The organism is Thiorhodospira sibirica ATCC 700588 (genome assembly GCF_000227725.2).
GTDB lineage: Bacteria > Pseudomonadota > Gammaproteobacteria > Ectothiorhodospirales > Ectothiorhodospiraceae > Thiorhodospira > Thiorhodospira sibirica.
Window position 1 is genome coordinate 1,762,005 of sequence record NZ_MU255056.1, and the last position, 44,448, is coordinate 1,806,452.

Below are 44,448 nucleotides of genomic sequence, written 5' to 3' on the forward strand. Positions count from 1 at the left end.
CCATAACCACGCATTCTACGGGGGACACTTCTGCTTTGCACAAAAGGGGACTTTTCTGAATTGGGTTGACAACCTCAACATAGAAAGGAGCGCGGGAGCGGGAGGCTTGCTTCGCAAGCCGCGCTATCCCTCCTTGGCCTTGCGGCCGGGGTTTCCCGCGCAAACTGATGACGGCCCTCCATGCCGCGCAGTGATACGGTCTTGCGCCCGCCAACCCCGCGTCCGATCATGGCCACACCCGGGGGTATCGCGCAAGCTATCCAGAACATTCTCAGCGCCTTGCGTATCCATCTGCTCACGCAAGATGACCGAGGCCGCCGCCGGTACCTCACGCACACTCTGGGCACGTTGTGTGGCGGTGACCACCACCTCATCCAGATAACTGTCTGGTGCCGCCAGGAGGGTATCAGGAACACACAGCGCGCAAACACCTAAAAGCGCGGGAAATGCCCGACGTAGCGGGTCAGGCCAGAGAAATGGCGAAATATCAGAGCAAAAAACAGTTCTTGATTTTTTCTTCATTCTTCATCAAAATTCCCTACTGTAGATAGGTTATCTACAAGCGCGAAGGTTTCGCGTTCCATGGTCGGGGTCGAAGTCGAATCGCAAAGTTGTTCTCTGTTCAGGATGAACGCCGAGGCCACTTTTATGGCGCAAGCTGGGTTTCGACGGCTGAAACCGCCCATGTTGCCGGTGTTGACCGGCCATTCGGTTGGGACTGCTCAACCAGGACTCCAGTTGCTCGCCCGCAAGGGTGTTATCAACGGAGAGCGAAGTGCCTAAAAATCGCATAAGCAACTTTGTTTAGGTTTTTAGGAGCAGGGGGAGTAGACGCGCAAAAACTCGCAGCTGAGCCGATGGCGGGTGCCATCGGCGTAGCAAAGTTCGAGCTGGCGCGAGCGCTGATGCAGGCGGATGTCCAGGGGGCGCACGGTGCTCATAGAATATAGCGGCTTAAGTCTTCGTTTTTGATCAGCGCGGCCAGGCGACCGTTGACATAATCGGCGTCAATGGTCACGGCCTGGGTATTATCCGGGGCCTCAAAGGACACCTGTTCCAGCAGGCGCTCTATCACCGTATGCAGACGCCGGGCGCCGATGTTTTCGGTGCTTTCGTTGACCTGAAAGGCAATCTCTGCGATGCGGCGCACCCCGCTGTCTACGAAATTCAGGGTGACGCCTTCGGTGGCGAGCAGGGCGCTGTATTGTTCGGTCAACGAGGCCTTGGGTTCAGTGAGAATACAGACGAAATCATCGGTGGTCAGGGCCTTGAGCTCCACCCGGATGGGCAGACGCCCCTGCAATTCGGGGATCAGGTCAGAGGGTTTGGCCAGATGAAAGGCTCCGGAGGCGATAAACAGGATATGATCCGTGCGCACGGTGCCAAATTTGGTGCTGACGGTGCAACCCTCTACCAGCGGCAATAGATCGCGCTGCACACCTTCGCGGGAGACATCGGCACCCGCATATTCGCCGCGCTTGGCGACTTTATCAATCTCGTCGATGAATACAATGCCGTTTTGCTCGACATTGCTCACCGCTTTGAGCTTAACCTCCTCCTCATTCACCAGGGCGGCGGCCTCTTCATCCGTGAGAATCTTGAAGGCCTCGCGCACGCTGAGACGGCGGGTGCGGGTGCGTCCGCCGCCCAGGTTCTGAAACAGGCCCTGGAGCTGGCTGGCCATGTCTTCCATGCCCGGTGGGGTCATGATCTCCACCCCGGTGGGGATGGTCTTGACCTCCACATCAATCTCGCGCTCATCGAGCTGGCCTTCGCGCAGGCGCTTGCGCAGCTTTTGGCGGGTTTCGGAATCCTCACGCGGCGGCGCTTCTGTCATGAAACTGTTATTAGTGCGCGGACGCGGGAGCAGGGCATCCAGAATGCGCTCCTCGGCGGCTTCTTGCGCCCGGTGGCGCACCTTGCCCATTTCCTGCTCGCGGGTCATTTTTACCGCTGCATCCACCAGATCGCGGATAATCGACTCTACATCGCGTCCTACATAGCCAACTTCGGTAAATTTGGTGGCCTCAACCTTGACAAAGGGGGCATTGGCCAAACGCGCCAGACGCCGGGCAATCTCGGTTTTGCCCACGCCGGTGGGGCCAATCATCAGGATATTTTTCGGTGTCACCTCATGGCGCAGGGTCTCAGGCAGTTGTTGGCGGCGCCAGCGATTGCGCAGGGCAATGGCAACGGCGCGCTTGGCCTCCTGTTGGCCGATAATGTGCCGATCCAGTTCTTGCACAATCTCGCGTGGGGTCATTTCAGACATAACAAAACAGGTATCCTAAAAGCTAAGGTGTGGCGTTTGATGAAAACAGGTCTGCTGCCTTGCCCGTCGCGCTGCCGCTCAAGGGATGCGGTGCGAGGCGTTGGCGACAAGATGGCCTATCTATAAGGTTTCGATACTCAGATGGTGATTGGTGTAGATACAGATATCTGCGGCGATATTCAGGGCCTTGGTGACAATTTCTTGCGCCTGTAGCTCGGTATTATCCAGCAAGGCCCGCGCCGCTGCCTGGGCAAAAGGGCCTCCAGAGCCAATCGCAATCAGGCTGTCTTCGGGTTCAATTACATCACCATTGCCCGAGATAATCAGCGAGCTTTCCTGGTCAGCCACGGCCAACAGGGCCTCTAAACGGCGTAGCATTCGATCCGTGCGCCAGTCTTTGGCGAGCTCTACCGCAGCGCGGGTGAGGTTGCCGCTGTATTTTTCCAGCTTGCCCTCAAAGCGCTCAAACAAGGTGAAGGCATCGGCGGTACCGCCCGCAAAACCGGCTAACACCTTGTCCTGATAGAGCCGTCTGACCTTGCGGGCATTCCCCTTCATGATGGTATTGCCCAAGCTCACTTGTCCGTCACCGCCCAAGGCGACACAGCCACCCCGGCGTACGGAGACAATGGTGGTACCTCTAAATTGTTCCAAAATCGCTCGTCTCTCTATGCAAATCGTCACAAAGCGCATGGCTGCGCCGCTTAATCCGGGCATTCTTGCATAATCACCCGCTTTTGCGAAGATACGCAGAGATACCCAAATTCCCTCAAGCAGCGACGCAGAGGCGATTGCGCCCGGTGCGTTTGGCCTCCAGCAGGGCGTTGTCGGCGGCTTGCAGTAAGGTCTCGCCGATTCCTGGCAGGGCCGCCGCGCTGGGGGGGCGAGTATTCAGGCAGGCCAGGCCCACCGAGAGGGTGATGTTCAGGTGTTCACCGGTGTCTAGCTCAATGGTCAGCGATTCAACCGCGCGGCGGATACGTTCGGCCACGGTGGTTGCCTCCTGCGCCCCCAGACCGGGCAATAACAGCACAAACTCCTCGCCCCCATAGCGGGCCACCAGATCAAAAACGCGCAGATGCTGGGTAATGCAGTGTGCCACCTGACGAATCGCCTCATCCCCTGCCGGATGCCCATAGGTGTCATTGACACGCTTGAAGTGATCAATATCCAGCATCAGGCAGCTCAGACAGCCACCATCGCGGTGGAGTTTGCCCAGCTCATCAAGATAGCGCTGCGCAAAATAGCGCCGGTTGCGTACCCCGGTTAAGGCATCGGTCACACCCAGCTCACGCAAACGTCGCACGTTCAGGGCATTTTCGATGCAGATGCAGGTAATACTGGCCAGATGATTGAGAAAATAGCGCTCAATGCCCCGCTGGTAGCGGGTAGGGTCATGGCTGCCCAAATGTAGCTGGCCGACCCGTTTACCAGTCCGCCACAGCGGCAAAATGGCGATACTGCCGAGATCAGCGCGCTGATTGAAACACAGCCCGTGGGCGGTGCGCTTGTAATCGCCGAGAAAAGCCACGCTACGCAGCATTTCGCGGGCCTGCAGATTGGATAGCAGCATCACCCGCTGATCATCTTGGGCATAGCCTACCTCGGCCAGAAACTGGGCGATTTCGCCATCCACATCCAGCAAGGCAACACTGATGTAATCCAGCGCCGGTTCGATCCGCAAGTCATTAAGCAGGATGGATAAAATAGTGGGCAAATCCAGCGCCGCCACCAGACGCAGCTCAAGATCCAGCAACCAATCCATCGTGCGCTGGTTTTCCTTGGCCTGCGAAATCAGGCGCTGCAAGGTCTCTTTGGAAGACGGGCTGGGGTGTTTAGGAGAATGTTTAGGCATGAGATAGCCGCTTATTTATGCGTGCGCAGTGTGGATGAATGCCTGAGAGGGCTCAAAACAGCGCCGTAATATCGCCGGGCGCGGGGTGGGGCGGCAGCTTATGTATCGGGTCATAGATCACCTGATTAAGATACAGTCCGTCGGGCGGTGCGGTCACGCCCCCCTGGGTGCGATCGCACAGCTGCAGGAGCTGCACTACCCAGTCAGGCGGCTGTTCATGGCGGCCAATGGCAAGCAGTACCCCGGTGATATTACGCACCATGTGATGTAAAAAGCCATCCGCCTCAATGTCGAGGAAAATATACTCGCCCTGGCGCTGGACGCTGACGGCATGGACCGTGCGCACCGGGCTTTTTGCCTGACAGGCCAGGGCACGAAAGCTGCTGAAATCATGCTGACCCAGCAACCCAAGGGCGGCCTGATGCATGAGCATGGCGTCAAGCGTGCCGTGATACCAGGTCACGCGCCCCTGCTGCAGGGCCGGGCGCACAAAGCGATTAAGAATGATATAGCGATAGCGCCGCCGCCGGGCTGAAAAACGGGCATGAAAATCCTCACCCACCGGCGTTGCCCAGCGCACGACCACCGCCGGCGACAGATGCGTATTGGTGCCCAGAATCCAGCTACGCATGGAACGCCGGGCCGGGGTGTCAAAATGCACCACCTGCCCGGTGGCATGAACCCCGGCATCGGTACGTCCGGCACACACCACACTCACCGGATGATTCGCCACGCGAGACAGCGCCTGTTCCACTTCGGCCTGTACGGTATGCACATGCTGCTGTGCCTGCCAGCCGTGGAAGGCTGAGCCATCATATTCAATGCCTAAGGCGATGCGCTGGGTTGACATGGCGGGCATTATAGCGTTTTTTTGCGCACCCGAGGCTGGCCTTTGGGCGTGCGTGGTGCGGGCGGTGTGGTATCACCGACAGGACTTTGTGGCGCTGCCTCCAGCACCTGCACCCGTAGCTCACCTTGCGCCAAACGGACCGATAAACACTGTCCCGGGTGTGTCTGCGCGGCCTGGGTGATGATGTGCCCCTCGGCGTCCTGTAACACTGCATAGCCCCGCGCCAGGGTGGCCAAGGGACTCACCGCCTGCAAGGCACGGGCGTTGCTGGCCAGCCGGTTTTGGGCATGTGTGAGGGTAAAACGCATGTGGGTGTGCAGGCGTTGCTCCAGCTCGTCTAAACGCTGCGCCCACAAAAACAGGCGCTGTCTGGGCTGTTGCTGCTTTAAGCGATGCTGCAAATGCTGCAGTTTTGCCTGCTGCTGGCGCAATTGCGCCGCGAGACTGCGCTGCAGACGCTGGCGATACATCTGCAGCTGCGCATAAACCGCGTGTTGCTCCGGACTCAGCAACTCTGCCGCCGCCGAGGGGGTTGGGGCGCGCGCATCTGCAACAAAATCGGCAATGGTAAAATCCACCTCATGACCCACCGCACTGACCACAGGAATGCGGCTGCAGCGAATGGCGCGGGCCAGGGCCTCATCATTAAACGCCTGCAAATCTTCCAGCGAACCGCCGCCACGGGCCAGAATCAAGGCATCACAGCAGGCATGAGCATTGGCCAAAGCCAGGGCCTGCATCAACTGCGCGGGGGCTTCGCTACCCTGTACCAGGCTGGGATAAACCCACACCGCAATAGCCGGAAAACGCCGCTGCAGGACGCTTAAAATATCGCGTAACGCCGCCCCATTGAGCGAGCTAATCACCCCAATCTGGCGCGCAAAGACAGGCAGTGGGCGCTGGTGGCGGGCATCAAACAAACCCTCTGCCTGCAGTTTGGCTTTAAGCTCGGCAAAGGCACGCTGCAAAGCCCCCTCGCCCGTGGCCTCCATCCGCTCCACCCGCAGCTGAAAACGTCCTTGCAGCGGATACAGCGTGACCTGTGCATACACTCGCACCCACTGCCCATCCGTGGGCTGAAAACGCAGCCGCAGCGCCCGCTGGCGAAACAAGGCACAGGCGATTTGTGCCTGCTCGTCTTTCAGGGAGAAATACAGATGCCCGGAACCCGGACGCGCCAGATTGGAGATCTCACCTTCCACCCACACATAGGCAAAGTGATTTTCCAGCAGGGATTGCGATTCCTGATTCAGGCGCGAAACTGAATAAACCGTTTGCTGTTGCGAATACATTGGCTTTACTCACTACCAAAGTTTTGGCTTGAAGTCTGGGGCATCTCGTCACAAGGGCGGGCTTATCCGCCGGTGAGGTTCATGTCGCGTTTAAGCATGTTGGGGGTGTTGACGGACAAGGGCGGTGGTATGGATTTGTGGGCAAGGGCGTGGGCGATGGCGGTTTCGATATGTGCATCGCTGTATCCGCCGCGTAGCAGCGGACCTAGGGCGACGGCTTTATCCTGCGCCAGGCAGGGAAACAGGCGGCCATCGGCGGTCAGGCGCAGGCGGTTGCAGGTGGCGCAGAAATGACGCGACAGGGGGGTGATGAAGCCCAGGTAGAAATCACTGCCTCGCTGGCGCAGATAGCGCGCCGGACCTCCGCCTTGCAGGCTCACGGGTTCAAGACCAAAGCGGTGTTGCAGCCGCTGTTCCAGGTCATGCAGGCTGAGATAATGCGCATGGGTTATATGCTGGCCTGCGGTACCGATGGGCATGGTTTCAATCAGCCGCAAGGTAAAACCTTGGGCTTGGCAAAAGGCCACCATCGCCTCGATTTCCTCGGCGTTGATGGCCTGCATCACAACCATATTGATCTTGATGGGGCTAAAGCCGACAGCCTTGGCGGCGTTCAAGCCGTCCAGCACGGCATCAAGCTTAAGCCCACTGACGCGGGTAAAGGTATCGGGTTGCAGGCTATCCAGGCTGATATTAAGCCGCCGTATGCCAGCGCAATAGAGTGCCTCGGCCTGTGGGGCCAATAAGGCCGCATTGGTGGATAAGGCAAGTTCTTCTATGCCCGGCAGGGCGTGGATGCGCGCAGCCAGCTCAGCCAGGCCTTTACGCAGCAAAGGCTCTCCCCCCGTCAGGCGCACCCGCCGAATGCCCCGCCGGGCGAAAAGACCCACGACGCGCTCCAGCGCATCAAAATCCAGCCAGTCGCGGCGTAAAAGCGGCTCATTCTGGCCTGAATGGCAATACAGACAGCGGCCATTGCAGCGGTCGATCACGGATAGGCGTAAATACTCAATAGGACGCCCAAAGGGGTCTTGCAGCTTTGTCATGCGATGATGCGCCTTAGCGAGGGTGGTTCGTCGTGAGACAGGAGGGCCGCATCTGTGGCCCCGCCAAGGGTGGCTTTATGGCTTTATCCGGTCTGTGTGGGTGACTGACGAAGGATCACACAGATTCATTGACCCGTGTGCTCAAATGTCTGGACGTCGATCCTGTTCGGGCAACAACCACCAAAACAGCAACTGACGCTGCATCGTCACGCTCAAACCTGGAAGCGTCCTACCCGCTCTTGCAGGTGTGCTGCCAGCCTGGCCAGCTCATCGCTGGCTAGGGCAATCTGATCGGAACTGGCCGAGGTCTGTTCCACAGCCTGGGCGATGTTGGTGATATTGCGGTTGATTTCCTCGGTCACCGCCGACTGCTCCTCGGCGGCACTGGCGATCTGGGCGGTTATATCACTGATGCTGTTGACGGCGCTGGTGATGGTCTTGAGAGAATCCCCCGCCTTAACAGCCTGAATCACACTCTGACCTGCCTGGCCTCGTCCCTGCTCCATTACTTTTACGGCACCGGCTGTGCCCGACTGCAGCCTTTCTATCATGGCTTGGATCTCTGTGGTAGAGGTCTGTGTGCGGCTTGCCAGGGTTCGCACCTCATCAGCCACGACCGCAAAGCCCTTCCCCTGTTCACCGGCCCGGGCGGCCTCGATGGCGGCGTTAAGGGCCAGCAGATTGGTCTGTTCGGCAATGCCACGGATCACCTCCAGCACCTTGCCGATATCGTCACTGTCTTCGGATAGTCGGGCAATCACTTGGGACGCATTCTCGACCTCCCCCGCCAGTGATTCGATGCCATGAATGGCTTCCTTAACGACCATTTCCCCTGTTGCAGCTTCCTGACGCGTGGCGGCAGCCGCATGTGCCGCCTCGGATGCATTGCGGGATACCTCGTGTACCGTGGCCGTCATTTGGTTCATGGCAGTGGCCACCTGATCGGTTTCAGAGTGCTGTCGCCGAAGCTGCTTACGGGTATCTTCCATGGTGTTGGATAATTCCTTGGCAGCTGCCGCAAGCTGAGTAGACGCCGCGCTTGCCTGCCGCACCAACTCACGGATTTTAGCGACGAATTCATTGAACGCTCTGGCCAGGCCGGACAACTCATCCCGCCCTTGGGCATCCAGCTGCCGGGTCAGATCACCCTCCCCGCGGGAAATGTCGTACAGGGCATCGGATAACCGGGCAATGGGTCTCACGATAACCCGAGCCAAAAAGACAGCGACGACCATTCCTATTACCACCAGCAACAAGATACCCAGCACCATATGCGCCACCATCTGATTCACCCCCTGATTGACGATGGCGTCGATCTGCTGCCGCGATATACCCAGAAACAGGATGCCGATGACCTGATTGGAGGCATCCTTGATGGGCTCATAGACCGTAAGGTGGGATACGCCCAGGATCTGCGCCTCACCGATGTAGCGCTGCCCTGCCGAGACAGGCGCGAAGGCCGAACTGGCCTGACCCAGTTGCGTACCCACGGCCCGACGCCCATCTGATAGACGAATACTGGTGGTCACTCGCGTGAAGTCCCGGCCATCCTGCGCAAACACCGTTGCGAGTACACCGAGCTCCTGGCCAAGCCTGTCTACCACCTCGAAACGATCATTGATCGGCTTGCCTTGAGCATCTATCAGCTTCCCGTCCACCAGACGCAACGAGCCCCACTCACGGAAGACATAATTTCCCGCCGACCAGATGTCTCCCTCGATCTTCATCCTTAGGGTATGGTCCACCAATACGTGCCCCATGCGTCCGGCTCCCTGGCCGGCAATGAGCAAGGCCGCCACACCGATCAGAATCATCAGGATCACCGTGACAGCGATCAAACGCGTGCGAATGGTCAGATTATTCCACATGAGATAGATCTTCCGCGCAAAGGTTTTAGATGCCGAGGTCTATCCATCCAGCCTAAAAACGCAAATAATGGATATAAATTATGGGATCAGCGAGGAATCAATGACATACCTAAGCCTGCTGACAAGGTTTATAATAAAATTATTATATGCAATTAACCCTAAAGCATATAATGCCAAAAACCGCCAGGCCTGAAAGCGAAAAATGCTTTTTTCTTGATCCAGATTCGGTTTGAACCGTCAACCCCATCAAAAAATCCCTTTGTGAGCTGATGTCCTTCATGCGTATATTCATGAAGCATAAATAAAAATCACACAATACCTGCATCATCGTCGCATCAAGCGGTATAAGCCATGCCAGGTGGGTAGCGTTCTTGGCGTTCCATCTGCCGACCATCCATGCCAGCCTTACCGTTGAAGCATATCTTGCCAAGTGAAGATGGGGCAGACTGCCGACACGAATATATCAATGGCTCGTTTTATGCCATAAGAAAACGCTGATTTATTCGCTTTCTGAAAATATAAAATAATTATGAATTAATTTCTTGTGGTTATAAAAAACCGAAAAACTCAAATAAATCAGCGTTTCCCAAAGGACGCTGCCCATGCAAGCAGATCATTTTAAACCCTCAACTGGAATACCCCGTCACACCACAAAACAGCTGTTGCTTGCCCTACCATCTGGAAAAACTGACCCAGCTGGAGACCTTTAACCTTGTGCCAAAAGGGGGCTCGGCGCTCTTGGGGCAGCATTGGCTGACGGCGCATACATGCAATTAGCAATCATTTTCATTATTGCTTTTGCCTGTTTTTTGCAATAGACTCAAAAGCAATGTTTTTTGGGATAGCGGCGTGCGCGTGGGAGGTGATGGGCTTTGGCGGGTTTGCCCGGCCTTCTTGCGGGTCTGCGTTAAGGACTCCATGCGTTCTGTTGATTGACTTAATATTTTGAATCAATGAGATAATCATTTATTCTTTCCTTGAATTGCCTGTTCGGCATCCTGTTATGGCGTGTGAATCCGTTAAATATACCTCTTCTGTGCCCGCTGTGAGGGCTAAACCCTGGATCTGGGGGGTAATCATCAGCGTGGCGCTGCATGCTTTTGCGGTGGGGGGGATGTTGTATCAAGGAGCGGTGCGGGTCAGTGAAGCGGAATATCTGGTTGAGGTTGTTTTGCTGGAGGCGGCTTTGATCAGTGCACCAGCAGGCTTTGGCGAGGCGCGTCCGGAGGAGGAGGTCGCCGTGACAGTGGCATCGGAGAATGTGATGGCCGAGGCGCCAAGTGCTGCACAGCCGATATTGCCAACACCGCCTGTCCCGAAACCTACGCCAGAGCCCAAGCCAGAGCCCAAGCCAGAGCCCAAGCCAGAGCCCAAGCCAGAGCCCAAGCCAGAGCCCAAGCCAGAGCCCAAGCCAGAGCCGAAACCTGTGGCACGTCACACATCGCCCGAGGTCGCGGCAGCGGATCAGCGCGCTACAGCGACTGCAGAAGGCCGTACCAGTGATCTGCCCACCTCGACCGCCGCTGCCCGCGCGAATGCCGGGAATGCGCATGGCGCTCAGAGCGGTGCTCAGCCATCATCTAATATGACCGCCCCCGTTTTCAGCGCGGCGTATCTGCATAATCCACCGCCGACCTATCCACGGGTATCGCGTCGTTTAGGTGAGCAGGGCGAGGTACAACTCCGCGTGAAGGTCAATCCTCAAGGGCGTGCCAGTCACGTCGAGATTGCCCGCTCCAGTGGGTTTGCACGGCTGGATCAGGCCGCAGCGGCGGCGGTGAGTCAGTGGCAGTTTAAACCCGCGCAACAAAACGGCCAGGCCATTGAGGCCTGGGTGATGATCCCCATTAGTTTCAACCTGGAATCCTGATTGAATTATTATGAATATTGCACTGGTTTTTGAGCATGGTGATTGGGTGCTGATTGGCGTGTTTTTGACATTATTTGCCATGTCTGTGATCACCTGGGCCTTGATCTTTAATAAATCGCTGCTCAGTTGGCGCCTGCGCCGGGGCAATGCGGCATTTGCGCAGGCCTTTTGGCAGTCGCATAGCGCATCACAGGCCTTGTGGCTGGCGCACGAGAGCAAGACCCCCTTGGCCGAGATTGCGCAGGCGGGGCTTTTGGGGCAACAACATTACCGTCGGCGCGATGGCTCGACCTTGCAAGCAGCCTGCTCGATGGATGAGTTTTTGGTGCGAGCCATTCGCAATGCGATGACCAAGGCACTCGCCCGCCAACAGTCCGGCCTGACCTTTCTCGCCTCGGTGGGCAGTACTGCGCCGTTTATCGGTTTATTTGGGACGGTCTGGGGGATTTACAATGCGCTGATGGATATTGCCGCAGCAGGCAGCGCCAGCATGGATGTGGTGGCCGGGCCTTTGGGGGAAGCCCTGGTTGCCACGGCAGCTGGCTTGGCGGCCGCGATTCCGGCAGTGCTAGCCTACAATGCCTTTAATCGCTTCAATCGCACCCTATCGCAGGAAATGGACGCCTTTGCCTATGATCTTCATGCCTATCTGACCACCGGCAGCGCAGTGAACATGGGCGCATCGGAAACATCTGCTCCCCCTGCCACGACTGCGATGGTGGAGGAGCGCTGATGGCCTTTGGCAGCTTCAATCAAGGCGATGATCATGATATGGCTGAAATCAACGTGATTCCCTTGGTGGACATCATGTTGGTTTTGCTGGTGATTTTTATTATTACCGCCCCGGTGATCACGCACGCGGTTAAAATCGATCTGCCCCAGGTCAGCCACGAACGCCATGAAACCCAGCTCGAACATCTCACCTTAAGCCTCGACAGCATGGGTCATTTATACTGGAATAATGAGCCCATTGCCCTGGAGCGCCTGCGTGTGCAGTTGCAGGAGGCGGTCGCACAAAATCCCGATCTGGAAGTGCATCTGCGCGCCGATCAGGCCACCCCGTATGCGCACATTGCCCGTATCCTGGTGGATACACGAAGCAGCGGGGTTCGCCGTATCGGCTTTATTACTGAGCCAGAATAACCACCTTGCAACCCATCGTCAGCCCGTTGGACCATTGGATCAATCAAGCCAGTCATATCATATATTTTTTTATTTATTAATGAGTTATTCCGATCCTGGCAACCCGTCTGCATTTTTACCAGGGGAGCGAAAATCTGATGACGGAAATCACGACGCCCAGTAAATGCCCAGTGATTTATTAAACCGGCAATCAAATAGCGGCGCATTGTGCGATGATATGTTGCATGAAAAAAGAGGATGCCAAAACCCTGCACCCGGCGGCGCAGGAAAAAAAGCGCAAGACGGCGATTCGTCTTTTAAAACAGAAAGCACTGTCCCATCTTCGCAAACTGCAAAAGCTGCCCAAGTGGGTGGCGAGCTATTTCCAGGCCGAATCCATTCAATATGCAGCAGCGTAGCTGTTTGATTGCCGGGTTAATATTATTCACTACCATTTGCGGGGCTATCCGCTTTGCACACATGATGATTTATTCTACGAATGCCTGTATACACAGGCGCTGGCTGTTTGCTGTGCTGCTGTTTTTCATAATGATGTTGCCGCTCGCCGCACAAGCACTCGCCCAATCCACCGCAGATCATCGTAAATTTGAGCAGTTACAGGGGCCGTTTGCATCAGGCCCCGAGGTTACTCAGGCCTGCCTTTCGTGTCATACCGAAGCGGCCTTGCAAGTGCATCAAAGCATTCATTGGACGTGGTCTTTTGATCACCCTGCAACGGGGCAACGGCTGGGGAAACGCCATGCCCTGAATAACCTGTGTCTGGGGCTGGCCAATAATTATCCACGTTGTACCAGTTGCCATATTGGCTATGGTTTTGCGGATGCCAGCTTTGATCTGACTGCTCAGGATAAGGTGGACTGCCTGATTTGTCATGACACAACGGGCACCTATTTCAAATTTCCCACAGGCGCCGGGCATCCGCCTTATGAAGACACACTGTTTCGGGGAAAACGCCTGCAGGCACCGGATCTTGCTCATGTCGCGCAGCATGTAGGCCCGAGCAGTCGGCAAAGTTGCGGAGCCTGTCACTTTGAAGGGGGCGGCGGAGATGCCATCAAGCACGGTGATCTGGATAGTAGCCTCATTGCCCCGCCGGTATCGGTGGATGTACACATGTCACCTGATAGCCTGAATTTTAGCTGCTCAACCTGTCATGAATTTACCGGACATATCCAGGAAGGCAGCCGTTATCTGCTGCGGGCCAGACCAACTGCGGGCATCGCCGTACCTGGTCGCGACAATGAGCGACCTGCCTGTGAATCGTGTCACGGTGTTGCACCGCATGTTCCGGGTATCCATAACAAACTCAATGAACACGCTCGCATTATTGCCTGCCAGACCTGCCACATTCCTGAAATTGCCCGGGGCGGTCTGCCGACCAAAACACGATGGGATTGGTCAACGGCGGGCCAGCGCGATGCACAGGGACGACCCATCAACGAAATGCAGGAAGGACGGGTCTACTACGATGGCATGAAAGGGCATTTTTCCTGGGATCAGGCTTATGCCCCTGACTACTTCTGGTTTGATGGCAGCATGCGTTACACCCTGCTGGATGAGCCTATCGATCCCCAGCATGTTGTGGATGTCAATTATCCGCTGGGAGATTTTGCCTCGCCAGATGTGCGCATCTGGCCCTTTAAAATCATGTATGGGCGCCAGCCTTTTGATGCGGTGAACCAAACCTTAGTGGTGGCGCAGCTGTTTGGCAGCGACCCTAACGCCTATTGGCAAGGCTATGACTGGGTGCGCGCCATTGATTCAGGGATGCGTGAAGCCAAGGCGCTGGGACAGGTCCGTCATGCCTTTAGCGGTACCTATGGATTTGTCGAGACGCGCACCTACTGGCCGGCAAGCCACATGGTCGCCCCGGCAGCAGACGCCTTGCCGTGTGAGGCCTGTCATCAGCGTAACGGGCGCCTGAGTGGGCTACCTGGCGTCTACATCCCCGGACAGCATCGTTATGCGCTGATCTCTACGGTTGGCTGGTTTTTGGTCTTCGTAAGCCTGCTGGGGGTGATTCTTCATGGCACCATGCGCTACATCCTCCATGTACGCAAGCAGCGCTCAACAGGTGGGGTATGAACCGGATACGCATATTTTCCCGTTTCGAGATCTTTTGGCACTGGGCACAGGCCTTGCTCATCGTTGGATTATTAGCCACAGGCTTTGAAATGCATGGCAGCTACACCTGGCTTGGCTTTGAAAGCGCCTTCAAGACGCATATTGTGCTTGCCTTTGGCCTGATCGTACTATGGGCTTTCGCCATCTTCTGGCATCTGGTGACGGGGGAATGGCGTCAATACATGCGCCCTCAAAATGCCCGCATCGTCTCAATCATCATGTACTATGCCTACGGTATTTTCACGGGTGAACACCGGCCCTATACAACCACCCCTGCGGCCAAACACAACCCCCTGCAGCGCCTGGCCTACGTCATATTTAAGGGATTGATTGCACCGGCATTGTGGATATCCGGATTGCTATTGCTGTTTTATGCAACCTGGCAAGCGCACCTGCCCGGCGCTTATCTCGAACTATCCTGGATCGCCGCCATCCATGTCTCGGCCGCCTTTGCTCTGCTGGTTTTTTTGATCGGCCACATCTACATGGCCGCAACCACAGCGACCCCTTGGTATGGCTACCTGTACGCCATGATCACCGGGTATCAAAAAATGACACAGACACCATCAGATCACCATGACACGCAAAAAGACAAGCAGCAACGTTAGCTAAGCTGATTCAATTTCTTTAAAAAATCTAGGGCTTACGCATATTGACACGCAAACAATAATTGCGTAGCTAATCTGCAACGCCAATGCTCGGGGTCGCGTTCTTGTTGCTGAGCTTAGGCTTCGCGCTCCCTGAGTCGCTCCCCGGCAGGATTAGCCGGGTATAGCGATCCATTCCTGGCCGCCCATGTAGGGCTGCAAGACGTCCGGAATGCGAATCCGTCCATCGGCTTGCTGATAATTTTCCACCACCGCGACCAAGGTGCGACCGACGGCCAGCCCGGAGCCGTTGAGCGTGTGCAGTAGCTCTGGTTTGCCGGTTTCTGGGTGGCGATAGCGCGCCATCATGCGGCGGGCCTGAAAGTCTTCAAAATTGGAACACGAGGAAATCTCGCGGTAACAGCCCTGACCGGGTAGCCACACTTCAAGGTCATAGGTTTTGGCCGAAGCAAAGCCCAGATCACCGCAGCATAAGGCCATGACGCGATAGGGCAGGCCGAGCTTTTGCAAAATCACCTCGGCATGGCCGGTTAATGTCTCCAGCGCCTGCCAGGAATCCTGCGGCTGCACCAGCTGCACCAGCTCTACCTTTTCAAATTGATGCTGGCGAATCAAGCCCCGCGTATCCTTGCCATAAGAACCGGCCTCGGAGCGAAAACAGGGCGTATGGCAGACAAAACGCGCCGGTAGCTCGCTGGCTTCCAGAATGCTATTGCGCACCAGATTGGTGACCGGCACTTCAGCGGTGGGAATCAGGTAATACTCCAAATCCCCCTCAAGCTTGAACAAATCCGCCGCAAACTTGGGCAGTTGCCCGGTGCCGCGCAGGCTGTCGGCATTGACCAGATAGGGGACATACAGCTCTTGATAGCCGTGCTCCTGGGTGTGCGTATCCAGCATGAATTGAATCAGGGCACGATGCAAACGCGCAAGCCCGCCGCGCAGCACTGCAAAACGGCTGCCGGTGAGTTTGGTGGCGGCGGCAAAATCCATCCCGCCCAGCTCCGCCCCCAGATCGACATGATCACGCGGACTAAAGCTAAAATTCGGCGGTTCTCCCACCCGGCGAACTTCCAGATTATCGGCCTCGCTGTGGCCATCGGGTACGCTGTGATGGGGAATATTGGGAATTTCCATCACCAGCGCCTGCAGTTGCGCCTGCAAGGCTTCCAGTTCACGCTCAGCGGCGCTTAATTCCTCGCCCAGTTGTGCAACCTCGGCGCGCAAAGGTTCAATATCCTGACCTTGGGCCTTGGCCTGACCGATTGCCTTGGAGCGGGTATTACGCTCGTTTTGCAACGTCTGGGTGCGCACCTGCAAGGCCTTGCGCTGTGTCTCCAAGGCATTGAAGGTATTGGTATCCAGGGTCACACCACGGCGCGCCAGGTGTCTGGCAATTTCATCAATTTCGCTACGCAAACGGCGGGGGTCAAGCATGGGAACAATGATCTCTTTGTTTTGTATGAATGGAAAAGGCACGCATCAAAGGCGCAACCCCTTCAGGAGTTACGCAGTTGGAGACTGCGAAAAATATAAAAAATCATGTTTCATCCTTCGCGCCCTTCGCGGCTTCGCGTGACTCATTAAAGACTGAACACTGAAAAGTGTGGCGCAGCCGCCACTGAAGGGCCGATCTCACGCGAAGACACGAAGACGCGAAAAATATAAAATCGAAGCAGCGCGGGATTAAGCGTCGTCTTCGGGGTGTTTATAATAATGCAAGGTGTAGGTGCTACCGCCCTGCAGGAGACGAAATTCCACCTGATGCCAACCCGCTGCGACATTGGCAAAATTCACCGTGGCGCGCAGATGTCCTTGGGCATTGGTCACACCGACCCGCCCACTGCCATCACCGTGCGCATAGGTCACCGGAAAAGGCGTGCGCCCCTCGGCGGTGAGGGCAATGCGCTGATCCGCCAGCCCGATACCGGTCACCCGATCCAGCGCCAGGGGATCCAGCCGGTCACGCGCCAGCAAATCCACCTCGCAACGATCCCCGGCACAGCGGTAGCGTCCCAACAACTCGGCGGCATCCGGCCCCAGAATCCGCACCCGCGAAGGCGGCCCCGGATGGGTGAAGAAGTCGATATTGATCGCCTCCGTACCGGGTAACTGTGCCGATACCTGAATATTGGCTGTGGTGCAAGCATCACCATCCGTGGCCAGGACGCCGCTGCTAAAGCCGGTTTGTCCTGACATCACCACCTGCGCCGTTCCGGGCAGGCCGATCTGATAATGAATATCTGGCTGAAATGCCGGATAAGGCGGGATCAATAATTCCGGCGGTAGAAAAGTCCCGGCAGCGGCCAGCACACACAGCTGAAATTCATGCGTGGTATTGGCCTTCAGCTCACGCGCAGACACCAGCACGCGATGTTCCGCCTGCGCCGGCGGCGGCAGGAATTTCACCTGCGGATGATCCAGAACCACGCTCACCTGATGATCCGCCGTATGCGCCACCAAAATCACCTGTTGCAGGCTGCGACTGTCGGGAAAGGCAAACCAGGTATGCACCTGACCAAATTCATCGGTATAGCCGGTATCCATGATACTGCCATGTTCACCATAGCTGATCACATAGGGAACATTGATCCCCGTATCAAACTCCCGCGTCAATAACGGCTCATCCGCACTGGTGCGCAGACAGTCGGGCGTACACCCGGGAATAGTGAGCGACTCAATGCGTCGCACCCCAAGATGATAGGCATTAATGGCCTCACCCACAGGACGTAACAACACTTCATCATGGAGCCGCACCCCGCGCGCCAGCAAATTGCCCAAAGGAATATACAGTAAGCGATCATTTTCCACCGGATCCGCCGTCCGTCCCTGAATCAAAAACTCACCAGGCGGATTCGCTGGATAATGGCGCAAACTGCCATCCAGCAAACGAAAATGAATCGGCGTACCCGGCTCTACCGGATACCCATCCTCTGCCAAGGCTACCACGCTGATCGGCTGAATGGTCCAGCCATCAAACGACTGCGCATGCACAGACACCGACTCGCCCGCCGTCACCGCATCCACATACGTCCCCAAAAACTGCAGCGAATGCACCGGACGCTCAAGCCCACGCAACTCATCCGGAATCGGCTGGGCAGGCTCAGGATTATTGCTGCTGCTATTACACCCATAAAGCCCGACCAACCCCAGCAAACACACGCCCACTAGCAGGCTTAAGCGATATATCGCCACTTGATGCTCCTCCGTCATGAAATAAAAATAACGCCGTATTGCGCGCCAGCCGCCGCGCAGGATTCACCTCATACACACACGCAATACTAACAAGCCCCAAGGCGTTTGGGCAGTGTATCCGTCGATAAGACCTTGCCATATTTCCTGACCTCGCGCTCCCAGGGGCTTACTCACATTGCAACAGTTCGTTGAGTTGTTCGCGGCTGAGGTGGAGCAGTAAGGTGTGGAACGTGGACTGCGCGCAGCGCATCCGGGGCTGCGCCTGACGGTGGTGAGGAAGCTGTCGCCGGACTCCCCTCCTTTTTAAGGAGGGGTGGCGCGTAGCGCCGGGGTGGTTAGATGATCGAAGCGCAAACCGCCAACACGGTGGAGTTGAGCCATGTGCTGGTGCTGGAGACCGAGCACCAAGACATGCGCGAACAGTGGTTGAGACGCTTGCTGAAGAACCCGTTGGTGTGTCCAACCGAGATCATGCAGCCGTTGGCGATGGCCGAACTGGCGCAGGCAGCCCGTCACGATCAGACGGTGTGCCTGAGAGGCTGTTTGGAAATTAATCGCGTAATGGCTTAACCTACGATTTTTTCTAGGAAGTGGCCCACATGCCCTAGAAATGCAGCAAGAAGATTCGCAAAAAAACGCTACCCGAGTCACCTCAGCGACGGCGCCTGGAAGGCGATCAAGCCGCTGTTGCCGGGCGCCCCGGTCGGGCGCCCTCGTAAGCTCAGCATGCGCCAAGTCATCAATGCGATCTTCTATGTCCTGCAGACGGGCTGCCAGTGGCGTCAGCTGCCGCGCGACTTTCCTGCCTGGTCGGCAGTGTACTATGACTTCAATCGCTGGCGGCGCGATGGAACCTGGCAGCGTCTTTATGACAGGCTACGCGCTCGGCTACGGCAACGCCACGGGCGTCACAAGCATCCAAGCGCCGGGTGTCTGGACAACCAAAGCGTCAAGACCACGGCGATCCCTGGTGAGCGCGGCTATGACGCCGGCAAGAAGATCAAGGGCCGCAAACGCCATCTTCTGGTCGATACCCTGGGGCTGGTGCTGGCCGTCGTTGTCACCGCCGCCAGCGTGCAAGACCGTGATGGGGCGCGCCAACTCCTGTGCCATCTCCCCGGTCATTGCAAAAAGCTGCGCAAAATCTGGGTTGACGGCGGCTACAGTGGACGCCTGGTTGACTGGGTTGCCCAGCGCTTTCGTTTCGTCTTGACGGTGGTCTTGCGTCCCAAGGAGCGCCGAGGGTTTGTTTTGTTGCCGCGACGCTGGGTTGTTGAGCGGACCTTTGGCTGGCTGAACCACTCACGCCGTCTGAGCAAGGACTACGAGCGCTTGATGTCGAGCAGCGAAGCCTGGATTTATCTCGCAATGATTCGACTGATGGCTAACCGCTTGGTTTGAGGCGGTAGTTTCCAAACAGCTTCTGAGAATGATCGAGAGATCTTTCTAAAAACGGTCATCCCCAGTCGAAAGGCCACCAAGACATTTTTAGGAGGGTAGCATGCCCAAGCCCAAATTAGATCCCGAGGAGCAAGAGCTTCTGGAGGCATACGAGTCCGGAGAGCTCGAGTCAGATCTGGATGCTGATCGTCGGGAGTACTTGTCGAAGGCAGCGGAAGAAGCGTTCAAGAAAGACAAGCGGATCAATATACGTATCTCCAGTCGCGACTTGGAAGCACTTCAACGTCGGGCGCTGGAAGAGGGGCTTTAACGGTTCGCTAAAAAGTTTTCAAATGTTTTTGTATCTTCACTCACATATTGCGCAGATTGACCACTCGTCGCGAGTGCCTATCGCCTTGGCTTTTCCGCCCGCTTATCGCACCATTTGCTTCGGCGTGATAACCAAGCACCACCGGTCGCGACGCGCTCAGGCGAGACCTTAAACGCACGCAAGAGTTAGATAAGACGGGTTCGCCCGCACTGGCGTTGACGGCGTGAACAGATTTATTCAGCTTCGTGCAAGTTTGGGTAGGTTTTTATGAGCGGCTTCCTTACCAGTCTCTGGTATCAAGTGTTCTGCACAAGTATGTTTCCGGCGGGCTCATGGACGTCTCTGCTAACAAGTCAGGCCAGCGGACGCGCTAACGTGCGCCGCTGCCTTCTGCGTTCGGCAGGAAAGCTTCACAGAAGGAGGTGAATATCTAATATATCAATCTCAATTATCGGTCCCTACCGACAAGCCAGAAGGCGCATTAGCGCTGACGATCGGCCCTGGGCAGATGATCTTCGTTCGGTAGTCCTGTAGAAAGTAGTGAATGGTTATTCCGCGGTGACAGGCAAGGTTTGGTTATAATGGTGAACGAAATACCAGATAGCTCCAATAACGAGAGGGCTTTTCTAACTAAACGAGACACGCGTTGCCGATTGGCGCGCTGTCCGGGTCACGGTTAGGGTCTGGTGGTGATGACCAAGGCTTTCGCATTGGCCCTTAGTTTGAGTATCATGGAAACACAGGACGCTATAGAGCAGATCTCGCCGGAATAAGAACATAAACTTTCAGTCCATAACCGCCGCATTTACCCGATCCCCTGCACCTGATGGGCTTCGTCACCTTGTGCTGACTCGCCCGGGGACTGAGCCTTATATGCGATTTACTCGCCCCATCCCTGGGGCTCGCCCTTCGGGCTAGGCTGCGGCTGTTCAAAATCGCTCCCGGCGATTTTATCTGTACGTTGGCTCACACCTTTGCGCTCGGGCTTCCTTCAGACATTCCCTCACGGGTTTGCCCTTGCCGTCGGCGAGTAGTTACAGTCGTCCACAGTGTGGACATCACAGGTACTCCTACAGGGGACTTTCACCCCATCAGTTCATGCCCATGCCGGGCGTACACAATCGGCTGTTGTCGGACGTGCCTATGCTGCGCTCCGGCATGCCGCAAAGCCGGGCGTTGCATAATAAAAAATGGCATTAGAACTAACAAAAGAACAATGGATTGAGATTTTGCTAAATTCTGAACTTACAAAAGAAGTCGATCTGGCCATGTTCCAGGCAATCTACTCTTTTGATGGCCACAAAGCCTATGCTAGTCAAGTCGGCATGTTGCTTGGTTACAAAGGGAAGTCGCCTCATGCGCCGCTAAATTCTGAAATCGGGCTATACGCAAAACGAATCGCTAAACTCTATGACATAGAATTAACAAAAAGAACCGAGAAGAAATATAAGTTCTGGGATCTTTTCTTTAACGGCTGGGAAGAGGGAAGGTATTTTATATGGGAGCTTAAATCACCTCTGGTAGAGGCGTTAAGAGAGTGTAAATTAACAGGCGAGCACCCATACCCGGAAGAAATAGAAATACCGGAAAGCACTGAGAGTCTGTCTGAAGGGTTAAAAAAGACAGTTATAGTAAATACCTATGAGAGAAATTCAAGAGCAAGGAATCTCTGCATTAACCATTGGGGTACAAAATGTAGTGTCTGTGGATTCGATTTTGAAACAATCTATGGCAATTTATGGGCCGGTTATATACACGTTCATCATTTAATACCCGTTTCAAAAATAGGCAAGGCTTATAAAGTTGATCCTGTAAATGATTTGTGTCCCATTTGTCCAAATTGCCATGCAATGGTTCATGCAAAAAGTCCTCCGTTATCAATCACTGAACTGCAAGAAATCATGGAGTCTGTGAATGTCACAAACTCTCAGTAAATCGCATAATCGGATAGCCGGGGGTTTTTCTCCCCCGGCCTCCACAACACCCCGCATGTGGGTCTGCACGGGGCGTTTCCTCTGGAGTTCAAAGGAGAATGCTGATATGGTGAGCTTCAACGCGGCTTATCCAACGCATTGCCAAGGCCGTTTCACTTTTGAAGGCGATCAGAAGAAAATGTCTCTGCTTGGCGGTTGATAAGGTAGGCGATATATGGTTTTAAATCGTTGTGGTGCGGTGCGACAACGGGGGTTTTCTCTGTTGGAGGTGTTGGTGGCTTTTGCGATTATGGCATTGGCGCTGGGTGTGTTGTTGCAGGTGTTTTCAGGTGGTCTGCGCGGGACGGTGCAAACCAGTCAGTATGTTATGGCGGCTGCTCTGGCGGAATCCAAACTGGAGGCGCTGGGTGTTAGCGAGGCTTTGCGCGAGGGCGAGCAGGTCGGGGTGTTTGCGACGCATCCGGAGTATTCCTGGCGTTTAGTGGTGCGCCCTTATGAAGGTGCGACTCCCTGGCCGGTGGAGTTTGCGGATGTGCGCTTATGGGCGCTTGAGCTGGAGGTTATGTTTGGGCAGGCATCGCAGCGTAGTGTGCAGTTTTCCACCCTAAAACTTGGGCAACTCGGGCCATAGGGCGGGGAGGAGCGGTGTGAGGCATTGGTGGGCCTCGGCGGCGGTGGGGTGATGCGGGAAGCGGATGATCGGCTGGTCAAGATAGGTGCGCAGATCGGCGGCATTGTCCATCTGCTGGGGTTGCGTGCCCGTAGCTTCAACGTGGTTGAGGATAACTGCAGCAAGCACCAGGCCGCGTTGTTTGAGGGCCAGGGCATTGAGCAGGACGTGGTTGATGACGCCTAAGCGATCCGGGGCGACCAGCAGCACGGGCCAACCCAGCGCGCAGGCCAGATCCACATTCAGCCCATCATCGCTCAGCGGGGAGTATAGACCGCCCGCCCCTTCAACCAGCCATAGCGTATGCGCTGGGTCGCTCTCTTGGGGGATGCAGGCCTGGATGAGCTGGGATAGGCTCAAGGCCATTCCTTCAAGCTGGGCGGCCCGGGCGGGCGATAGGGCATGACGCAGCCTGTAGGGGGTCACCTGGGCAAGGGATTGGGCACTACCGGCGGCGTGATGCAGGGCGGCGCCATCCGCCGGTAAAAGTCCCTTGGGTCCGACGGAACAGCCAGATTCGACCGGCTTTCTGACGCACAGCGGATAGCCCAGGCTGTGCAAAAGCCGCAGCAGCGCACACGCCACCACTGTTTTGCCTACTCCCGTATCGGTGCCGGTGACAAAAACGCCGCGAGGTAAACGAGGAGTGCTGTGCATGAGAAGACGTGGATGATGGCGGCGCGTGCGCGGGCTGGCTTTAGATATTTTGGTCAATAAACGCGGTCAGCTGGGATTTGGACAATGCGCCAACCTTGGTGGCTTCGACATTGCCGCCCTTAAACAGCATCAGGGTGGGAATCCCGCGAATGCCATAACGCGGCGGTGTGCCCGGATTTTCATCAATATTGAGTTTGGCCACTTTCAAACGCCCGGCATATTCATCAGCGATTTCGTCGAGAATCGGCGCAATCATCTTGCAGGGGCCACACCACTCGGCCCAGTAGTCAACCAAAACGGGCTGGTCGGATTTTAATACCTCGGTTTCAAAGCTTGCATCAGTGATATAAGCAATGTTTTCACTCACAACGATAACCTCTGTTTTTTAAAGACATAAAGCACTACTACAGTAGCGCTTGAATCAGGAGAACAGGCACTTCCCCCGCACGCAGTGTGCCGGGGAAGTGCCAAGACACGCAAAGCCTGCAGGGTATGCAGGCTTTGCACGTTAGGAACGAGCACTCAAGGCGCTGCCAGATCGCATAACCCTGGGGCTACAACTGGAAAGGCGATGGGTGCCCGGACCCTCAGTATGGTCACAGGCACAAGAAGGATCAGCTCCAAAAGCGCATATGCGCAGACGCTACCCCAGGGCCTTGAGAATATTATCACGGATACCATCCACAGAACCGATGCCCTGAATGGTCACATATTTGGGGGCATCGGGGCTGCCGGTTTGGGCCCACTGCGAGTAAAAGCTTAGCAGCGGCTCGGTCTGGCTGTGGTAGACCTCCAGACGACGCCGCACTGTCGCCTCGTTATCATCATCGCGATGAATTAAATCCTCGCCGGTGAGATCGTCTTTGCCTTCAACCTTGGGCGGATTGTAGAGGATATGGTAAATGCGCCCGGAGCCCGGATGTACCCGCCGACCGCTGAGGCGCTTGATGATTTCCTCATCGGGTACCGCAAATTCAATGACATAATCCAGATCAATGCCTTCGGCCTTAAGGGCATCGGCTTGTGGAATGGTGCGCGGAAAGCCGTCGAGCAAAAAGCCATTGGCACAATCGGACTGTTTGAGCCGTTCGCGGATCAGGCCGATGATGATCTCATCAGAAACCAGTCCGCCGCTGTCCATGATTTTTTTGGCTTCAAGGCCCAACGGGGTGCCGGCTTTTACCGCAGCGCGCAGCATATCGCCGGTGGCAATCTGCGGGATGTTATATTTTTCCGTAATAAACTGGGCTTGTGTACCTTTCCCCGCGCCTGGGGCACCCAAAAGAATTAAGCGCATTACGCTCCTCCAAAATCATCAATTAGCAATGGCAAGCGGCGAATATTCGCACACTTTGTTGTTTTTATATACCCGGCCCAATCCCCGTGCTGGCAACGGGCGGCGGCTTAGGTATGCTGTAAACCATGATACAACATCACTGCATGACGTGCCTGTGCAAAAAACAGCCAGCGTTCTACCACGCCGCCCACAAAGGCAGCAATGACGGCCAGACTGACCCAGATTATGCCAGCCTCCGTGAAAAAGGCCAAAATCAGCGCTGGCAGGATAAAGCCCACCACAAACACCAGTATTTTCAGGCCATTGAGCTGTACCGGGCTGGGTTGGTAGCCAAATTCCCGGGTCAGGAAGGTGGCAGCCGTGTGTCCGGTATCAAAAAGCTGCATCGGCGCACGGGTAAAACCGGTGGCGGTGTTAAGCGTTGGCCCGGTGATGCGGGCAATCCAGAAATAAAAGATGCCTTTAGCCAGGGCAGTCAGGGTTAGCAGCGCCAGGGCCAGGCCATTGATCACCGGGTTGGCCTCCACCAGGGCGGTGTGCATGACCGCCAGCAGGACGCTGCCCAGCATCAGGCCGTAGAGAATATAATTCAGCGGGGTCAGGGCGGTGCGCCATTGCCGGATGGTTTTCAGGCAGGCATAGATCATCCCGGTCGCAAACACCGTCGCCAGGGCCAGCATTGCCGCAATCCCGCCAGCGAGATCCAGTAGCAGCGGGGTATTGCCCGGATACAGGTAGATTCCGGCAAGATAAAGCATGGCAAAGGGATAAAAAACAATGGCCAGAATGCCCTCCCGCGAGAGCCAGGAGCTGCGAAAGCGCATCAATGCACGCCAGGCATTTTTGACATTGGCCAGGTGAAAGCTTGAGGAGATGAGGCCGGCGGTGATCAAGACCAGGGCGACAGTGCCGTGGATCAAAAGATGCGTGCTGTCCATTGCTGGTCCGATACCGCTCAGATCAAGCAAAACCAGCAGGATAAACAAGCCATAGCCAGCCCCGGAGGTGACGGTAAAGAAAATGACGGAAAAGGCGGGATGCATGAATCAAAGCCTCTTTAAATAAGGGTTAGCCAAAGCAACGCATCGCATCCGGCAAGCCCCCTGCGGGATGCGTCGGGTTGCACATGCGCGTAGTTTACCTGTCCACGCCGTAGATATGGCAGAATTCAATATCAATCTCGCCTAAGCTTATAATGTCACGATGCTTAAGGGGATGCGGCCCGCTATCCAGCGGTTTGTCGTTGATGCGACCGTGCAGACCTGTGGCATTTTTATCCGCATTGGCGACGAAAAAATCCTTGGCCGTGCGCGTCATCAACAAGATCGCGGGAGGCTGAAGACCCAATACGGTCAACGCCTCGTGCAAGGGAATTTCACGCCGTCGATTTGGCCCGGTAAGAATGCGCAACATCGCTCTGGTAGGGGCGGCTTCGCTGGCCTGGCGATGCGCCGCAAGCTGTACCGCCTTGCGCGTACACTGCAAGATATGCTGCAGGTGTGCATCCTGAATTGGCGCGGCGGGCATATCCTCTTGATCAATGCGCAGCAGACGCTCGGCGGCATCAGTCTCATCCCTATCCAAACCTTCATCCGCCACCGGGGCGGGTTCAGCAACTGAGCCATCCTCATCGACATAATGCAGACGATACACGCCGATGATAATGACATCGCCGCCGTGCAGCGGATGCTGCGTAATACGCTGTGCATTGACGAAGGTGCCGTTGGTGCTGTGCAAATCCTCAAGCCAATAGGCGTGGGGCGGATGTGGCACAATGCGCGCATGATAGCTGCTGACTGCCAGGTTTTCCAGGCAGATCGCGTTATCCTTGGTGCGCCCAATGGTCAATGTAGCGCCATCAAGCGGATATTCGGCAAGGGTGTCCGTATTCAGCGACACCACCAGCTTGGCCATGTGCGCATCTCCCCAGTGTTTAGGAAAATATCATTTACCCAGCAGCCGTTTGTACCAAGGCGTGCGTGGACGATCAAAGCCCAAGGGGCGTGCCAGAATCACCGAGATATTATCCCGCCCGCCACGTTCATTGGCCTGTTGAATCAGGCGCTCGGCGCTCAGTTCCAGACGATCGCCATGGCGGGCAAGCAATGCGCTGATTTCGGCATCGCTGAGCATATCATTGAGCCCATCGGAACACAGCAAATAAAGATCACCCGGTAGCGCCATCTCTTCTTGCAGATCCACGGCGACGCTGGCTTCTACGCCCAAGGCCCGCGTGACCAGATTACGGTTTAAGGCACCCCGCGCCTCATCGGGGGTGCAATAGCCGCGATTCACCATTTCCTGCACCATGCTGTGATCCAGCGTCAATTGTTTAAGCAGGCCATTGCGGTAGCGATACAGGCGCGAATCGCCGACATGGGCGATAATGACATGGCGCTGCTGAAACACCGCCATCACCAGGGTAGTACCCATGCCCTGATAACCGCGCCCATCCTGAGCGGCCTGAAAAATTGCCTGATTGGCCCTGATAACCGCCCGCCGCGCCAATAACGTTACCTGCAAATAGCCGGTTTCCTCATCCACGGCCCCGGCATCCTGTTGTAACAATCCCTCTCGCAGCGTATCAAGCACGGTTTGCACAGCAATCCCGCTGGCGACCTCACCGCCCTGATAGCCGCCCATGCCATCGGCGAGCACCGCAATCCCCAGCGTGGCATCCTCGCCAATGCAATCTTCGTTATGGGAACGGACGCGTCCGGTGTCACTACGCCCCACAAGTTCAATGTCATGCATCGCCCATCAACCTACCAGCACCGGCCCATCGTGGCTCGCCCTCATGCGGCTTATGCGTAACGGGATGCAGTTCAGCCGTCGCGGCGTTGCTGCAAGGTCAACTCCTGACCGGGAAAAATCGAGCGGTTGCCCTGTAAATTATTCCAGCGCCCCAGCTCCTGTACCGAAACTTTATACTGACGGGCGATATTCCACAATGTATCCCCCGGCTGTACGACATGTACATGGGTATTGGCGGCGCTGTGTGACGGGCTTTGCGCTTGGGCCGTACGGACGGGAGCGGTCTGTGCCAAGCGGGTGTCTGCGGCTATATTCGGGACCAGTAATTGCTGACCGGCGCGCACATGCTGACCACGCAGGCGGTTAGCCTGGCGCAAGATCTGGGCCTGGGTTTGATGGCGTTGCGCGATTTGCTCCAAGGTCTCACCCGGCTTGACCCGGTAGGGTTTCCAGTTGACCCGCTTTTCTGTCGGCAGTTGCGCCAGGGTATTTTTAAACATATCGGCCTGCTCAATCGGCACCAGCAAATGATGCGGCCCATCCGGGGCGGTGGCATGACGACTGAAGCCGGGATTCAGCTGTTGCAGGTCATCCAGCTCGAGATTGGCCAGATGCGCCGCCAGTTTCAGATCAATCTGTTCCTTGGCATCCACCAGGGTGAGATACGGGCGATCCTCAATGGGCCACAGGCTGACATCATACTGTTCGGGCTGTTTGACAATGGCAGACAAGGCTAGCAGTTTGGGCACATGGTGCTGAGTTTCACGCGGCAAATCCAGATGCCAGAAATCAGTGGGGCGACCCACCTGACGGTTGCGGCGAATCGCCCGCTCGACCGTTCCCTGACCGGCATTGTAGGCGGCCAGCGCCAGCAGCCAATCATCAAAAACCCCATGCAAGCGATCCAGATAACTGACAGCGGCCTGGGTTGAGGCATGAATATCCAGACGGCCATCGTACCAGCCATTTTGTTTCAGACCGAAATGCTTGCCGGTAGACGGGATAAACTGCCAGATTCCGGCGGCACGCCCCGGCGACAGCGCCCCCGGTTCATAGGCGCTTTCCACCGCCGGCAACAATACCAGCTCCAAAGGCAAATCGCGGGCGCTGAGCTCCTCAACCACCAGATACAGATACGGCTCAGCCCTGGCGGTCAGGTGTTCGAGCTGCTCCTGATCGGCATATTGATCGATGTATTGCTGAACTAACGGGCGGTGTGTTTCATCGGGGAGGGCAAAACCTGCGCGGATGCGTTGCCAGAGATCGCTATCGCTCTGGCGTGAGCGGGCCTCATGGCCGCGTGTCGAGGCGATGTCTGCCGTCTCCGGCTCAGAGGCCGCCGCCTGAAGCGCCAGATCAAGCAGATCACGCGCCGGCGCGGGTGTATGTGGCAACAGCGTATCACGCTCAAACAACCAGGCACGGTTAGCGGCATCGGTGGCGTGGGTCTGCGGTGGATTAACCGCACACCCGGAAAGCATAAGTCCCATCAGCAGGGATAAAACACCAATACTGGCGGGAAGCAGTCTACTATACGTCATCATAAAGGTATCCTGAGGTGTGAAAATTCATCACCACAGGCGTTAGGAAGCTGGCTTGATCAGCTACCTAACGCCTACAGCTTTCATATAGTCTGTGACTCGCTAGAAGCGAGGTGTTGCAATAGCGAATGAAGATCGTCTGCCAGCGCGACCTCCCAAGACAATGATTCACCCGTTACCGGATGGATCAGGCCCAGTGCGGTGGCATGCAGAGCCTGACGCCCAAAGCTGCGCAAGGCCTCCTGTACGCCGGGATCATGGCTTGCGCCATAGTGCGCACGCGGGCCATACACCGGATCACCCACAATAGGATGACGGATATGCTGCATGTGTACGCGAATCTGATGGGTGCGTCCGGTTTCCAGTTGAACCCGCAACAGGGTATAGCCCTGAAAGCGTTGCGCAATGCGATAATGGGTAATGGCAGGCCGACCATGCATCCCCTCCACCACCGCCATGCGCTTACGATCTACCGGATGACGGCCAATGGGTGCATCCACCCGGCCCCCGGCAATCAATTCACCCTGTACCAGCGCCAGATATTCACGTTTTACAGTTCTTGCCTGGAGTTGGCGTACCAGTTCGGTATGCGCTGGCAGGGTGGCGGCAACCACCATCAGCCCGGAGGTATCCTTGTCCAGACGATGCACAATCCCCGCCCTGGGCAGTTGCGCCAACGACGGGCGATGATGCAACAAGGCATTCACCAGGGTGCCATCAGGATGTCCCGGCGCAGGATGCACCACCAGACCCGCAGGCTTGTTGAGCACTAAAATCTGGGCATCTTCATACACCACATCCAGCGTGATGGCTTGTGCCGGATTATCCAGCACCTCCGGCTCCGGGGCACAGATGATGGCCTCTTCCCCGCCAATCAGCCGATCCTTGCGCCGCAACACGCGCCCATCGACATGCACATAGCCCGCGTCCAGCCATTGCTGGATACGGGTGCGTGAATACTGTGAAAATAATTGCGCCAGAGCGGCATCCAGACGATGCCCTGCAAGATCCTCGGGAACTTGAGCGACCAAGCGTATCATCAAGCAAAGATCCTGCGGACGGAATGAAAGGAACTACACGCAGACCAGCGCCATTGTGTATTTATAACGAGACATAAGCATCGTATGCTTGCAGCCACAGCAAAACGCAGCCAGCCCCGCAAGGCTGACTGCGTTTGCAGAGAAAACCAGGGTTTTCAGGACTTAAGCAACAGCCTTGCCCATCGCGGCAAAGCTTTTGATGAATGGCCCGGCCATGCGCGGGTCTTTGATCATCGCTTTATAATCGCCTTGCTTGAATTTCAGCTTACCCGTGGTCACGGCCATGCCAAGACCGGCCATGCCCGGCGGCTTGGTCATCCACTCAGACCAGACTTCTGGCTTGGCACGTAAATCCCAGCTCAGCGTCTCGCCGTTAAAGGCCCCAGCACTGACCACCTTGCCTTTTTCCACGACGATTACGCCTCTAGGCGCTGGATCATCAGGGAAACCATAGCCAATGGTGGAATTGAAATCGATTTTAGCCAAGGCATCCGCCAGTTCAGGCTCACCATTCCAGGCATTTTGGAAACCCGTCATCCATTCAGCATCAAATAATTCAGCCATCTTTATATCCCCCTAAACTCAGAGTTGAAATCAAATCATCTGTGCGCAGATGCAGCCTTCTGCACCTGCAAATGTCTAGGCAATATACCATAAAATGAAAAGCCGTCGTTTACGCCGCCCGATGCCTTGCCGTCGCCTGGGTGGGGGCGCAGGGCTTATACGGCGGGCTTTAATTGCTGCAAAAACGTATTGAGTGCCTCGGCAAAACGCAAGGGCACCTCTTCTTGTGGCAGGTGCGCGCAATCCTTGAGGATCACCAAACGGGCCTGGGGCAAATCCTCTGCCAGCCGCACACTCTCCTCCACCTTCACCGTGCGATCATGTTCGCCGGAAAGCACCAGACAGGGCTGGGTAATCTGCGCCAACCGCTCGGCCAGATGCAAGGGATGGCTGGCTAAAAACAGCTCCCACCAGGCATGATCCCACGGCCCTTGCTGAAAATCCTGGCGATAGGCCTCAAGCCGCTCCGCAGAGACTAACGTAGGATCTGCCCAGAAACTTTTCAAGGTTTTGGCAAACAGGCGCTGAATCATAAAACGCATCATGGCAACACCGAGCGGCTCAATGCGGCGCAAAAACGGTGGCAACCAGCGCGGAAATTGCGCGGTGGCATAGCCGGAATAGGCCATGGCCCCCACCAAAACCAGCCCCTGCACGCGCTGCGGATAACGTAGCGCGGTATATAAAGCCAGCGAGCCGCCGGTGGAATTGCCCACGAGCACGGCCTGTGGGTGGCCTAACTGATCCAGCAGGCGCACGATCAAATCAGACTGCGCATCCGGGCCATAAACACTGGCCTCGCCCTGCATCGGCAACGGGCGCGAAGTCAGACCAAAGGCCGGACGATCCGGGGCAATCAGGGTCGCCTCAGGCAAAACCTGCGGCATCACCTCCGCCCAGGAGCGACTGCTTAAAAAACTGCCGTGCAAAAACACCACCACCGGCTGATCTGCACCGGGGCGGTAGCGATAATGCATCCGTAAATCGTCGCCTAATGTAATAAAACGGTCAGCGTGTGATGTCATTGAGCGCGCATAAAAATGGGGAGGGAATCAAACGTTAGAGTGTGGCACTGACTTTGTTCGCCAAACAGCGGTTTTGCCGATGGGCAACCTCGCGCACGGTTTGGCGCTGCATAATATCGCCAAGGGTAATGGTGGCAAGAAAGTCTTCAATCCGCTGGCTTAATTCAAACCACAGATCATGCGTCAAACACGGCTCACCATTGCAACAATCACCACGGCCGGCACAACGGGCCGTATCCACCCGTTCATCCACCGCCGTAATGACATCTGCGATGGCAATCTCTGTGGCCGCCCGACTGAGCGTATAGCCGCCACCGGGGCCACGGGTGCTGACCACCAGGCCCCGGCGGCGCAGTTTTGCAAACAACTGCTCCAGATACGAAAGCGAGATTCCCTGGCGGGCGGAGATGTCAGACAAAGAGATCGGCCCCTGCTCGTGATGGATCGCCAGATCCAGCATGGCTGTGACAGCATAGCGCCCTTTGGTCGTTAATTTCATCAGTGTCTCCGCAAAAAAACCCAGCCATTTGATACAGGGAGGGATAGTGGCTGTGAGTATAGCAATTCCTTAGTTTTTTTATCAATTTTACCTTGACTGGCCCGCAATGATGGATGTGCCATCGCCTTGATGTTGATTGTGGGTGGAATTCACCGTACATGGCGGCGTCTGCAGAAGATACTGCTTTTACGAACGCAAACGGCACCATGGCCTTTGTGACTCAACTGTGTTTTTTATGGGGGACTTTGCGAGACCTGAACCGCTTTCAGATATACGCTGCCATGAAATCGACATAAAACAATGGCGGGCGTGGGCGTTTTCATGGCATCCTAGAAAAATTGTTGACTTTAGAGGCCGACGGCAAAGGGGCATCTGCTTCGGTGCGGACTGCTCTCATGATCTGCCAGACGCCATGTCATCAGCATTCACTAAACAGTGGCATGTGTGATCTGCCTCCAGGATACGTGCCAGCATTTTGTCAGACCCCGGTATGCGGCTTGCCCGCATGGCAAATACATGCCAGGGTCTGATGCAACCTCATCTTAAACATCGCCTTAGCAGCGGGGTACAATGATAACGTGCTGAAAAAAATCTTAATTGCCAATCGGGGCGAAATTGCGGTGCGAATCATTCGCGCCTGCGCGGAGATGGAGCTGACGTCGGTGGCGGTGTATACCGACGCAGACCGTTATGGCCTGCACGTCAAGAAGGCCGACGAGTCGTATTCTATTGGCCCGGATTCACTCGCCGGCTATCTGAACGTGCATCGTATGGTCAATCTGGCGCGGGCCGCTGGCTGTGATGCGATTCATCCGGGCTATGGTTTTTTGTCTGAAAATCCCCAATTTGCACTGACCTGCGCCCGCCACGGCATTCAGTTTATCGGCCCGGATGCGGAGGTAATCCGGCGTATGGGCGATAAGGTGGAAGCCCGTCGCGCCATGATCGCTGCCGGAGTGCCGGTGGTGCCGGGCAGTGAAGGCAATCTGAACACCGTGGAAGAGGCGGTCAGCATGGCCGAGCAGATCGGCTATCCGGTAATGCTTAAAGCCACCACCGGCGGCGGCGGGCGCGGGATTCGCCGCTGTGATGATGTGGAATCACTGCGCCGCAATTATGAGCGGGTGCGCTCTGAGGCCACCAAAGCCTTTGGCAATACTGAAATTTTCATGGAAAAGGCGATTATCAACCCGCGCCATATTGAGGTGCAAATCCTCGCGGATCGTCACGGCAATGTGATTCACCTGTTTGAGCGGGATTGCTCCATTCAGCGTCGCCATCAAAAGCTGGTGGAAATTGCTCCCTCGCCACAACTGACCGAGGCGCAGCGTCAGTATGTTGGTGAGCTGGCGGTCAAGGCGGCGCGGGCGGTGAATTATGAAAATGCTGGAACGGTGGAGTTTTTGCTTGATCATGAGGGAGCGTTTTATTTCATGGAGATGAATACCCGCCTGCAGGTGGAACATCCGGTCACCGAGATGATCACCGGCATTGACATCGTCCAAGAGCAAATCCGCATTGCCGCCGGTCTGCCCTTGCGCTACCGTCAGGAAGAGATCACCCGCCGAGGCTTTGCGATTGAGTTTCGCATCAATGCCGAGGACCCCAAAAACGATTTTCTGCCCAGCTTTGGCCGTATCACCCGCTATTTTGCACCCGGTGGGCCAGGCGTGCGCACGGATGGCGCCATCTATACCGGCTATGAGATCCCGCCGCATTATGACTCCATGTGCGCCAAGCTGATTATCTGGGCACTGGACTGGGAGGGCCTGATTCATCGCGCCAGCCGTACCCTGCGCGATATGGGGGTCTATGGCGTGAAAACCACCATTCCCTATTATCTTGAAATCCTGCGTTCCGAGCAGTTTCGCCAAGGCGAGTTTGATACGGGCTTTGTGGAGGCCCATCCGGAATTTACCCACTATTCGGTGCGCCGTCCTACCCGCGAAATTGCCGCCGTTATTGCCGCTGCGCTGGTTGCGCATAAAGGTCTTTAAGCCGTTTTGGCATTATCCCTACAGGTATTGATTTATGTCTTCTAAGGTCATGATTACCGACTTAACCTTGCGTGATGGCCATCAGAGCCTCATTGCAACCCGTATGCGCACCGAGGATATGCTGCCGGTGTGCGCCCAGCTCGATCGCATCGGCTTTTGGTCGCTGGAAGTGTGGGGCGGGGCCACCTTTGATGCGTGTTTGCGCTTTTTGAAAGAAGACCCGTGGGCGCGTTTACGGGCGCTGCGCCAGGCCCTGCCCAATACTCCTCTGCAGATGCTGCTGCGCGGCCAGAACCTTTTAGGCTATCGGCATTATGCCGACGATGTGGTGCGCCGCTTCGTCAGCCGTAGCGCGGTCAACGGCATTGATATTTTTCGCATTTTTGATGCCATGAACGACACGCGCAACATGCGCGTCGCCATTGAGGCGGTCAAGGCAGAAGGCAAGCATGCCCAGGGTACGCTCAGCTACACCACAAGCCCGGTGCATACCCATGCGCAATTTGTTGCCATGGCCAAAGAACTGGCCACGATGGGCTGTGACAGCATCGCCATCAAAGACATGGCCGGGCTGCTCACGCCGATGAGCACCGCCCAACTGGTGGCCGCGCTGGTGGAAGCCGTGCCCTTGCCGATACATCTGCACGTTCATGCCACCGCTGGCCTGGCCGAGATGTGTCATCTCAAAGCCATTGAAAACGGCTGTCGGCATATTGAAACGGTGATGTCCGCCTTTGCCGGGGGGACCAGCCATGCGCCCACAGAAAGCATGGTCGCCGCCCTGCAAGGTACGGAATATGACACTGGCCTGGATTTAAGTGCCTTGCAGGAAATCGGCTTTTATTTCCGCGAGATACGCAAAAAATATCACCAATACGAAAGTGAATACACCGGCATTGATACCCGCGTGCAGATCAATCAGGTGCCCGGCGGCATGATCTCCAACCTGATGAACCAGCTCAAAGATCAAGGCGCGCTGGATAAAGTCGAGCAGGTGATGGCCGAAATCCCCAAGGTGCGCGAAGACCTGGGCTATCCCCCGCTGGTCACGCCCACCTCACAAATTGTCGGCACTCAGGCCGTGATGAACGTCCTCACCGGCGAGCGTTACAAAACCATCACCAACGAGGTCAAGCTCTACCTGCAAGGTCGCTATGGACGCACGCCCGGCACCATCAACGCGATTGTGCGCCAAAAAGCCATCGGCCACGCGGATGTCATTGATTGTCGCCCGGCGGACCTGCTGGAAGATGAAATGGACAACCTTCATGCCCAGATCGGCGCATTGGCACACAACGAAGAAGACGTGCTGATCTGCGCCATGTTTCCCGAGATTGGCCGCGAATTTCTCGAAGGCCGCCGCGATGGCCACCTCATCCCCGAGCCGCTGGAACCGCTCCCCTGCGCCACCAGCGGTGCCAGCAGTGAATTACTCGCCCCGGTGGAATTCAAGGCCACCCTGCACGGTGAAACTTACCACATCAAAATCACTGGCACCGGCCACAAGCGCGAGGACATGCGCCCCTTTTATATCACCGTGGATGGGATGCCTGAAGAGGTCATCATCGAGACCCTGGATGAGCTGATGCTCGATGAAGAAAACCTCGACCAGCGACCCAAGACGCGCTCTGGCAGCCAGCGCCCCCGCGCCACCAAACCCGGCCACGTCTCCAGCTCCATGCCCGGCACCATCATTGATGTGCTGGTCAAAGAAGGCGACAGCATCAAGGCCGGTGATCCGGTATTGATTCTGGAGGCCATGAAGATGGAAACCGAAGTCCAGGCACCCGTTGGCGGCACCGTCAAAGCCGTGCATGTCAGCAAAGGCGATAGCGTCAATCCAGACGACGCCCTGGTCGAAATCGCCTAAACCTTCCTCGTTTACCGCTTGCCTACCCGGGACCGCCCTCGTCGGCGGTCCCCCATATCCGATGGCCTGGCGACGCCCTTGCGGTGTCGCTAGGCAGTGTTTTTTCTGGACGCGTAGATCGACTGCCTATGGCCACTCTCCGTATCCGCGAAAGGATTCGTTTAGATAACGGATGCGGCACGGCTCAGGATGCGTGATGGCGTTCAATATAGCGTTCGGTGGCAACGTCCATGGTGGCGCAGTGTTGCAGATACCAGGGGCCAAATTCGTTTAAAAACAGGTCGCGCAGTTCTTCCAGGGTGATCACCCCGGCGTCTAGGTCATCCATACAGGCCACCAGTTGCTCCAGGCGCTGGTCGTGTTCCTGTTTGTGTCGTTGCAGGGGCGGGAAGTTGGTCTGGCGCATCAGAAGCTCCTCGCGGTTGAAATGCGCCCGGCTGTGTTCGATAAAATCGCGCAGGGTTTGGCGCAGGCCGGGCGGTTCCTCCTGGGGATGTTGCTCAAAGCCGTGGGTGATGGTTTTGAGCATGGCGATGGCCTGGGCATGGTCGTCGTGCATGAACGTGCTGTCGGCGGGGGGGGTGGCGGCATCAGTCATAATTTTCTCCGCGAAGAATTTAGATGCTAGGGGCCGGGCAAGGATACGGCCAGCCTTTGGGGGCCGTCATCAGTTTTGCGCGAGAAACCCCGACCTTCAGGCCGGGGAGGGATAGCGGCTACGATCTTGCAGCCGCCGGAAATAAGTGCAGGCCTTCCACCTGCCGGGCCGTGAGGCTCTGCCCTTACGGGCCTGGTGACGGAGCCTTGCGGCTCGCTCCCCTCGGGCATGTGCATCACCGGCTCCCGCTTGCGCGGCGGCTGAAACCTTCGGCGTTTTGCCTTGCGCCAGCATGATCTCAGCCTTCCAGTGTCCGGGACTGAGGAAGCATCCCGGAGTGGGTCTTAACGACCTGTGATGCACGGAGCGGGTTTGCACCGCTTGCCCTGGTCAACCGAGCTTGCTTTCACCTGCCTGCCGCGCCTGCCTGCCGCGACGCACGCGGCGCAGGCAGGTGCGTCGCGGCAGGCAGGCAAGCTCCGCCCTTCAGGGCGGGGTAGTTGACGGTGAGTCCGGGCGTCGTCGCAAGCGCTTGAAAGCCTTTAGCGACGCCAAAAGGCCGGGGTGAGTAATACCAAGACGGTAAAGATCTCCAGGCGCCCCATGAGCATAGCAAAAGCCAGCATCCATTTGGCAAAGTCGTTGATATCGGCATAGTGTGGGCCAACCTCAGCAAGCCCTGGGCCAAGGTTATTCATGCAGGCCGCTACGGCGGAAAAGGCGGTGATCTGATCCAGCCCGGTTGCCATCAGGGCCAGTAAAATCAGCGCAAAAATCGCCACATAGGCCGAAAAAAAGCCCCATACGGCGTCGATGATGCGATCCGGGAGGGGGTGGTGTCCGATTTTAACGGCAATCTGGGCGCTGGGATGAATCAGGCGCATGATCTCGCGCTGGCCTTGTTTAAACAGCAATAAAAAGCGCACGACTTTGATGCCACCGCCGGTAGAGGCGGCACAGGCGCCGATAAAACTGGCAAAGATCAACAATACCGGCAAAAAGCCCGGCCAGTTATAAAAATCCGTGGTGGTAAAGCCGGTGGTGGTACCGATGGAAACCGCATGAAAAATCCCCAGGCGCAGCGCGTTTTCTGCATTGTGGGCGGCCTGCGTCCAGTATAGATAAGCCACACAGACGCTGGCGACGATGCTGATGATGAGCACATAAGTACGAAATTCAGCATCTTTGGCATAGTGCCACAGGCTTAAATTGCGCCAGGCGACAAAGTGCAGGCCAAAGTTAATCCCGCCGAGCAGGATAAAAAAGATCGCCACCGCCTCCACCGTCGCACTGTCAAAATGCCCAAGACTGGCATCATAGGTGGAAAAGCCGCCCAGCGATACCGTGGCAAAGGCATGGGCAATGGCATCAAAGACGCTCATCCCCACCAGCCAGTAAGCCATCGCACAGGCAATGGTAAAACCCAGATACAGATACCACAGGGCCTTGGCGGTTTCAGCGATGCGCGGGGTTAATTTGGAGTCCTTCACCGGGCCGGGCATTTCAGCGCGATAAAGCTGCATCCCCCCAACCCCCAGCATCGGCAAAATCGCCACCGCCAGCACGATAATGCCCATGCCGCCCAGCCATTGCAGCTGCTGGCGATAAATCAAAATACTGCGCGGCAGTTCATCCAGCCCCTGCAAGACCGTGGCCCCGGTGGTGGTCAGGCCCGACATCGACTCAAACACCGCATCGGTGATGGAGATCGGCAGGGATTCATCCAGATAAAACGGCAAGGCACCAAAACAGCCCAGTACCAGCCAGAACATGAACACCACCACAAAGCCATCACGCAGCCGCAATTCCCGCCGCTGGCGCGCCACCGGCAGCCAGATCAGGGTACCGACGACCAGCAAAATGACAAAGGCATAGATAAATGCCCACAGACTGGCTTCACCATACAGCCAGCCCACGCCAGCCGGGGGCAGCATGGTCACACTAAAGACCATCAGCAGCAGGCCGAGAATGCGTTGAATAACCCCAAAACTACCCACGGATTAGCAACCGTAGCCTATGCCATCACAGCGAGGCCGCAGCGCGTGAGGATATGGCGGTACACGCAGGCACACACCAACATCACGCGGCCTTAAAGCATCGGTGATAATTCTCGCCGGTGTGCTGGCTGAGGGCCTCGATGGACAGGTCGCGCAATTTGGCCAGGCAGGCGGCGGTATGCACCAAAAGGGCGGGGTGGTTGGCTTTGCCGCGATGGGGCATGGGGGCGAGATAGGGCGCATCGGTTTCAATTAACAGCCGATCCAGCGGCACCCGGCGGGCGACTTCGCGCAGCGCCTCGGCGGTACGAAAGGTGACAATCCCGGAAAAGGAGATGTAAAACCCCAGATCCAGCGCGGCCTGCGCAGTGTCCCAGTCTTCGGTGAAACAGTGCATCACGCCGCCGACCTCAGCGGCCTTTTCGGCGCGCAAAATCGCCAAGGTATCGGCGCGGGCGTCGCGGCTGTGAATGATCAGCGGCTTGTTAAGTTCTCGGGCGGCGCGGATATGAACCCGGAAACGCTCGCGCTGCCACTCCAAATCTCCCTGATTGTAATGATAATCCAGCCCGGTCTCGCCAATGGCGAGCACCTCAGGATGGGCGCCGTCGCGACACAGGGCAGCAACGCGGGCTTCGGGGCCTTCGCGTTCGCTGGGATGTACGCCCACGCTGCAATCAATGGCGGGATAGTCTTGCGCCATCTGCAATAAGGCCGGGAAGTGATCCAGGCGAATGGAGACACACAGCATTCGCTGGATGCCCGCCTGGGCGGCGCTGTGCAGCATTCCGGCAAAGCCATCGCTGAAGGGGCCAAGATCAATGCGGTCAAGGTGACAGTGGGAATCAATCAGCATCGCTTATGCCCCGCGCCTATAGGCCAGTTCGCAGATAGCGTGGCCGTGTTGTTCGCCGCGCCGCTCAAATTTGGTTTTGGGGCGGGGGCACTGTTGTTGCAAGTTGGCTGCATCCAGCGGCTGAAACACGGGAAAATCAGCAATAATCTCTTGCATGTGTTCACCATAAGGCGCCCAGTCGGTCGCCAGATGCAGCAGTCCGCCAGGCTGCAGGCACTGTGCCAGCAGGGTGACAAAATCAGACTGGATCAGGCGGCGTTTATGGTGGCGTTTTTTCGGCCACGGATCGGGAAAAAAGATCTGGATGCGATCCAGGCTGTGCGGCGGGATCATGTGGCGCATAACGTCCACAGCGTCATGACAGATAACCCGCAGATTGGGCAATCCCTGCGTCTCAATGCAGTGCAACAGATGGCCCACGCCGGGGCGATGCACCTCAATCCCCAGAAAATCACGCTCCGGCGCAGCGGCCGCCATGGCAGCCAGCGTCTCGCCATTACCAAAGCCAATTTCCAGCGTCACCGGGGCGCTACGCCCGTAGCACTGCGCCATGTCCAGCGCCGCGCCGGTATATTCCAGCCCGTACTCTGACCAGTGATCTGTCAGCGCCCGTTGTTGGCCGCTGGTCAGACGGCCCTGGCGACGCACAAAGCTGCGAATGCGCGGGGCTGCGGGCGCGGCGTTTTGGCGAGATGCGTGTTCAACCACGTCCATTTAAAAAAAGGTTCCGTCCAGCGGTGAGGAGGCGCTGGCATAGCGTTTTTTCGGCATACGTCCGGCCAGAAAGGCCTCACGTCCGGCCTCAATGGCTTTGCGCATGGCGCTGGCCATCAATATCGGATCACGCGCTGCCGCAATGGCGGTATTCATCAACACCCCATCGCAGCCCAGCTCCATGGCTATCGCACTGTCTGAGGCAGTGCCCACGCCCGCATCCACCAGAATCGGCACCTTGGCGTTTTCGACAATCTCCAGGATGTTGTAGCGATTCTGAATCCCCAGCCCGGAGCCAATCGGCGCCGCCAGCGGCATCACCGCCACACAGCCGATCTCTTCCAAGCGCTTGGCCAGCAGCGGGTCATCACTGGTATACACCATCACCTTGAAACCGTCCTTGACCAGGGTTTCTGCGGCGTGCAGGGTCTGCACCACATCGGGATAGAGGGTTTTTTCATCACCGAGCACTTCCAGCTTGACCAGATCGTGGCCGTCCAGCAGCTCCCGTGCCAGGCGGCAGGTGCGCACCGCATCCTCGGCGCTGTAGCAGCCTGCGGTATTGGGGAGCAGGGTGTAGTCTTTGGGCGGGAGCACATCCAGCAGATTGGGCTCATCGGGGTTTTGGCCGATATTGGTGCGCCGGATCGCCACCGTAATAATCTGTGCGCCGCTGGCCTTTACGGCCTGGCGGGTTTGCTCCAAGTCTTTGTATTTACCCGTGCCCACCAGCAAACGCGAGTGGTAAGTGACGCCGGCGATGATCAAGGGGTCATGATGGGATGTTTCTGACATGCTGTACCACATTAAAAATAGAGGGATAAACAAGGAACTTGAAAGCACGAATAGACAGGCATTTAGTCTTGCGTATTCATTCGTGATTCAAAGGGCTTAGCCGCCCCCGACGGCGTGGACGATTTCCACCCGGTCACCGGCTTTGAAGCAGTAGTCTTCAAAACAACTGCGCGGGAGGATTTCACCGTTGATTTCCACCGCCAAACGCTGGCCTACGAGATTCAGCTCGGTGAGTAATTCGGCGGCGGTGAGCCCTGCCGGGAGAGGCTTGGCGGCGCCATTTAAGTGTATTTCAATGGATGTCTTCATGGGGCTTTGGTTTTAACTATGGGCCTCTTAGAGAAAAACAATTTCAATAATCATTCTCGTTTGCATATACTGAAATCGTGAGCTGTTGGGCGATGCCCATTACATGGCTTTAATCATCTGATCTTTTAAGGAGTGTGTCATGAAAAAAACCTTTTCCTTTGCTGTTGTGCATTTCACGGTGGCCTTTGCCGTCACCTATGCCTTAACCGGTAGCTGGGTCTTGGGTGGTTTGGTGGCGATGATTGAGCCGATGGTCAATACCGTGGCCTATCATTTCCATGAAAAAGTCTGGGATCGCATCCGCGCCCGACGTGAGGCCAATGAAACGCCGCAGGCGACCGAGTCCACCTTGGCCGGAGCGTAAACCGACATGCACCATCCTCAAACGCATTCAGAGTATAACGCACCGCCCGCCTCGGTATTAAGAGGCGGGCTTTTTTTTTGCGCAATGATCAGGCGCTAGAAGCTATACACGATATTTGCCCGCAGAAATTGCCCATCATCCGTGCCTTTGGCATAGTAATCCCCGACCTGCAGCCATTCCCCCCAAACATGCCCGGTCAATGAGGGCGATAATTTAAAGCCCAGCACCGCCGTGATCAGATCCCCGCGATCCTTGCCGGTGCCGCTACCGTCTTTTTCATTGGCATAGAGCTTATGATAGCGCAGTTTCAGGCTGCCATCGCTAAAGGGCACCAGATCCATCCCGATGGAAAAGCTGTCCAGATTGCTCCAGCCCGCAACGCCATATTGGGTGCCCACCAGCGAATAGACATACAATTCACTGATTTGTGGCCAGCGTGAAAACACCGGATGCCAGCCTTCGTTGCGGCCCTCTGAACGGGCATCATTACCCGACAGATAATAATAGCCCGCCACAAAGGCCGGTTTCAGCGTACCCCCCATGGCCGGACGATAACTCAGCTCGGCGTCGAGCATCTGGCCGCGCAGGCGGATATCGCCATGATCCCCATGCTGCAAGGCCAGCTCGATATTGGCCTTAACCCCATTGCCAAAATCGGGCATAAAGCGCCCACCAACGGTGTGAAACTTGGCATCTTCCAGGGTGCGCAAGGCCGTGCGTGAGTCGTATTCGACCTTGTAAATCCAGTAGCTTTCAAAGGGCATATTCGCCAGTTGGCGATGCTTGCCATAAAAACCGATGCCCGCCTCATCGTGTTCAATCATGCGCAGCCTGGATTCACGATTGATGGCCGCATAATCTTTATCGGTGTTATAGACCGCCAGAAAATCTATATCGTTAGCCCCCATCTGCAACGAGGCCTTGAGCGCATTGAAAAACAGGGTGCGCGACCCATCAGACGGCGTGCCTTCCAGAATCACCTTGCCGGTGCCATAAATCAGCTCCTGACGCCCCACCCGCAATGCCAGATTGCCGCTGCCCAGATTTTTAAAATCGGCATACAGCTCATCGACAATGATCTCATTGAGTGGGTCCCAGTTCTTGGTGTACTGACGCCCCCGGTCATAAAAGCGAAACTCATTGGTAAAGCGTGCCCGCCACAGGGTATGCTCGTCGGTCTGATATTGCAGCCAGACCCGCGTGCGGTTACGGTTAAAAACCTGATCAAAATGCCCCCCGGCATTATGCGGAATATCCCCCAGATCGGTGACCCGCACCCGCAGATCACCGCCCCATGCAAAGGCCTCGGCAGCGGTTGCAGACCCCACACAGAGCAGCAGTGAGGCAAATGCCGCTGATAATTTTTTCATCATGTTGACCAATCTCCCCGTTGCAACCCCAAGCTTGATGACACGCACTGCTGGCCTGTCTATCAAGGGCTTGGGTTGATTTTGAATAGGTATTTTTTTACAGCCTCGGGATTATAACCATAGAGGCTAATGTTTTGTTATGGCTTTTCCTGATTACTCATGTTGCTCAGCCACCACTCCGCCAACCTGTCCTATACTGAGATTATATCCAGCAAGGGAGATGACATCATGGCACGCAACCCGATCCAGTTTTAGCCCGGCCTGTCGCTGCCGGCCTTCCTCGAGCAATACGGTACCGAAGGACAGTGCAGGGAGGCACTCTTTCGGCATCGCTGGCCGCGAGGGTTTTTAACTGACGCTTAAAATCTTTTATTATCTCTGATAATCTACGATAATGGAAAAGCGATTAGTTAAGATAGGCGAGGCCGCAAAACTCCTGGGGTGTTCCATAGACGCTTTGCGTCGATGGGAGGCCACCGGAGAATTGCTCCCTGCGCGTAAGACCAAAGGCGGTACACGCTACTACGACACCGCGCACCTGCTTGGTCTAGGTGATGTAGACGCGCCGACCATTTGTTACGCCCGCGTATCCAGTCATGACCAGAAAGCCGACCTCGACCGCCAGCAAGAAATGTTAGAAACGTACTGTGCGGCTAAGGGATGGCGGGCAGAGGTCATCCGCGATCTTGGATCGGGCATGAATGACCGCAAGAAAGGACTGCAACGCCTATTAGAAATGATCTTGCGGCGGCAAATGCGGCGGCTGGTCATTACCCACAAGGATCGGCTGTTACGCTTCGGTTCAGAGCTTGTCTTTGCCTTGTGTGAGATGCAAGGCATTGAGATTGTCATCATCCATAAAGGCGAACAACCCTCGTTTGAGGAAGATTTGGCACAGGATGTTTTAGAAATCATTACGGTCTTTTCCGCGCGCCTCTATGGCAGTCGCTCCAAGAAACACCGCAAGCTGCTGCACGACCTGCAAGCCTCGGCAGACGTGATCGCAGAAGACCTCGGACTCCATAATGCTCATCGCAAACAAGATTGAACTGCGCCCAACCCCTGAGCAAGCCGATTATCTCAATCGGGCCTGTGGATCGCGTCGGCACTGCGACAACCAACTGCTGCATTATTTCAGTCAGGACGGCGTAAAATGGTCAAAAGCCGCAGCGTATCCGTATTATATCCAGGTATTGCGCGTTCAATTTTCGTGGTATGCGAAAGTGTCCAGCCGGGTAACACGCAACGCGATTGACGATCTTGACAACGCATTCAAGCATTTTTTTCGGCGCGTGAAAGCCAAGGCCAAAAAGCCAGGCTATCCCCGCTTCAAGAAAAAAGACCTCCATGACTCCTTTGCCCTGCGCGAGTCAGGCAAGTGCGACGTAGACGGGCGCACACTGCGCATTGAAAAGCTCAAGACCCGCATCAAGATGCGCCAAGGTTTACGCTTTACCGGGCAGACCAAACAGGTCACGATCAGCAAGCGGGCAGGCCGGTTCTATGCTTCTATTCTGGTAGACACTAACGAATACAACCCACACGCCCCCGAACACGCTTCAGTCGGTGTTGATCTGGGTATCAAGGATTTAGCGACATTAAGCACCGGCGAAGTCATCCCCGCCAATCAGCGCCTTAAGAAACACCTCAAATATTTAAAGCGGCGGCAACGGAACCTGTCGCACAAAGTGAAGGGTAGTCGTCGGAGCGCGAAAGCCAAGCGCTCCGTTGCACGACTGCACCAGCGGATCAGCCATCAACGT

The 44,448-nt window shown here is 56.2% G+C and carries 44 protein-coding genes and 2 pseudogenes; 16 read left to right on the plus strand and 30 right to left on the minus strand.

Features of this window, described 5'->3' with window-relative positions; all coding sequences use genetic code 11:
* Positions 1-123: 123 nt before the first annotated feature.
* The 9 genes and pseudogenes from THISIDRAFT_RS08325 to THISIDRAFT_RS08365 form a co-directional block, all read right to left on the minus strand.
* Positions 124-522: a TonB-dependent receptor plug domain-containing protein gene (locus tag THISIDRAFT_RS08325; protein ID WP_174269479.1), complete on the minus strand. Its 399-nt coding sequence runs from the start codon at positions 520-522 to the stop codon at positions 124-126.
* A 299-nt stretch (positions 523-821) separates the two neighbouring features.
* Positions 822-941 (minus strand): annotated as a pseudogene (locus tag THISIDRAFT_RS08330) (gamma-butyrobetaine hydroxylase-like domain-containing protein); the annotation flags it as partial.
* Positions 938-2,272 (minus strand): ATP-dependent protease ATPase subunit HslU, encoded by a 1,335-nt coding sequence (gene hslU / locus THISIDRAFT_RS08335; protein WP_006788426.1) that lies wholly within the window; start codon positions 2,270-2,272, stop codon positions 938-940. The pseudogene THISIDRAFT_RS08330 and the gene hslU, both read right to left, overlap by 4 nt.
* Before the next feature lie 120 nt (positions 2,273-2,392).
* The gene (gene hslV, locus THISIDRAFT_RS08340) at positions 2,393-2,926 is read right to left on the minus strand and encodes an ATP-dependent protease subunit HslV (RefSeq protein WP_040853063.1); all 534 of its coding nucleotides are present in this window, start codon (positions 2,924-2,926) and stop codon (positions 2,393-2,395) included.
* A gap of 115 nt (positions 2,927-3,041) precedes the next feature.
* A complete protein-coding gene (locus THISIDRAFT_RS08345) occupies positions 3,042-4,127 on the minus strand; it encodes a GGDEF domain-containing protein (RefSeq protein WP_006788428.1) in 1,086 nt (361 codons plus the stop codon).
* A 52-nt stretch (positions 4,128-4,179) separates the two neighbouring features.
* Positions 4,180-4,986, minus strand: a complete 807-nt coding sequence (gene truA, locus THISIDRAFT_RS08350; protein ID WP_006788429.1) for a tRNA pseudouridine(38-40) synthase TruA — start codon at positions 4,984-4,986, stop codon at positions 4,180-4,182.
* The gene (gene xseA, locus THISIDRAFT_RS08355; protein ID WP_006788430.1) at positions 4,986-6,269 is read right to left on the minus strand and encodes an exodeoxyribonuclease VII large subunit; all 1,284 of its coding nucleotides are present in this window, start codon (positions 6,267-6,269) and stop codon (positions 4,986-4,988) included. The genes truA and xseA overlap by 1 nt, the downstream gene beginning before the upstream one ends.
* Before the next feature lie 62 nt (positions 6,270-6,331).
* The gene (gene moaA / locus THISIDRAFT_RS08360) at positions 6,332-7,315 is read right to left on the minus strand and encodes a GTP 3',8-cyclase MoaA (RefSeq protein ID WP_006788431.1); all 984 of its coding nucleotides are present in this window, start codon (positions 7,313-7,315) and stop codon (positions 6,332-6,334) included.
* 212 nt (positions 7,316-7,527) lie between these two features.
* Entirely contained in the window at positions 7,528-9,183 is a 1,656-nt protein-coding gene (locus THISIDRAFT_RS08365; RefSeq protein WP_006788432.1) for a methyl-accepting chemotaxis protein, read from the minus strand.
* Between the two features lie 1,084 nt (positions 9,184-10,267).
* Between THISIDRAFT_RS08365 and THISIDRAFT_RS08370 the strand changes: the two genes are divergently transcribed.
* The 6 genes from THISIDRAFT_RS08370 to THISIDRAFT_RS08395 all read left to right on the plus strand — a co-directional run bounded on the left by THISIDRAFT_RS08370 (position 10,268) and on the right by THISIDRAFT_RS08395 (position 14,928).
* A complete protein-coding gene (locus THISIDRAFT_RS08370) occupies positions 10,268-11,053 on the plus strand; it encodes an energy transducer TonB (protein ID WP_050984939.1) in 786 nt (261 codons plus the stop codon).
* Positions 11,054-11,063: 10 nt separating this feature from the next.
* The gene (locus tag THISIDRAFT_RS08375) at positions 11,064-11,786 is read left to right on the plus strand and encodes a MotA/TolQ/ExbB proton channel family protein (RefSeq protein WP_006788434.1); all 723 of its coding nucleotides are present in this window, start codon (positions 11,064-11,066) and stop codon (positions 11,784-11,786) included.
* Positions 11,786-12,196 carry an ExbD/TolR family protein gene (locus THISIDRAFT_RS08380; protein ID WP_006788435.1) on the plus strand — a complete coding sequence of 137 codons (411 nt, stop codon included), beginning with the start codon at positions 11,786-11,788 and terminating at the stop codon, positions 12,194-12,196. Before THISIDRAFT_RS08375 ends, THISIDRAFT_RS08380 begins: the two co-directional genes overlap by 1 nt.
* A 224-nt stretch (positions 12,197-12,420) precedes the next feature.
* Positions 12,421-12,594, plus strand: a complete 174-nt coding sequence (locus THISIDRAFT_RS08385) for a hypothetical protein (protein ID WP_246585357.1) — start codon at positions 12,421-12,423, stop codon at positions 12,592-12,594.
* A 61-nt stretch (positions 12,595-12,655) separates the two neighbouring features.
* The gene (locus THISIDRAFT_RS08390) at positions 12,656-14,281 is read left to right on the plus strand and encodes a tetrathionate reductase family octaheme c-type cytochrome (RefSeq protein ID WP_246585358.1); all 1,626 of its coding nucleotides are present in this window, start codon (positions 12,656-12,658) and stop codon (positions 14,279-14,281) included.
* The gene (locus THISIDRAFT_RS08395) at positions 14,278-14,928 is read left to right on the plus strand and encodes a cytochrome b/b6 domain-containing protein (protein ID WP_006788438.1); all 651 of its coding nucleotides are present in this window, start codon (positions 14,278-14,280) and stop codon (positions 14,926-14,928) included. Before THISIDRAFT_RS08390 ends, THISIDRAFT_RS08395 begins: the two co-directional genes overlap by 4 nt.
* A 153-nt stretch (positions 14,929-15,081) precedes the next feature.
* Here the strand turns inward: THISIDRAFT_RS08395 and serS are convergent, their stop codons facing one another.
* A complete protein-coding gene (gene serS / locus THISIDRAFT_RS08400; protein ID WP_006788439.1) occupies positions 15,082-16,365 on the minus strand; it encodes a serine--tRNA ligase in 1,284 nt (427 codons plus the stop codon).
* Positions 16,366-16,614: 249 nt separating this feature from the next.
* Entirely contained in the window at positions 16,615-18,123 is a 1,509-nt protein-coding gene (locus THISIDRAFT_RS08405) for a hypothetical protein (RefSeq protein WP_006788440.1), read from the minus strand.
* A gap of 339 nt (positions 18,124-18,462) precedes the next feature.
* On the opposite strand from THISIDRAFT_RS08405, the gene THISIDRAFT_RS08410 reads away from it, so the two are divergent.
* From THISIDRAFT_RS08410 to THISIDRAFT_RS08420, 3 genes are all read left to right on the plus strand, one after another.
* Positions 18,463-18,693 (plus strand): hypothetical protein, encoded by a 231-nt coding sequence (locus THISIDRAFT_RS08410; protein WP_006788441.1) that lies wholly within the window; start codon positions 18,463-18,465, stop codon positions 18,691-18,693.
* Between the two features lie 53 nt (positions 18,694-18,746).
* A protein-coding gene (locus tag THISIDRAFT_RS08415) for an IS5 family transposase (protein ID WP_246585423.1) occupies positions 18,747-19,524 on the plus strand; the annotation gives its coding sequence in 2 pieces (ribosomal slippage) (positions 18,747-18,752 and positions 18,754-19,524; 777 coding nt in all).
* Between the two features lie 100 nt (positions 19,525-19,624).
* On the plus strand, positions 19,625-19,834 hold the full coding sequence (locus THISIDRAFT_RS08420; RefSeq protein ID WP_006788157.1) for a hypothetical protein: 210 nt from the start codon (positions 19,625-19,627) through the stop codon (positions 19,832-19,834).
* A 548-nt stretch (positions 19,835-20,382) separates the two neighbouring features.
* Here the strand turns inward: THISIDRAFT_RS08420 and THISIDRAFT_RS15465 are convergent.
* A pseudogene (locus tag THISIDRAFT_RS15465) lies at positions 20,383-20,486 on the minus strand (IS1 family transposase); the annotation flags it as partial.
* Positions 20,487-21,024: 538 nt separating this feature from the next.
* Between THISIDRAFT_RS15465 and THISIDRAFT_RS08425 the strand changes: the two are divergent.
* Together THISIDRAFT_RS08425 and THISIDRAFT_RS08430 are read left to right on the plus strand one after the other, a co-directional pair.
* Complete coding sequence (locus THISIDRAFT_RS08425; protein ID WP_083824647.1) at positions 21,025-21,768, plus strand: HNH endonuclease; 744 nt, start codon at positions 21,025-21,027, stop codon at positions 21,766-21,768.
* A gap of 274 nt (positions 21,769-22,042) precedes the next feature.
* Positions 22,043-22,399 (plus strand): hypothetical protein, encoded by a 357-nt coding sequence (locus THISIDRAFT_RS08430; protein ID WP_418896131.1) that lies wholly within the window; start codon positions 22,043-22,045, stop codon positions 22,397-22,399.
* Here the strand turns inward: THISIDRAFT_RS08430 and bioD are convergent.
* The 11 genes from bioD to THISIDRAFT_RS08485 form a co-directional block, all read right to left on the minus strand.
* Complete coding sequence (gene bioD / locus THISIDRAFT_RS08435; protein ID WP_006788161.1) at positions 22,373-23,095, minus strand: dethiobiotin synthase; 723 nt, start codon at positions 23,093-23,095, stop codon at positions 22,373-22,375. The two genes, THISIDRAFT_RS08430 and bioD, sit on opposite strands and share 27 nt — an antisense overlap.
* Positions 23,096-23,135: 40 nt before the next feature.
* Positions 23,136-23,462: a thioredoxin TrxA gene (gene trxA, locus THISIDRAFT_RS08440; protein ID WP_006788162.1), complete on the minus strand. Its 327-nt coding sequence runs from the start codon at positions 23,460-23,462 to the stop codon at positions 23,136-23,138.
* Positions 23,463-23,738: 276 nt separating this feature from the next.
* On the minus strand, positions 23,739-24,392 hold the full coding sequence (gene adk, locus THISIDRAFT_RS08445; RefSeq protein ID WP_006788163.1) for an adenylate kinase: 654 nt from the start codon (positions 24,390-24,392) through the stop codon (positions 23,739-23,741).
* A gap of 107 nt (positions 24,393-24,499) precedes the next feature.
* Positions 24,500-25,435 (minus strand): dimethyl sulfoxide reductase anchor subunit family protein, encoded by a 936-nt coding sequence (locus tag THISIDRAFT_RS08450; RefSeq protein WP_006788164.1) that lies wholly within the window; start codon positions 25,433-25,435, stop codon positions 24,500-24,502.
* Between the two features lie 94 nt (positions 25,436-25,529).
* Positions 25,530-26,306, minus strand: coding sequence for an FHA domain-containing protein (locus tag THISIDRAFT_RS08455; RefSeq protein ID WP_006788165.1), 777 nt, complete (start codon positions 26,304-26,306; stop codon positions 25,530-25,532).
* 30 nt (positions 26,307-26,336) lie between these two features.
* On the minus strand, positions 26,337-27,146 hold the full coding sequence (locus THISIDRAFT_RS08460) for a Stp1/IreP family PP2C-type Ser/Thr phosphatase (RefSeq protein WP_006788166.1): 810 nt from the start codon (positions 27,144-27,146) through the stop codon (positions 26,337-26,339).
* Positions 27,147-27,217: 71 nt separating this feature from the next.
* Entirely contained in the window at positions 27,218-28,690 is a 1,473-nt protein-coding gene (locus THISIDRAFT_RS08465) for a LysM peptidoglycan-binding domain-containing protein (RefSeq protein WP_006788167.1), read from the minus strand.
* An 80-nt stretch (positions 28,691-28,770) separates the two neighbouring features.
* Positions 28,771-29,727, minus strand: a complete 957-nt coding sequence (rluD, locus tag THISIDRAFT_RS08470) for a 23S rRNA pseudouridine(1911/1915/1917) synthase RluD (RefSeq protein ID WP_006788168.1) — start codon at positions 29,725-29,727, stop codon at positions 28,771-28,773.
* 162 nt (positions 29,728-29,889) lie between these two features.
* The gene (locus tag THISIDRAFT_RS08475) at positions 29,890-30,291 is read right to left on the minus strand and encodes a hypothetical protein (protein ID WP_006788169.1); all 402 of its coding nucleotides are present in this window, start codon (positions 30,289-30,291) and stop codon (positions 29,890-29,892) included.
* A 155-nt stretch (positions 30,292-30,446) separates the two neighbouring features.
* Positions 30,447-31,316 carry an alpha/beta fold hydrolase gene (locus tag THISIDRAFT_RS08480; RefSeq protein WP_006788170.1) on the minus strand — a complete coding sequence of 290 codons (870 nt, stop codon included), beginning with the start codon at positions 31,314-31,316 and terminating at the stop codon, positions 30,447-30,449.
* A 34-nt stretch (positions 31,317-31,350) separates the two neighbouring features.
* The gene (locus THISIDRAFT_RS08485; RefSeq protein WP_006788171.1) at positions 31,351-31,815 is read right to left on the minus strand and encodes an Rrf2 family transcriptional regulator; all 465 of its coding nucleotides are present in this window, start codon (positions 31,813-31,815) and stop codon (positions 31,351-31,353) included.
* A 578-nt stretch (positions 31,816-32,393) separates the two neighbouring features.
* Here THISIDRAFT_RS08485 and THISIDRAFT_RS08490 point away from each other — a divergent pair.
* Both THISIDRAFT_RS08490 and oadA read left to right on the plus strand, forming a co-directional pair.
* The gene (locus THISIDRAFT_RS08490) at positions 32,394-33,812 is read left to right on the plus strand and encodes an acetyl-CoA carboxylase biotin carboxylase subunit (RefSeq protein ID WP_006788172.1); all 1,419 of its coding nucleotides are present in this window, start codon (positions 32,394-32,396) and stop codon (positions 33,810-33,812) included.
* 34 nt (positions 33,813-33,846) lie between these two features.
* Positions 33,847-35,682, plus strand: coding sequence for a sodium-extruding oxaloacetate decarboxylase subunit alpha (gene oadA / locus THISIDRAFT_RS08495; RefSeq protein ID WP_006788173.1), 1,836 nt, complete (start codon positions 33,847-33,849; stop codon positions 35,680-35,682).
* Positions 35,683-35,866: 184 nt separating this feature from the next.
* Here the strand turns inward: oadA and THISIDRAFT_RS08500 are convergent, their stop codons facing one another.
* The 6 genes from THISIDRAFT_RS08500 to thiS all read right to left on the minus strand — a co-directional run bounded on the left by THISIDRAFT_RS08500 (position 35,867) and on the right by thiS (position 40,951).
* Positions 35,867-36,280: a hemerythrin family protein gene (locus THISIDRAFT_RS08500; RefSeq protein WP_006788174.1), complete on the minus strand. Its 414-nt coding sequence runs from the start codon at positions 36,278-36,280 to the stop codon at positions 35,867-35,869.
* A gap of 542 nt (positions 36,281-36,822) precedes the next feature.
* The gene (locus THISIDRAFT_RS08505; RefSeq protein WP_050984927.1) at positions 36,823-38,232 is read right to left on the minus strand and encodes a TrkH family potassium uptake protein; all 1,410 of its coding nucleotides are present in this window, start codon (positions 38,230-38,232) and stop codon (positions 36,823-36,825) included.
* Between the two features lie 127 nt (positions 38,233-38,359).
* Entirely contained in the window at positions 38,360-39,133 is a 774-nt protein-coding gene (locus tag THISIDRAFT_RS08510; RefSeq protein ID WP_006788176.1) for a TatD family hydrolase, read from the minus strand.
* A gap of 3 nt (positions 39,134-39,136) precedes the next feature.
* Positions 39,137-39,847, minus strand: a complete 711-nt coding sequence (gene trmB, locus THISIDRAFT_RS08515) for a tRNA (guanosine(46)-N7)-methyltransferase TrmB (protein ID WP_006788177.1) — start codon at positions 39,845-39,847, stop codon at positions 39,137-39,139.
* Complete coding sequence (locus tag THISIDRAFT_RS08520) at positions 39,848-40,642, minus strand: thiazole synthase (protein WP_040852851.1); 795 nt, start codon at positions 40,640-40,642, stop codon at positions 39,848-39,850.
* Between the two features lie 96 nt (positions 40,643-40,738).
* Positions 40,739-40,951 (minus strand): sulfur carrier protein ThiS, encoded by a 213-nt coding sequence (gene thiS / locus THISIDRAFT_RS14790; protein WP_006788179.1) that lies wholly within the window; start codon positions 40,949-40,951, stop codon positions 40,739-40,741.
* A gap of 139 nt (positions 40,952-41,090) precedes the next feature.
* On the opposite strand from thiS, the gene THISIDRAFT_RS08525 reads away from it, so the two are divergent.
* Positions 41,091-41,315, plus strand: coding sequence for a DUF2061 domain-containing protein (locus tag THISIDRAFT_RS08525; RefSeq protein WP_006788180.1), 225 nt, complete (start codon positions 41,091-41,093; stop codon positions 41,313-41,315).
* Between the two features lie 95 nt (positions 41,316-41,410).
* Here the strand turns inward: THISIDRAFT_RS08525 and THISIDRAFT_RS08530 are convergent, their stop codons facing one another.
* Positions 41,411-42,688, minus strand: a complete 1,278-nt coding sequence (locus tag THISIDRAFT_RS08530) for an alginate export family protein (RefSeq protein WP_006788181.1) — start codon at positions 42,686-42,688, stop codon at positions 41,411-41,413.
* 391 nt (positions 42,689-43,079) lie between these two features.
* On the opposite strand from THISIDRAFT_RS08530, the gene THISIDRAFT_RS08540 reads away from it, so the two are divergent.
* The gene (locus tag THISIDRAFT_RS08540) at positions 43,080-43,733 is read left to right on the plus strand and encodes an IS607 family transposase (RefSeq protein WP_006788662.1); all 654 of its coding nucleotides are present in this window, start codon (positions 43,080-43,082) and stop codon (positions 43,731-43,733) included.
* The coding region (locus THISIDRAFT_RS14795) for an RNA-guided endonuclease InsQ/TnpB family protein (protein WP_246585359.1) at positions 43,711-44,448 on the plus strand (738 nt) is incomplete at its 3' end. The genes THISIDRAFT_RS08540 and THISIDRAFT_RS14795, both read left to right, overlap by 23 nt.

Bases quoted from the DNA above. Each gene is read 5' to 3' on its own strand.
- THISIDRAFT_RS08325 (WP_174269479.1), bottom strand. From the start codon at position 522: ATGAAGAAAAAATCAAGAACTGTTTTTTGCTCTGATATTTCGCCATTT.
- hslU (WP_006788426.1), bottom strand. From the start codon at position 2,272: ATGTCTGAAATGACCCCACGCGAGATTGTGCAAGAACTGGATCGGCAC.
- THISIDRAFT_RS08345 (WP_006788428.1), bottom strand. From the start codon at position 4,127: ATGCCTAAACATTCTCCTAAACACCCCAGCCCGTCTTCCAAAGAGACC.
- truA (WP_006788429.1), bottom strand. From the start codon at position 4,986: ATGCCCGCCATGTCAACCCAGCGCATCGCCTTAGGCATTGAATATGAT.
- xseA (WP_006788430.1), bottom strand. From the start codon at position 6,269: ATGTATTCGCAACAGCAAACGGTTTATTCAGTTTCGCGCCTGAATCAG.
- moaA (WP_006788431.1), bottom strand. From the start codon at position 7,315: ATGACAAAGCTGCAAGACCCCTTTGGGCGTCCTATTGAGTATTTACGC.
- THISIDRAFT_RS08365 (WP_006788432.1), bottom strand. From the start codon at position 9,183: ATGTGGAATAATCTGACCATTCGCACGCGTTTGATCGCTGTCACGGTG.
- THISIDRAFT_RS08375 (WP_006788434.1), top strand. From the start codon at position 11,064: ATGAATATTGCACTGGTTTTTGAGCATGGTGATTGGGTGCTGATTGGC.
- THISIDRAFT_RS08380 (WP_006788435.1), top strand. From the start codon at position 11,786: ATGGCCTTTGGCAGCTTCAATCAAGGCGATGATCATGATATGGCTGAA.
- THISIDRAFT_RS08385 (WP_246585357.1), top strand. From the start codon at position 12,421: ATGAAAAAAGAGGATGCCAAAACCCTGCACCCGGCGGCGCAGGAAAAA.
- THISIDRAFT_RS08390 (WP_246585358.1), top strand. From the start codon at position 12,656: ATGATGATTTATTCTACGAATGCCTGTATACACAGGCGCTGGCTGTTT.
- THISIDRAFT_RS08395 (WP_006788438.1), top strand. From the start codon at position 14,278: ATGAACCGGATACGCATATTTTCCCGTTTCGAGATCTTTTGGCACTGG.
- serS (WP_006788439.1), bottom strand. From the start codon at position 16,365: ATGCTTGACCCCCGCCGTTTGCGTAGCGAAATTGATGAAATTGCCAGA.
- THISIDRAFT_RS08410 (WP_006788441.1), top strand. From the start codon at position 18,463: ATGATCGAAGCGCAAACCGCCAACACGGTGGAGTTGAGCCATGTGCTG.
- THISIDRAFT_RS08420 (WP_006788157.1), top strand. From the start codon at position 19,625: ATGCCCAAGCCCAAATTAGATCCCGAGGAGCAAGAGCTTCTGGAGGCA.
- THISIDRAFT_RS08425 (WP_083824647.1), top strand. From the start codon at position 21,025: ATGGCATTAGAACTAACAAAAGAACAATGGATTGAGATTTTGCTAAAT.
- bioD (WP_006788161.1), bottom strand. From the start codon at position 23,095: ATGCACAGCACTCCTCGTTTACCTCGCGGCGTTTTTGTCACCGGCACC.
- adk (WP_006788163.1), bottom strand. From the start codon at position 24,392: ATGCGCTTAATTCTTTTGGGTGCCCCAGGCGCGGGGAAAGGTACACAA.
- THISIDRAFT_RS08450 (WP_006788164.1), bottom strand. From the start codon at position 25,435: ATGCATCCCGCCTTTTCCGTCATTTTCTTTACCGTCACCTCCGGGGCT.
- THISIDRAFT_RS08455 (WP_006788165.1), bottom strand. From the start codon at position 26,306: ATGGCCAAGCTGGTGGTGTCGCTGAATACGGACACCCTTGCCGAATAT.
- THISIDRAFT_RS08460 (WP_006788166.1), bottom strand. From the start codon at position 27,146: ATGCATGACATTGAACTTGTGGGGCGTAGTGACACCGGACGCGTCCGT.
- THISIDRAFT_RS08465 (WP_006788167.1), bottom strand. From the start codon at position 28,690: ATGATGACGTATAGTAGACTGCTTCCCGCCAGTATTGGTGTTTTATCC.
- rluD (WP_006788168.1), bottom strand. From the start codon at position 29,727: ATGATACGCTTGGTCGCTCAAGTTCCCGAGGATCTTGCAGGGCATCGT.
- THISIDRAFT_RS08475 (WP_006788169.1), bottom strand. From the start codon at position 30,291: ATGGCTGAATTATTTGATGCTGAATGGATGACGGGTTTCCAAAATGCC.
- THISIDRAFT_RS08480 (WP_006788170.1), bottom strand. From the start codon at position 31,316: ATGACATCACACGCTGACCGTTTTATTACATTAGGCGACGATTTACGG.
- THISIDRAFT_RS08485 (WP_006788171.1), bottom strand. From the start codon at position 31,815: ATGAAATTAACGACCAAAGGGCGCTATGCTGTCACAGCCATGCTGGAT.
- oadA (WP_006788173.1), top strand. From the start codon at position 33,847: ATGTCTTCTAAGGTCATGATTACCGACTTAACCTTGCGTGATGGCCAT.
- THISIDRAFT_RS08500 (WP_006788174.1), bottom strand. From the start codon at position 36,280: ATGACTGATGCCGCCACCCCCCCCGCCGACAGCACGTTCATGCACGAC.
- THISIDRAFT_RS08505 (WP_050984927.1), bottom strand. From the start codon at position 38,232: ATGGTCTTTAGTGTGACCATGCTGCCCCCGGCTGGCGTGGGCTGGCTG.
- THISIDRAFT_RS08510 (WP_006788176.1), bottom strand. From the start codon at position 39,133: ATGCTGATTGATTCCCACTGTCACCTTGACCGCATTGATCTTGGCCCC.
- trmB (WP_006788177.1), bottom strand. From the start codon at position 39,847: ATGGACGTGGTTGAACACGCATCTCGCCAAAACGCCGCGCCCGCAGCC.
- THISIDRAFT_RS08520 (WP_040852851.1), bottom strand. From the start codon at position 40,642: ATGTCAGAAACATCCCATCATGACCCCTTGATCATCGCCGGCGTCACT.
- thiS (WP_006788179.1), bottom strand. From the start codon at position 40,951: ATGAAGACATCCATTGAAATACACTTAAATGGCGCCGCCAAGCCTCTC.
- THISIDRAFT_RS08525 (WP_006788180.1), top strand. From the start codon at position 41,091: ATGAAAAAAACCTTTTCCTTTGCTGTTGTGCATTTCACGGTGGCCTTT.
- THISIDRAFT_RS08530 (WP_006788181.1), bottom strand. From the start codon at position 42,688: ATGATGAAAAAATTATCAGCGGCATTTGCCTCACTGCTGCTCTGTGTG.
- THISIDRAFT_RS08540 (WP_006788662.1), top strand. From the start codon at position 43,080: ATGGAAAAGCGATTAGTTAAGATAGGCGAGGCCGCAAAACTCCTGGGG.